Consider the following 55993-nt stretch of genomic DNA (forward strand, 5'->3'; position numbering starts at 1 on the left):
CAGGCCGAGAACAGCACCGTGCGCCTGGCCACGTTCGCCCACGCGGCGGCCCAGGGTGAGGTCGTCGTCAACACCACCAACGGCTCGGCGAGCCTCGCCGTTCTCGACGCGGCGGGCGCCGCGAACCTCGCCGGCAAGGTCCTCGTCGACATCGCCAACCCGCTCGACTTCTCGGCGGGCTTCCCGCCCTCCCTCGACCCCGTCAACACCGACAGCCTGGGCGAGCGCATCCAGCGCGCGCACCCCGCCGCGCGCGTGGTGAAGACGCTGAACACCATGCACGCGCTGATCATGGTCGACCCGTCGCGGATCCAGGGCGACCACAACGTCTTCCTCTCCGGCGACGACGCCGACGCCAAGAAGGACGTCACCGAGCTGCTGCGCTCCTTCGGCTGGCCCGACCGCAGCATCATCGACCTCGGCGGCATCGAGACCGCCCGCGGCACCGAGATGCTGCTGCCCGTCTGGCTGCGGCTGATGACGGCCCTCGGGCACGTTGACTTCAACTTTCACATTCAGGGCGCCTGACGGGACGGGTGGAGGGCGGGTTGGGCGGCTGCGCATACGGCTGCGCGTACGGCTCCTTTCGCGCCATGCCGCCCGGCCCGTACCGCGGGGCGGCCTGGCGCGCCGCCGCATGCCGCCAGAGACTGGCGGCATGGAATCCATGGTGAAGGTCAGCGGCACGGACGAGGTGTGGGCCGAGGACACCCGGGGCGCGGGCACCCCGCTGGTACTGCTCCACCCGGGGGTGGGCGACTCCTCCCTCTGGGACGGCATCCTGCCCGGCCTCGCCGCCCGTCACCGCGTGATCCGCTACGACGTACGCGGCTACGGGCGCTCCCCGGCACCCACCGCCCGGTACTCCCCCGTCGCCGATCTCGCCGCGGTGCTGGACCACTTCGGGGCCCGCAGGGCCGTGCTCGCCGGCTCCAGCATGGGCGGCTCCGCCGCGCTGAGCCTGGCGGTGGCAGACCCCGGCCGGGTCGCCGGCCTCGCGCTGTTCGTGCCCGGTGTGACGGGGTACGAGGGGCTGGAGCCGGCGGGCTTCGTCCAGGAACTGGAGCGGCTCGCCACGGCCGGCGACACGGAGGGCATCGTCGCGCTGGGCCTCGGGATCTGGGGCCGCGCGGGCACCGACGGCGACCCGCACGCCGCCGCGGCTCTGCGCGCCGCACTCCGCGGCTGGTTCACGAACCACCCCCACCAGGTTCCCGACGCACCCGTCTTCGACCGGCTCGGCGAGGTGGCCGCGCCGACCGTGCTGGCGCTGGGGGAGCTCGACCAGCCCGAGGTGGTGCGCTGCAACGAGGAGATGGCCGCGCGCATCCCGGGCTGCCGGCTGGTCCGCCTTGCGGGCTCGGACCACTTCCCGACCCTCCGCCGGCCGGAGGCCGTCGCCGGCCTGATCGAGGAGCTGGCGGCCCGAGTGGGGTAGTGGGCCGGTCGGTGCTGGGGCGGGGCCACCACCAGGGCGGCCAAGGGGGAGGGGGCCGGGGGTGCCATGACGCGTCAAGCGCTTTGCCCGTACATCACGGGCCCCACTACCGCCCGGCGCGGGTCCGTTCGGCGTCCCGTCCGGGGTCCCGCCGCGCCCCATCCGCGCCCGTCCGGCTGACTCGTTCCGTTCCACTGGGAGCGACTGCATATGCCCGGATCGTTCCGATGAGGCCCCTCTTCGCGCCCTGCTGGACCCTCGCTCGAACCGGCCTGAATCCACCCCTCCGCCCTGCCCGACCCTCGCCCTATTGGACCGGACCAATGTGCCCTGTGTGAGGGGTCGGTAGGCCCCAACGTCGCATGTCAGAGCGGGTGTTGGGGTCATCGTCCGTCACGTCGGCGAGGGGCCCCGAGGGGTACGCGCAGGGGCCGGACAAGGGTTTTCCCCGTATCGGGTTCATCTGCATTTTGCCTACTGTCTGACCACCGGCGATCTTCACCGGCCGGACGGTCAGTCCGCCACCCCACATGGCGTGAACCCGTTCCCCCGGTGGATCGACGACAGCCGACGTTGCCCCCGCCCCATCGTCGCGGCGGCGGCAGCCAGGTGAGCAGCGGAGCCCGGGACGCGTGAGCAGCGCGCCCCGGCCCGCACAGGCACCACCGCACCACGGCACCACCGGCACGACCGGCACCACCGCACGACGCGCGGCCCCACCACGGCCCCCAGCGCGCCGCGCGCACCGCTCCACGGGCACCACCGCACGACGCGCCGCCTCACCCCGGCATCGGGCGCGCCGCGCGGCCAGGACCACGGCACCACTGCATCCACCTCCCACACATGCACCATCCGCCGATCCGGCCTGCCCGGAACCGGCGGCCCGCGAAAGGGATCCCACCTTGCACGCATCCAGGCGCAGGCTCATCACCGTCGTGGCGATATCCGCCACGCTCCTCGGCACCGCGGCCACCACCTCCGTGGCGCTGGCGAACCCGGCGGCGGCCCGTGCGGCGGCCACCGCCCCCACCGCCACCCCGGCCCCGCTCCCCACCGCGCCGGTCGAGAACCTCATCGTCGGCTACAAGTCCGGCGCGACCGAGTCCCGTTCCAACGCGGACGCCGCCGCCGACGCCAAGGCCAAGGGCTCGAAGGCCGGCGAGGACGTCTCGTTCGAGCGCCGCCTCGGCACCGGTGCCGCCCTCGTCGACCTCGGCGGCAAGCTCGCCCCGCAGGACGTCGCGGACGTCATGGCACAGTTCCGCGCCGACCCGGACGTGGCGTACGTCGAGCCCGACGGCCGCGCCTACGCGATGGCGACCCCGAACGACACCGAGTACACCAAGCAGTGGGACCTCTTCGAGGCCACCGCGGGCATGAACGTTCCCGCCGCCTGGGACACCACCACCGGCTCCGGCGTGACCGTCGCGGTCATCGACACCGGCTACGTCGCCCACTCCGACCTCGCCTCGAACGTGGTCGCGGGCTACGACTTCATCACCAGCTCCACCGCCGCCCGTGACGGCAACGGCCGCGACAGCAACCCGGCCGACGCCGGCGACTGGAGCGCCGCGGGCGAGTGCGGCACCGGCTCCAAGGCCAGCGACTCCTCCTGGCACGGCACCCACGTGGCCGGCACCATCGCCGCCGCCACCAACAACAGCAAGGGTGTCGCCGGCATCGCCTACGGCGCCAAGATCCAGCCGGTCCGCGTGCTCGGCAAGTGCGGCGGCGCGACCTCCGACATCGTCGACGCCATCACCTGGGCCTCCGGCGGCACCGTCTCGGGCGTCCCGGCCAACCCGACCCCGGCCAAGGTCATCAACATGAGCCTCGGCGGCTCCGGCGCGTGCACCGCCACGTACCAGAACGCCATCAACGCGGCCGTGAACCGCGGCACCACCGTCGTCGTCGCGGCCGGCAACAGCAACGCCGACGCCAGCGGCTTCTCGCCGGCCAGCTGCAACAACGTGATCAACGTGGCCTCGACCAACCGCACCGGCGACCGGTCGTTCTACTCCAACTACGGCTCGATCATCGACATCGCGGCCCCCGGCGGCGAGACCCGTCGCGCCACCGACACCCCGGGCACCATCACCACGCCCGAGAACGGCATCTGGTCGACGCTGAACGCCGGCGCCACCTCCCCGGGCACCGAGAACTACGAGCCCTACCAGGGCACCAGCATGGCCGCCCCGCACATCGCCGGCCTCGCCGCGCTGATGAAGTCGGCCAACACCGCCCTCACCCCGGCCCAGATCGAGTCGGCCATCAAGACCAACGCCCGCCCGCTGGCCGGCACCTGCACCGGCGGCTGCGGCGCCGGCCTGGCCGACGCGGCCAAGACCGTGGCCGCGGTCTCCGGCGGCACCACCCCCGGCGGCACCTTCAGCAACACCGCCGACGTGAACATCCCGGACAACGGCGGCGCCGTCTCCTCGTCCATCAGCGTCACCGGCCTGACCGGCAACGCCCCCGCCACCCTCAAGGTCGCGGTGGACATCAAGCACACCTACCGCGGTGACCTGGTCGTCGACCTGGTCGGCCCGAACGGCACCGTCAAGCGCCTGCAGAACTCGTCCAACGACGGCACCGACAACCTCATCACCACCTTCACCGTCGACGCCTCGGCCATCCCGGCCAACGGCACCTGGCAGCTGCGGGTCCAGGACGTGGCCTCGGTCGACACCGGCTACATCGACTCCTGGAGCCTGACCTTCTAAGAGGCCCGGCAGCCCCCCGGGAACCCAGAGGAGGGTCCGGGGGGAACCGGCCCGCTGCATCCCCAGCCCCACCGCAGCGGAAGGAAAACCCCCACAAGTCCGGCACCCCACACCGGACACCCCCCGGACCCGCCCGTCCCCACCGGGCCGGTCCGGACCCAGCAGCCCCGGACCTGCAGGTACGTCTCGTACCGGCAGGTCCGGAGGCATGCCCGGACCGCCGCCTGATTTCTGCGTCACACTCCGGTCCCGCCCGGCCACCGACCTCGTATCCTCAGCGGTCACAGGAAAGGCACAGGAAACGACCGAGAGGCTGGAGGCTGTGCGTGGCGGCGACGGGGAACGCTGACGCGCCGGTCGGACGTGGGGAACTCATCGCGGCGGTCGACCGCGCACTGCACACCCACGGCCGGGCGGCCCTCACCGGTGCGGCCGGAGCGGGCAAGACCGCGCTCCTCACCGCGCTGGCAGCGGCCGCGCGCTCGCGCGGCGAGACCGTCCTGCGCCTCGACCCCGAGGCCGCCGACCGGCACATACCCGAGGCCTCCGTGGCCGCCCTCCTCACCGCCGTGCCCGCCGCCGTGCTCGACCGGCTCGCCGGACCCCAGCGCACCGCCGTCGCCCTGCTGCGCCGCGAGACCGACGACCTCCGGGCCGGCCGCGACCGGATCGCCCTCCGCCTCGCCATCGTCGAGGTGCTGCGCAACCTCGCCGTCACCGCCCCCGTCCTGGTCGTCGTCGACAACGCCCAGTTCCTCGACGACGAGAGCGTCGACCTGCTCCGCTTCGCCCTCCGCCTCACCCCGCCCCGGGTACGGACCCTCGTCGCCGAATGCGCCCGCAGCGGCGCCCCCGTCGCCGAGGCCCTCTGCGGCCCCGGCACCCGCAGCACCGCGATCCCGCCCCTCGGCGCCGACGAGGTCGCGGAACTGCTGGTCAGCCACGGCCTGCCCGCCCGCCTCGCCGGACGCATCCACCGCGCCAGCGGCGGCAACCCCCGCCTCGCCCTCGCCCTCGGCCACTCCCTCGCCGAGTCCCGCGAACCCGTCCACCACGCCGACACCCTGCCCGTCTCCGGGCAGGCCCGCGAGGTCGCCCGCCGGCTCCTCGCCGAAGCCCCCGTCGCCGCCCGCCCCACCCTGCTGCTGGCCGCCCTCGCCACCCGCCCCACCACCGCACTGCTGCGCCGGGCCGGCCGCCCCGACGCCGAGGCCGAGCTCGCCGCCGCCGAACACGCCGGACTCGTCACCGTGGCCGAGGACGGCACCGTCGAGTTCACCGCCGGCGCCCTGCCCAGCGTCCTGGCCGCCGACGCCGGCTGGCCCGACCGCGCCGCCGGTCACGCAGCCCTCGCCGCCGCCGACGACGACCCCGTACAGGCCGCCCGGCACCGCGCCCTCGCCGTCGACACCCCCGACGAGGACCTCGCCGCCGCCGTCTCCGAGGCCGCCGCCTCCTGCCGCCGCCGCGGCAACCGCGCCCTGGCCGCCGAACTCGGCATGCTCGCCGCCGACCGCACGCCCGCCGACCGGCCCGGCGCCGAACTCGCCCGGCTCGTCGCCGCCGCAGAGGACGCCGGCTGCGCCGGCCGCGCCGACCTCGCCCGCCGCGCCGCCCGCGCCGTCCTGGCCCGCGACGCCTCGCCCGCCGACCGGGTACGCGCCCGCCTCGCCGTCATCGACGCCGCCGGCCAGGCCCTCGCCGACCTCGACGAGACCTTCGCCCACGCCGCCCTCGACGCCGCCGGCGACCCCGCACTCCAGGCCCTCGTCCAGCTCCGCGTCGCCTGGAAGCTCAACCTCAGCGACGGCGACCCGGTCCGCTCCCGCGCCGCCGCAGCCGAAGCAGGGGAACTCGCCCGCCGCGGCGGCGACACCGTCGCCGAGGCCATGGCCCTCACCGTCCGCGCCCGCATGGGCCGCATCCTCGGCGACCCGTGCGCCGAGACGATCCTCGCCGAAGCCCTCGCCCTGCCGTCACCCGAAGTCCCCATCGGCCTGCGCAACGCCCCCCGCTACCTCGCCGTACGCCACGCCCTCTTCGACGACTGGCTCGACGACGCCCGGCAGCAGCTCCTCGCCCTGCTCCCCGCCGTGGAACGCACCGGCTCCTGCGAGGACGTCTTCGAGGTGCTCCGCAGCCTCACCGAGGTCGAACTCCGCCGCGGCCGCTGCGACGCCGGCATGGCCTGGGCCCGCCGCTCCCTCGCCTGCACCATCGAGGCCGGCCTCTCACCCGGCCCCGCCTGGTACGTCGCCGCCATGGCCGAGGCCACCGGCGGCAGCTTCGCCCGCGCCACCGGGTACGCCCGCCGCGGCATCCAGGCCTCCGAGGAGGAACGCGACCAGGTCTTCCTCTCCCGCAGCCTCTACGCCCTCGGCACCGTCGAACTCGCCATGGGCGAGACCGCCAAGGCCGTCGCCACCCTCCGCCGGGTCGCCGACCTGGAGGCCGCCCAGCAGGTCGTCGACCCCTCCATCCTGCGCTGGCACGGCGAACTCGCCGAGGCCCTCGTCGCCGCCGACGCCCTCGACGAGGCCGCCGGACTCGTCGCCGGCTGGCGCGCCGTCGCCGTCGACCTCGGCCGCCCCGCCGTCATCGCCGCCCTCGACCGGGCCCAAGGCCTGCTGCTGTCCGCCGGCGGCGACGCCGAGGCCGCCGTACGGCTGCTCACGGACACCGCACAGCGCTTCGCCGAGCTGGAGCTGCCGGTCGAGCGGGGCCGTACGCTGCTCGCCCTCGCCCGCGTCGAACGGCGCCGCCGCCGCAAGGCGCCCGCGCGCACCGCCCTCGCCGAGGCCGCGGACGTCTTCACCACCGCCGGCGCCAAGCCCTGGGCCGAGCTGGCCCGCGAGACCCCGGCCCCGCGCCCGGCCCCCGGCGGCCCCCTCGACACGCCCGTCGCCGCCGCACTGACCGAGGCGGAGCTCACCCTCGCGCTGCTGGTCGGCCAGGGCGCCAGCAACCAGGAGGCGGCCGCCAAGCTGTTCCTCAGCGTGAAGACCGTCGAGGCCCGGCTCACCCGCATCTACCAGAAGCTCAACGTCCGTTCGCGCGCCCAGCTGGCCACAGCGCTGCGGGCCCGCTGAGCCGTCCGGGCCCGCTGAGCCGTCCGGGCTCCCGGGTTCCAGGGCTCCCGGGCGCCGCCCGTACCCGCCGCACCATCGCCCGTACCCGCGGCACCGCCGCCCGTGCCCCCGGCGCCCGCCCCCGAAGGGCGTACCCCGGCCCCCGCCGCCGCGACAGCGCCGCCCCGCCGTGGTCCGATGGTGATCATGAGCCACGACCACGGGGTGCCCTCCGCCGCAGGGACGCTCAGCGGCGCGTACCGCTCCCGCCTGCTGTGGACCATCGGCATCAGCCTCGCCATCACCGTCACCCAGGTCGTCGGCTCCCTCCTGTCCGGCTCCCTCGCCCTCCTCGCCGACGCCGCCCACAGCCTCACCGACGCCGTCGGGGTCGGCCTCGCCCTCGGCGCCGTCACCCTCGCCCAGCGCGCCCCCACCCCCGCCCGCACCTTCGGCTTCTACCGCGTCGAGATCTTCTCCGCCGTGCTCAACGCCCTCCTCCTGCTCGGCATCTTCGTCTGGGTGCTGTACTCCGCGATCCGGCGCTTCGGCGAACCCGTCGAGGTGAAGGGCGGCCTCATGTTCGCCATCGCCCTCCTCGGCCTCGCCGCCAACGCCGTCGGCCTCCACCTGCTGCGCGACGCCAAGGACCAGAGCCTCAACCTCCGCGGCGCCTACCTCGAAGTCCTCGGCGACGCCCTCGGCTCCGTCGCCGTCGTCATCGGCGGCCTGGTGATCCTGCTCACCGGCTGGCAGGCGGCCGACCCGGTCGCCTCCATCGTGATCGGCCTGCTCATCGTGCCCCGCGCCTACGGGCTGCTCCGAGACGCCACCCACATCCTGCTGGAGGCCACCCCCCAGGACACCGACATCGCGGAGGTACGCCGCCACCTGCTGGCCGAGCCGGGCGTGGTCGCCGTACACGACCTGCACGCCTGGACCGTCACCTCCGGCATGCCGGTGCTCACCGCCCACGTGGTCGTCTCCGCCGCCGTCCTGCGCAGCGAGGACCACGGACACCTCCTCGGCCGCCTCCAGTCCTGCCTCGGCGACCACTTCGACATCGCGCACTCCACCCTCCAGCTGGAGCCGGAGGCGCACGTCGAGGCCTCGCACGCCATGCACGACTGAGCGGGGGAGCGGCGCGGCGACCGGGTCAGGACTCCGGCCGGTAGACCGTCAGCGCCCCCGGCAGCTTGTCCACCACGCACTCCGCGGGCGCCGTCGCCCACTCGCCGTCGTACGCCAGCAACGTGCCCGGCGGGATGTCGGAGATCCGCAGCCGCTCCAGCCGGGTGGCCGTGTGCACCGGGGAACGCGTCAGCGGGCCGGTCATCAGCGCCGCCAGCAGCCGCGGCCCCGGCCGCCCGCCGCCGTGCACGATCCGCACGTCCAGCAGCTCCTCGTGCAGCCCCACCCGCCGCCGCGGCGTGGGGCCGCTCCCGTGGTACGTGCCGTTGCCGGCGAACAGCAGCCACACCGACCGCGGCCGCCCCGCCACCGTCAGCCGTACGGGACGCTCCGCGCGCAGCACCCGCCAGGCCGCCAGCAGCGCCGCCGGGCCGGAGCCGATCCTCGGCGCCCAGCGCTCGCGGTGCCACACCAGCTCCGGGTAGACGCCCAGACTGAAGGTGTTCAGGAAGTACCCGGACCGCCCGTCCGCGCCCCCCTGCCCGTCCGGACCCGGCGTGAACCGCCCCACCGCCACCCGCACCGCCGACCCGGCGGCCAGCGCCCGGACGGTGTCCCCGGCGCCGGCGATCCCCAGGTCGGCGGCGAAGTGGTTGAGCGTGCCACCGGGGAACACCGCCAGCGGCACCCCGGCCGCCAGCGCCGCCGCGGCCGCCGCGGCCATCGTCCCGTCACCCCCGGACACGCCCAGCACCCGGCACCGCCCGGCCGCCTCCGCCAGCGCCCCGGCCACCTCCGGCCCCGGGCACACCACGACCTCGGCCCGGGGCAGCGCGGCGACGAGGGCCTCCCGGTCCGCCGCGGTCCCGGAATCGCTGTTCACCACCACCGTCAGCCCGTCGCCCTCGTGCAGCGCCGGGGCCTCGGCGGCCCGTTCGGGACCGGGCGCGGTGCGCGCGAGGTCCCCCTCGCGCGCGAGCGAACGTACGAGCAGCCCCGCACCCACCCCGAGCGCCGCACCCGCCAGCACGTCCGCGGGATAGTGCACCCCCGTGTAGACGCGGGACGCGGCCACCGCCACGGCCAGCGGCACGGCCACCAGGCCCCAGGCGGGCGCCTCCAGCGTCAGCCCGGTGGCGAAGGCGGCCGCGGAGGCGGCATGACCGGAGGGGAAGGACGTGGTCTCGGGCTGGGTCCGCAGGTGCCGTACCGCCGGCACCCCCTCCAGCAGTGGACGGGGCCTGCGCACCGACCACTTGCCCACCGTGTTGATGGTCGCCGAGGCCACCGCCAGGGAGCACATCGCGCGCAGCGCGGCCTTCCGGGAGCGCGGCGAGCCGAACAGCGCGAGGGCCGTCGCGCCGCCCGCCCACAGCATCCCGTGGTTGGCCGCCCGGCTCAGCCGGGGCAGTACCAGGTCGCCGCCCGGCCAGTGCCGCCGGGCCACCGCGTCGAACAGCGTCCGGTCCCACCGGCCCACCGCGCCCCGCCACGCCACCGGGCCGCCGTGCGCGTCGGGCCGCCGGGGCCCGGTGGCGTCCCACAGGTTCGAGGCCACCGCCCCGGCCCGCATCCCGGCCGCCGCGGCCCCGGCCCGCAGCCGGCCCGCGAGGGGCCCGCCCGCCGCGCCTGCCGCGCCCCCGGCCCCCGTACCTCCGGCTCCCGCCACGTTTCCGCCTCCCTCGTCCCCGGCCACCACAGCCTGCCTTCGGACCGCGCGACGCCCGTAGGGGCCGCACGTCACCACCCGTAGGGCCGCAGGGCTCGCCCGTACGTCCGCACGGCACTCCCGTACGGCACATCAGCACCTGTGCGGCACCTCAGTACCCATGCGGCACCTCGGTACCCGCGCACCACACCCGTACCGCCCGGCGCACCCGCACGGCCACGGAACACACCCGACGGGCCGCCACACGCCACCGTTGTGGCGCACGGCACCCCTCCGCCGTGGCGCACGGCACACCGGTCCGACGCCGCGTCTACCCCGCGTTCCTCCACGCAACCACGGCAGCCCCCCGCGCACCACCGGACGCGACCGGCGGACAACGGCCCGCCCCACGCCAAAGTGGCAGGCCACACCCCTACTTGTTCCTTACGCGGCCCTCACACCGGCCCCTGCGAAGATGCCCCCCGGGCGGCAGCAGAGCCGGCCGCCCACGCCTCCACCGGGCCCTGCCGGGAACGGCACGGGACGTAGGCGAAGTGATGCGTGTGACGTACGTGCCGGGGCCCGACACCGGGGAGAACGGTTGTCCGGATGGCGTCAATGGGCTCTACTGCTGTCCATGTCCCGGCCGGGGCATATTCACCTGGAGGGACGAACGATGAGCGCCCAGCGGTCCAAGAGACCCTTAACGCACCGGCGACGCCGCGGCTTCCGCGCCCGGCGGCCCCTGCTGGCGCTCCTCATCTCCGGCTTCCTCCTCGTCGGCGTCTTCACGGCCACCGGCATCGCCTGGGACCCCTTCAAGGCGGGCGGGAGCCGGCAGAGCACCGCACCCCAGATCGGTGAACCCTGGTCCGCCGGGCCCTCGGTGACGGACCGTGCCGGAGCCGGCGGAGCCGGCGACGCATCACGCCCCACCCCGCCCGCGGGCAACAAGGGCGGCTCCACCAGGCCGCCCACCGGGCGGCCGGCCGACGACTGGCGGCCCAGCGCGGCGCTGCCCTTCGACATGCCCTCGCCCGCCACCCTGCGCAAGAGCAAGCGCCTGGTCTTCGCGCACTACTTCACCCCGTACCCGCTGTCCCTCGACAACGCGGGCTCGGCCACCGACTACTACACCCGCAACTACCTCAACCCCGCGGGCGAGAGCGGCAAGCACGCCCGCTACGGCGGCCTGCTCCGCGACCGGCCGCTCCCGGTACTGCCCAAGACCGGCAACTGGGAACTCGCCAACCTCCAGCAGGAAGTGCGCACCGCCCGTGCCGCCGGCCTCGACGGCTTCACCGTCGACATGCTCTCCCTGTCCGGCAAGAACTGGGAGCGCACCACCATGCTGCTGCGCGCCGCCCAGTCGGTCGACCCCGGCTTCCGCATCATGCTCATGCCGGACATGACCTCCATCAACCCGGACCCGGCGAGCCTCGCCAACTCCCTGGCCCAGCTGGCGAAGTCGCCCGCCGCCCACCGGCTGTCCGACGGCCGGCTGGTCGTCTCGCCCTTCAAGGCCGAGGCCAAGACACCCGCCTGGTGGAAGCAGGTCATCGACTCCCTGAGCTCCCGGCACGGCATCAGGACCGCCCTGGTCCCGCTCTTCCTCGACTACGGCGCCCACTCGGGGGAGTTCGCGCCGATCAGCTACGGCTTCTCCGAGTGGGGCAGCCGCAGCTACGTCGGCCAGGAGAGCGCCACCCGTGACGCGAAGCGCGCCCACGGCCTGGGCAAGATCTGGATGCAGCCGGTCTCCGTCCAGGACGCCCGCCCCAACCAGGGCGTCTACGACGAGGCGGGCAACACCGCCACCCTGCGGTCCACCTGGAACCACGCCATCGCCGACGGCGCCGACTGGGTCCAGCTGACCACGTGGAACGACTACAGCGAGGGCAGCCATTTCGCCCCCTCCCTGCACAACGGCCACGCCTACCTCGACCTGTCCTCCTACTACCTGGTCCGCTTCAAGACCGGATCCTGGCCCCGGATCGTCCGGGACACGCTGTACCTCACCTCGCGGGTGCAGTTCGCGGGCGCGGACCCCACCGGCAAGCAGGTGCTGCTGATGGCGCCGCGCCGGGGCACCGCCCCGCCGCGCGACACGGTCGAGGTGGTCAGCTTCCTCACCGCGCCGGCCACCGTGCGCACCACCGTCGGCGGTGTGACCAGGAGCTACGGAGCCCCGGCCGTCCGGCACGCCGAACTGTTCCCGCTCCGCGCCGGCACCAGCACCGCCACGGCCACGCGCGGCGGGAAGACCGTGGCCTCCGTGACCCTGCCGTACGAGGCGCGGCACGTGGTCCAGGTCCAGGACCTCCAGTACTACGCGGCCACGAGCGGGCGGCGCTGACGGGCGGCGGCCCGTCGGCCGGAACGCGGCGGCAGCGCACCCGGGCGGGCGGGGACGGTCTTCCGTCCGCGCCCGCCCGCCGTGCATGATCGCGGGAGCGCGGGGACCGCACCCCGCGACGACCTCAGGAGGCCCCGTGCCCGAGCCGCAGTCCCCGTCCGAATTCCCCGGAGGACGCGCCCTCTTCCGGCTCTCGACGGAGGTGTCCCACCTCAACCACGGCTCCTTCGGAGCCGTTCCGCTGCCCGTGCAGGAGGCGCAGACCGCCTTCCGCGCCGAGCAGGACGCCGACCCCGACACCTTCTTCATCACCGCCCCCGACCGCGTGGCCGCCGCCCGCGCCCGCGTCGCGGCACACCTGGGCGCGGACCCCGAGGGGCTGGCCTTCGTCGCCAACGCCACCGAGGGCGCCAACATCGTCATGAACTCCCTCGCCCTGGCCGAGGGCGACGAGATCCTGGTCACCGACCACGGCTACGGCACCGTCAGCGCCGCGGCCGCCCGGCGCGCCCCGCTCCGGACCGTGCCCCTGGACCCGCTGCTGCCCGACGAGGACGCCGTCCGCGAGACCGTCCTGGCCGCCCTCACCCCGCGCACCCGGGTCGCCGTGCTGGACCACATCAGCTCGCCCACCGCCCGCCTGGTCGCCGGCCCCCGGCTGCTGGCCGAGCTGGCGGAACGCGGCGTGACCACCGTCGTCGACGGCGCCCACGCCCCCGGCATGCTCCCCGACCCCCTCGCCGGCGGCGCCGACTTCTGGTTCGGCAACCTCCACAAGTGGGCCTACGCCCCGCCCGGCACCGCGGTCCTCGCCGTCGCCCCCGCGCACCGCGCCGCCATCCGGCCGCTCGTGCCCTCCTGGGAGGACCACCACGGCTTCCCCCGCTCCGTGGAGTGGCGCGCCACCGACGAGTACACCTCCTGGCTGGCCGCCCCCGAGGGCCTGGACCTGCTGGAACGCCTCGACGCGGCCAAGGTGCGGGCGCACAACGCGGCGCTGGCCGCCCACGGCAGCGCGCTGCTCGCCGAACGCCTGGGGCTGCGGCCGCTCCCGTACACCGAGGGCCTGGCCATGCGCTCGCTGCTGCTCCCGGCCGGCACCGCGGGGACCGTGGAGGAGGCCCGCGCGCTGCGGGAGGAGATCGCGGCCCGGCTGCGCATCCGCGTGCTGATCTGGCCGCGTGAGGGCGGCGGCGGGATCCGGCTGTGCGGCCAGATCTACAACCGGCCCGAGGAGTACGAGCGCCTCGCCGACGGACTCGGTGAGCTCCTGGGCCGCTGACGCGCGGGAGGAACGGCACAGGGCCCCCGCGCGGCGGCGCGACCGGGGGCCCCGTGCAATGTCACCGTGCAGTGTCACATGCCGGATTGAGGCGTCACGGGCGGCGCAGCAGGTACGTGTCCATGATCCAGCCCTTGCGGGCGCGCGCCTCGGTCCGCAGCTCCTCGATCCGCCCGGACACCTCGGCGAGCGGCCCGGACACCAGGATCTCGTCCGGCGTCCCGACGTACGCCCCCCAGTAGATGAACAGGTCCTGGTCGAGGTACTTCGTGAACGCGTGCCGGGCGTCCAGCATCACCACCACGTCGTCCACGTCCTCCGGCCAGCCCTCCGCCAGCCGCCGCCCGGTGGTGATCTGCACCGGCCGGCCCACCCGGTTCAGGTTGGTCCGGTGCCGGGCCAGCAGCGCGGACACGCTGCTGATGCCGGGGACCACCTCGTGCTCGAACTCCACCCGGCCGTGCCCGCGCACCTCGTCGAGGATCGCCAGCGTGGAGTCGTACAGCGACGGGTCGCCCCACACCAGGAACGCGCCCGTCTCGCCGTCGGCGAGGTCCTCCGCGATGAACCGCTCGAAGATCCCGGCCCGCGCGCTGCGCCAGCCGTCCACGGTCGGCGCGTACTCGGCCGGCGTGCGGTCCCGGTCCGGGTCCCGCCCCTCGACCAGCCGGTGCCCCGGCCGGGCGTGGGCGGCGAGCATCTCCCGCCGCAGGTCCGTGAGGTCCGCCTTCTCCTCACCCTTCTCCAGGATGAGGAACGCGTCCGCAGCCCCGATCGCCTTGACCGCCTGGAGGGTCAGGTGGTCGGGGTCGCCCGCCCCGATGCCAATCACAGAGAACTTCTTCACCCGGCCGAGTCTGCCCCATGCACCCCCGGCCCCGGACACCCGGGGCGACGCCCGCCGGACATCCGGGACCCCGCCGGGTCCCCGCCGGCCCCCGCGCGGCATCCGCCCGCGGACACCCCCGCATCCGGCCCGCGGACACCCCGTCCCGCCGCCCGCCCGCTCGCTATGCTCCGGCCCATGCGCGTCGCCCTCTTCGTCACCTGCGTCAACGACGCGCTCCACCCCGGCACCGGCACCGCCGTCGTCCGGCTCCTGGAGCGTCTCGGCATCGGCGTCGACTTCCCGGCCGCGCAGAGCTGCTGCGGACAGCCGCAGTACAACACCGGCTACCGGCACGAGACGGAACCCCTGCTCCGCCGCACCGCGCACGCCTTCGCCGGCTACGACCACGTCGTCACCCCCTCCGGATCCTGCGCCGCCATGCTCCGCGAGCACTACCCCCGCATCGGCCGCCGGGCCGCCGAGGAGGGCCGCGGCACCGAACTGGCGGAACTGGCCGCGGACCTGGCGCCCCGCACGTACGAGCTGACCGAGTTCCTGGTCGACGTGCTCGGCACGGTCGACGTCGGCGCGTACTACCCGCACACCGTCACCTATCACCCGTCCTGCCACGGCCTCCGGAGCCTCGGCCTGGGCGACCGGCCCCGGCGCCTGCTCGCCGCGGTGGAGGGACTGGACCTGCGGGAGCTGCCCGGCGCCGCGGAATGCTGCGGCTTCGGCGGCACGTTCGCCGTCAAGAACCCCGACGTCTCCGGCGCCATGGCCGACGACAAGGTGCGCGCGGCCCTCTCCACCGGCGCCGACGTCCTCTGCGGCGCGGACAACTCCTGCCTCGCCCACCTCGGCGGCACGCTGCGCCGCCGGGGCGCCCCGCTGCGCACCCTGCACCTGGCCGAGATCCTGGCGAGCACCCGGGAGGACCACCGATGAGCGGCGCCACCTACCTCGGCATGCCGGCCTTCCCCGACGCCGCCCGCGAGGCCGTCCGGGACACCACCCTGCGCGCCAACCTCCGGCACGCCACCCACACCATCCGCGACAAACGGGCCCGGGCCGTCGCCGAACTCGCCGACTGGCAGCGGCTGCGCGCCGCCGGCAAGGCCGTCAAGGACCACACCCTCCGCCACCTCGACCACTACCTCCTCCAGCTGGAGGAGGCGGTGACCGCGGCCGGCGGCACGGTCCACTGGGCCGCAGACGCCGACGAGGCCAACCGCATCGTCACCGGCCTCGTCCTGGCCACCGGCGAGCGCGAGGTCGTGAAGGTCAAGTCCATGGCCACCCAGGAGACCGGGCTCAACGAGGCCCTGGAGGCCGCCGGCATCGCCGCCTACGAGACCGACCTCGCCGAACTCATCGTGCAGCTCGGCCACGACCGGCCCTCCCACATCCTGGTCCCCGCCATCCACCGCAACCGCGCCGAGATCCGGGACGTCTTCCGCGCGGAGATGGGCCGTTGGGGCCGCCCCGCCCCCGAGGACCTCGGCGACGCCCCCGCCGAACTCGCCGAGGCCGCCCGGCTGCACCTGCGCGAGAAGTTCCTCCGGGCCAAGGTGGGCGTCTCCGGCGCCAACTTCATGGTCGCCGAGACCGGCACCCTCGTGGTCTTCGAGTCCGAGGGCAACGGCCGGATGTGCCTCACCCTCCCCGAGACCCTCATCTCGGTGGTCGGCATCGAGAAGGTGGTCCCCACCTTCCGCGACCTGGAGATCTTCCTCCAGACCCTGCCCCGCTCCTCCACCGCCGAGCGGATGAACCCGTACACCACCATGTGGACCGGCACCACGGACGGCGACGGCCCCCGAGCCTTCCACCTGGTCCTGCTCGACAACGGCCGCACCGACACCCTCGCCGACCCGGTGGGCCGCCAGGCACTGCGCTGCATCCGCTGCTCGGCCTGCCTCAACGTCTGCCCCGTGTACGAGCGCGCCGGCGGCCACGCGTACGGATCCGTCTACCCCGGCCCCATCGGCGCGATCCTCACCCCCCAACTCCGCGGCACCGGGAGCGAGATCGACGCCTCGCTGCCCTACGCCTCCACCCTGTGCGGGGCCTGCTACGAGGTCTGCCCGGTCGCCATCGACATCCCCGAGGTCCTGGTGCACCTGCGCGAGCGCGTGGTCCAGGGCGGCAATGTCACACGTGACGGTGTACGGGTACGCATCCGCCCCGCCCGCGGCCACGCCGCCGAACGCGCCGCCATGCGCGCCGCCCGCTGGACCCTCGACCACCCCGCCGCCCTCCGCGCCGGCGAACGCCTTCTCGCCCGCACCCGCCGGTTCCATCCCCACCGCCTGCCGGGCGCCGGCCGAGCCTGGACCGACAGCCGCGAGCTCCCCGAACTCCCACCCGAGCCCTTCCGCGACTGGTGGCGCCGGCACGACCACGGAAGAGGGGACGCATGAGCACCCGGGAACGCATCCTCGCGCGCATCCGCCGGGCCCAGGGCGAGACCGGCCCGCCCGGCCCCGCGTACGCGGCGGACGTCCCCCGGGACTACCTGCGCGTCCACGGCACCCGCACCCCGGCCGGGACGGCGGACCTGCTCGCCCGGAACCTCGCCGACTACCGCGCCCTCGTCCACCGCACCGACGAGGACGGCCTGGCACTCCTGCTGGCGCGACTGCTCGCCGCCCACGGCACGGAACGGGTCCTCGTACCGCCCGGCCTCCCGGCCCACTGGCTGGCCGCCGCCGAGGCGACCCGCGTCCACGAACGCCCCGCGCTGACCCTGCGCGACCTCGACCGGATCGACAGCGTCGTCACCGGCTGCGCCCTGGCCGTCGCCGAGACCGGCACGCTCGTCCTCGACGGCGGCCCCGGCCAGGGCCGCCGCCGCAGTACCCTCGTCCCCGACCACCACGTCTGCGTGGTCCGCGTACCCGGCCAGGTCGTCGACTCCGTCCCGCTGGCCCTGGAGCGCCTCGACCCCACCCGGCCGCTCACCTGGATCTCCGGACCCTCCGCCACGAGTGACATCGAACTGGACCGAGTGGAGGGCGTACACGGCCCCCGGACCCTGGAAGTCGTCCTGCTTGCGACAGACTGACCTCATGTCCGCACATATCGCCCTGACGGCCCTCGTCGTCCTCGACTACGACGAGGCCATCGACTTCTACACCCGCGCGCTGAACTTCGAGCTGGTCGAGGACACCCCGCGCCCCGACGGCTCCCGCTGGGTGGTGGTCCGCCCGCGCGGCGCCACCGAGGCCGCGCTCCTGCTGGCCCGCGCCAAGAACGACGAGCAGCGCGCCCGCGTCGGCGACCAGACCGGCGGCCGGGTCGGCTTCTTCCTGCACACGGACGACTTCGCGACCGACCACGCCCGGATGACCGCCGCCGGCGTCCGCTTCCTGGAGGAGCCGCGGCACGAGCCGTACGGCTCCGTCGTCGTCTTCGAGGACCTCTACGGCAACCGCTGGGACCTGCTCCAGTCCACCCGCTAGCGGCCCCGACCCCCGGGCGGCACCCCACCGCCCCGCAACCTCGGAGCCTCGGCCGCCGCATCCACCACCCCGGCCGCCGCGTCCCCACGACCGGCGGCCGGGGCCACCCGCCCCGCCAACTCCCGCGCCCACCCGACGAGCCCGTCCAGGTCCAGCCCGTACGGCCACCGGCCGCCGGGCAGTTCCGCCAGCCCCGCGGCACCCCGCAGCAGCAGCCGGGCCCCGCCGGCCGCGTTGCCCCGGGCAGCATGGGTCAGCCCCACCGCCAGCTGCGCCAGCGCCCGCCACAGGCCGGCCTCGTCCGCCGGCCCGGACTTCCAGGCGTCCTCGAACACCTCGTGGGCGTGGAACGGCATACCGGCGTCCAGCAGACGCTGTGCCTCCCGCACTGTCTCCTCCGGGGCGCGCACCACCCCCTCGGGCCCCCGCGGCACCCCCTCCGCCCCGTACGGCAGCGGCCTGCCCAGCCCGTCACGCGGCCGCGCGCTCCGCGCCCGCCCCGCACCGTCCCGGTCCCGCCCGTCACTCCGCTCCACACCCCCATCCTGCCCCGCCGGGCAAACCGGTGCTGGCGCACCCCCCGACGTGCGGTAATGTTCTTCCTGCACGCCACACCGGGGGGAAACCCCAGGTCAGCGAGCATCGGGACGTGGCGCAGCTTGGTAGCGCACTTGACTGGGGGTCAAGGGGTCGCAGGTTCAAATCCTGTCGTCCCGACCAGCGTTTACGCAGGTCGGAGGCCGTATCGGAAGTATTCGATACGGCCTCAAGATCGTTTTTGGGGCCGGTCGGGTCGAGACCGTCGTCGAGACCGTGGGCCAAGTAGGCCGCAGAAACGGGCGGCCGGAGCCGCAGCAGGAGCCGGCAGCAGGGACCTTCGGCCATGACGAGGCCCGGTCGGGCCCTCTCCCGGCAGGGGCCGCAGTGTCAGCGTAGAGCTGTCCCCCACTGCTGTTCGGCGAGGAGGAGCCATGGCAGGCAGCAGAAGCGGTCCGGAATCCGGATCGGTCATCGTCGGCGTCGACGGGTCCGAGCGGGCCCGTAGGGCGGCGCTCTGGGCTTCGGACGAGGCCGCACGGCGCCGACGGCCCCTGCACGTCGTGTACGGATCCGACGTCGACGGCCGGGGCCTGTACCTCTCGGACGACGAGAAGGAACGGGTCCGCGCCGCGGGCCGTGAACTGCTGGAAGGTACGGCCGAAGCCGCGCAGAACCGGCATCCCGCGCTGTCCGTCACGACGGAGTACAGCCGCAGCGGGCCCGTCATGAGCCTGTGCCGGGCCGCGTCCACCGGCGGCACGCTCGTCGTCGGCAACCGGGGCCGGGGCGGCTTCGGCTCCCTGTTGGTGGGCTCCGTCGGGCTCGGGGTGGCCGCAGAGGCCCGTACGCCCGTGATCGTCGTCCGGGGGAGCGGGAACGAGGCCAGGCACGGTGTCGTGCTGGCCGCGGTGCGCGACGAGCGCGACCTCGCATGCGTCCGGCACGCCGCGCGAGCGGCGGAGCTGCGCAAGGACTCGCTGAGGCTGCTGCACGTACGGCACATGCTGCAGTCCGTCGGCTCCGTGGCGAGGAGGATGCTCGGCGACGACAGCGAGCTGACGCTGACGGCCCTCGCCGGGCAGATCCGGGACGAGTACCCGTCGTTGAGCGTCCAGGCGGACACCGACGAGGGTGTGTCCGTGGCCGGCGTTCTCGTGGAGGCGTCCCGCCATGCGGACCTGCTGGTGATGGGCGGGCGCCGGTCGCCCGACCACATCGGTCGCACCCTGGGGCACGTGACCCAGGGCCTCGTACACCACGCGCACTGTCCCGTCGAACTCATCCCGCGGCACAGCGGCTACCACAGGAACGAGGCGTCATGACCACCACCGGCCGGCCCTGCGACATCCTCGTCCGCATCGACCCGGCAAGGAACTGGTACGCGTCCCTGACCCGGGCGGCGGAAGAGGCCCGGCGGCGCGGACTGGGGCTCCGGATCGTCATGGCCGCGCCGGCGCCGGAGGCGACGCCGCACGCCGGGGATCCGCGAGGCGGCGCCACCACGAGTGCTGCGGAGACGGACACGCGCCGGGAGGCGTCCCGCCCGGCTCGCGAGACCGAGCGCACCGCCCGGTAGGAGACCTGCCCGGCCCTGGGCATCGGCGGCCGTGAGTCCTCGAAACACGTCCCCACCCCCGGTCCGCCGATGTCCGCGCCGGTCACCACCGAGAGCGGCAGGTGGCCGCCCGTGTCCTATTCGGCGGCCGGTACGGGATGCCGGCTCGGCGGAGTCAGCGTGTGGCTGGCGATGACCGCGGCCTGGACGCGGCGTTCGACGCCGAGCTTGGTGAAGATCCGGGAGATGATGTTCTTGACGGTCTTCTCGGAGAGGTAGAGCCGTTTGCCGATCTCGCGGTTGGTGAGCCCTTCGCTGACCATGACCAGGATCTCCTTCTCCCGGTCGGTGAATCCGGGCAGACCGGGGACCTGCTCCTCCGCGGGGACGTCGCCGCGCATCCTGGCCATCAGACGGGTGGTGGCCCCGGGGTCGAGCATCGACTGGCCTGCGGCGACGGTGCGCACGGCGGTGACCAGATCGGTGCCGGTGATCTGCTTCAGCACGTAGCCGGACGCGCCGGCCATGACGGCGTCCAGGAGCGCTTCCTCATCGTCGAACGAGGTCAGCATCAGGCAGGCGAGTTCCGGCATCCGCGAGCGCAGTTCGCGGCAGACGCCGACCCCGTCGCCGTCCTGGAGCCGGACGTCGAGGACCGCGACCCGGGGGCGCAGCGCGGGGATCCGGACCAACGCCTGCTCGGCCGTGGACGCTTCACCGACCACGGTCAGGTCGGGCTCGGCGTCCAGCAGGTCGTGGACGCCCCGGCGTACGACTTCGTGGTCGTCGAGGAGGAAGACGCTGATGGGTGCCGTCGCTGGTGACGGGGCGTCAATGGCGGTCATTGCGGAACTCCTTGGCTGGGTCCGTCCGGCACGAGCGCGAACTCCTGCATGGTGCCCCGCCCAAGGGCCGGTCGGACAGGGCCGAACGGCCCTCCTCCTCGTACCCGCCCGGAGGCCGTCGAGGCGGGTACGAGGAGGAGGGGCCGACCGTGACCACGGCGAAGACCGCCCGTCGGCACGTCAGGCGTGCGGTACGACCGCGACCGGAGCGGCGGAGTGGTGGAGCACGGCGTGGGCGACGGGCCCGAGGTGCGTGCCGATCGCCGAGCGGCGGACCCGTCGGCCCACGACCATCAGCGAGGCATGCGCCGAGGCCTCGACGAGGTGGCCGGCCGCCCGGCCCACCGAGCTCTCCTCCTCGACCCGGACCTCGGGGTACTTGCCCCGCCAGGGTCGCAGCGCGTCCCCGAGCGCGGTGGCCGCATCTGCCTCGATGCCGTCCCGTACCTCAGGGGCGATCAGCGCGGGGTCGAAGCTGTAGGCGGGCGGCATGCTCCATCCGTGGACCACGCGCAGCGTGGCCCCGCGTGCGGCCGCTGCGTCGAAGGCGTACCCGAGGAGTTCGTCACACGGGCGCGCGAGGTCCAGCCCGAGCACGACCGGCCGGTAGGCGCCTTCCTGCGGCCCGCTGCCGTCGGGCGCCGGCAGGTGGGCGCTGTCCGTCCCGGAGCCGGTCCGTACGATGACCACCGGGCGTCCGGCGTGGGCGAGTACGGCCTGGGAGACGGACCCGACGAGGAATCCCGTCATCGCCCCCAGCCCGCGGGAGCCGAGGACCAGCACTTCGGCTTCCTGCGCGGCCTCGGTCAGGACCGTCAGAGGCTGCCCGTCCACCTGCTCCGTGGTCATCTCCAGGCCGGGGTGACGTTCTGCCAGCTGTTGGAAGGCGTCCCGCGGGATGCGCTCGCCCCAGTACTCGGTTGAGGTCGAGACGGGGGCTGAGGTCCCGGCGAACGACGCGTAGCCGTAGGGCGGGGCCCAGTGCTCCACCGCGTGCAGCAGCTTGAGCGGGAGCCGGCGGAGTCGGGCCTCGTGGGCGGCCCACTCGGCGGCGGCCAGCGACGCGGGGGATCCGTCCAGGCCCACGATGACCATACGTGACATGGTGTTCCTCCAGGAACGTGTGTGAGGGAGCGACCGCTGTCGGCGGCGCGTGTCCTACCCTCCCGCTCCGCGCGGTGGAGGGAGGATGGTCCGGGCGGCCCTGGGCGCGGGCCGAACGTCCTTCTGGGGCCGGGCTCAGCCGAGGGCCGCGCCCAGGACCATGAATCCGCCGGTCGCCAGGAGCAGGGTGCCCATCAGGGGAGCGACGAAGCGGAGGTACTGGTCGTAGCGGATCCTTGCCAGGGCCAGGCCGCCCATGACCACGGCCGAGGTCGGGGTGATCAGGTTCACCCAGCCCGATGCCGACTGGTACGCCGTGACCACCAGGGACCGCCCGACGCCGGCGAAGTCGGCGAGCGGGGCGAGGATCGGCATGGCGAGGGCGGCGTGCCCGGACGAGGACGGCACGAGGAACGCCAGGGGGACGTTGACCAGGAACACCAGCACCGCGAAGGCCCCGTGGGAAGTGCCCGAGACAGCGCTGTGCAGGCCGTTCAGGATGGTGTCGGTGACGGCGGCGTTGTTCATGATCACGGTGACTCCGCGGGCCAGTATGACGATCATGGCCGCGCCGACGAAGTCCCCGGCTCCACGGGTGATCGCCTCGGCCGTGCCGTGCTCGCCCAGGCCGCCGATCAGGCCCACCGCGACGGCGGCGACGATGAACAGGGCGGCCAGTTCCGGGAAGTACCAGCCGAGCGTCGGCAGGAAGGTGACACCCAGGTCCGCCCACGGGACGACCGCGAAGATCATGAAGAGAAACGTCGCGGCGAAGACGCCGAGGACGGTGCGGTGCCGGCCCGTGAGGGCGGCCACCTCCTCGTCCTGCTCCGCGAGGGCACGGTCCTCGTCGGTGGACGGGGTCAGCGAGCGCGCGGGGTCGGCCAGGACGCGCTTGGCGTACCGGACCACGTACCAGGCCGCCACGGCCGTCAGGGACACCCACATGGCCAGCCGCAGCAGGATGCCGTCACCCGTGCCGATGCCCGCGCTGTCGGAGGCGACGCCGGTGGCGAAGGGGTTGACGGTGGAGGCCAGCGTCCCCACCCCGGCACCCACCATGATCACGGCGGCCGCCACCATCCGGTCGTAGCCGAGGGCGAGCATCAGGGGGATCATCAGCCCGTAGAAGCCGAGCGTCTCCTCCGCCATCCCGTACGTGGTTCCGCCCAGTGAGAACACCGCCACGAGGGTCACGAGCAGGAGGGTCCGGTGTCCGTGCAGGCGGTGTGCGAGGCGGGCCACGCCGAGGTTGAGCGTACCCGTGCGCAGGGTCACGGTGATGAAGGCGCCCACCGCCAGGATGAACAGGAAGACTCCGGCGGCGCCCGCGAACGACCCGGCCGCGCCCGGCGTGGTGAGCCCGGTCGCTGCATCGGTGACCCCGTACAGGCCGTTGACGGGTGACAGGAACAGGTCCTTGAGCCGGTCGAGGAAGTCCGTGGTCCGCTCCACCGCGTGGTAGGTGCCGGGGATCGGAGCGCCGTCCGGTGTGGTGTCGTAGCGGCCCGCCGATATGACGAAGGTCAGGGCCCACACGGCGACGGTCACGGCCACCAGCACCGTGAAGGCGGAGGGGAAGGGCAGGCGCCGTCTGCCGCCCCCCGTGTCTGCGGGAGCGGAGCGGGGGCTCGGGCCGGGGCCGTCGGGGCCGCCGATGTCACGGCCGTCGACGTCGCGGTCGGCCGGGGGAGTGGTGCTGGTGCTCATCTCAGTTCCTGGTGTGTGAGGGCGCCGTCCCGGAGGGCACGGCCACTGGGGCTGACGACGGTGCCGGCGGCGCCGTCGAGGATGGCCTGGGCGTCTTCGAGGGCACCGATCGCGGCTGTGCCGCCGGTCAGCTCCACGAAGCGGCACACCGCTTCGACCTTCGGGCCCATCGATCCGGCCGGGAACCGGTGCGCGCGCAGCCGGGCGGGGGTGGTGTGTCGGACGGGCTCGGCCTTCGGGGTGCCGTGGCCGAGTTCGACGTACGGGACATCGGTCAGCAGCAGCAGGAAGTCGGCGTCCAGTGCTTCGGCCAGCAGGGCGGCGGTGAGGTCCTTGTCCACCACGGCCTCGACGCCGGCCAGCCGGCCCTGCTCGTCGCGGACCACCGGGACTCCGCCGCCGCCCGCGCAGACGGCCACCGCGCCGGAGTCGAGCAGCAGGCGGATCAGGCGGGTCTCGACGACGCGCTGGGGGCGGGGTGAGGGGACGACCCGACGCCAGTGTCCGCCGTCCGGCCTGACCGTCCAGCCGCGTGCGGCGGCGAGGCGTTCCGCCTCGGCCCGCTCGTAGACGGGGCCGACGAACTTCTGGGGGTCGGCGAAGGCGGGATCTGCGGCGGAGACGAGGGTCTGGTTGAGCAGGGCGCAGACCTGCCGGGTGGGCAGGGCGTTCTGCAGGCTTTGCAGCAGCCAGTAACCGATCATGCCCTGGGTCTCCGCGCCCAGGACGTCGAAGGGGTACGGGCTGCTGAGCGAGCGGTCCGCAGCGCTCTGGAGGGCGAGCACGCCGACCTGGGGGCCGTTGCCGTGGGTGATGACCAGCTCGTGCTGGTCAGCCAACGGGGCCAGGGCATCAACGGCTCTGTGTACGTTGGCCAGTTGGATGGCGGCGTCCGGCCGCTCGGTGCGCTGCAGGAGGGCGTTGCCGCCCAGGGCTGTGACGACACGCATGGGGGAGTTCTCCGTCGACGGGGTCGCAGGGTTCAGTCGGTCAGCGTGGCGACGAGGACGGCCTTGATCGTGTGCAGCCGGTTCTCCGCCTGGTCGAACACGATCGAGTGGACCGACTCGAAGACCTCGTCCGTGACCTCCATGGCGGTCATGCCGGTCCGGGCCGCGATCCTGGCCCCGACCGTGGTGTCGCTGTCGTGGAACGCCGGCAGGCAGTGCATGAACTTCACCCGCGGATTGCCGGTCGCCTTCAGCACGTCCATCGTCACCTGGTACGGCCGCAGCAGTGCGATCCGCTCGTCCCACATCTCCGCAGGCTCGCCCATGGACAGCCACACGTCGGTGTAGACGAAGTCGACACCGGCGACCCCCTCGGCCACGTCCTCGGTGAGGGTGATCCGTGCTCCGGTGGACGCCGCCGCCGCGCGTGCCGCGGCCACCACCTCGGGGGCGTTGGCCAGCGCGGCGGGAGCGACCATGCGGACGTCCATGCCGAGCATCGCGGCCGTGATCAGCAGGGAGTTGCCGACGTTGTTGCGGGCGTCGCCGAGGTAGGCGAACGACACCTGCTCCAGCGGCTTGTCGGTGTGCTCCCACATGGTGAGCACGTCGGCGAGGGACTGGGTGGGGTGCCACTGGTCGGTCAGCCCGTTCCACACCGGGACCCCGGCGTACCGGGCCAGCTCCTCCACCAGCCGCTGGTCGCTGCCCCGGTACTCGATGCCGTCGTAGTAGCGGCCCAGCACCCGGGCGGTGTCCTTGATGGATTCCTTGTGGCCGAGCTGGGAACTCGCGGGTTCGAGGTAGGTGACGTGGGCGCCCTCCTGGTGCGCGGCCACTTCGAAGGCGCACCGGGTGCGGGTGGAGGTCTTCTCGAAGATGACGGCGATGTTCCTGCCGTGCAGCCGCCGGCTCCCGGTGCCGGCAGAGCGGGCGGCCTTCAGCTCTTCGGACAGTTCCAGGAGGTGGCGGAACTCGGCCGGGGTGAGGTCGAGTTCCTTCAGGAAGGGGCGGTGGCGCAGGTCGACGGGCATGGTGGCTCCTTCGGTCGTACCGGAAGTCGGGGGTGGTCTGCGGGCGGGTGCGGTCAGACCGCTTCGCGTTCCACGGGACAGGTCATGCAGCGCGGACCGCCGCGGCCCCGGCCGAGTTCGCTGCCGCGGATGGTGATGACCTCGATGCCGTTCCTGCGCAGATGCGTGTTGGTGGTGACGTTGCGCTCGTAGGCGACGACCACGCCGGGTTCCACGGCCAGCACGTTGCAGCCGTCGTCCCACTGCTCGCGTTCGGCGGAGCGGATGTCCTGGCTGGGGGTGAGGACGTTGATCTTCTCCAGGCCCAGCGCGGCGGCTATGGCTCCGTCGAGTTCCTCGGGGAGGTGAGCGGTGATCTTCACCCCCCGGCCGTCGTGGCCGGGCTCGATGGTGCAGGACCGCAGCGGCCCGAGGCCCGCGTACCGGGTGAAGGTGTCGCCGCTGACCATGGTCATGACCGTGTCCAGGTGCATGAAGCTGCGGGACTTCGGCAGTTCGAGGGCGACCACGCGGCGTGCGGACCCCGCGGCGAACATCCGCAGCGCGAGTTGCTCGACGGCCTGGGGCGTGGTGCGCTCGCTCATGCCGATCAGTACGGCGCCGTTGCCGATGACCAGCACGTCGCCGCCCTCGATGGTGGCGGGGAAGCCGGCCTGTCCGTCCGACCACCGCAGGTGGTCGCCCTTTTCGAACAGCGGGTGGTGGCCGTAGATCGCCTCGAAGTGGACGGTCTCGCGGCGCCGCGCCCGCTTGCGCATCGGGTTGACGCTCACGCCGTCGTACACCCAGCACGAAGTGTCGCGGGTGAACAGGTGGTTGGGCAGCGGAGCCAGCACGAAGTCGTCCGGTGCCATGGCGTGCAGCCGTACGCTCTGCACCGCGCCGGTACGGTCCAGCAGTTCGCGCTTGGTGATCCCGCCGACCAGACAGGCCGCCAGCTCGCCCGGGTCCATGACGTCCAAGGCGGCGTGCACCCGGTCGCCGGCCAGCGGCCCGAACTCGCGCTCGTCGACGACCCGGTCCAGGACCAGGGTGCGTGCCGCGGGCAGGGCCAGCGTCTCGGTCAGCAGGTCCGCGAAGAGGTGCACCTGAACGCCTCGGTCGCGCAGGGTGTCCGCGAACGCGTCGTGTTCCTCCCTGGCCCGCTTGACCCACAGGACGTCGTCGAAGAGCAGTGCGTCCTTGTTCGTCGGGGTGAGTCGTTTGAGCTCCAGATCGGGCCGGTGCAGGATGACCTGCTTCAGCCGGCCGGTCTCGGAGTCCACGTGGAAGGGCATGGCTCATTACCTCGGGGTGCGGGGGACGGGTGCGGTCGCCCGCTTCCCGACGCGGTGGTGCACGGCTTCGCTGCACGCACCGTCGGTTCGGTTGCGCCGGCGTCGGCCTTTCCGGCAGGGCCGGGGCGATGGCTGAAGCCTGTCACCGCATCCCCGCCGCGGCCGGGCGACGACAGTCCCTGCCAGGGGACTCTGTGGCGCCCTTCCTCGGGCCACTCGGCCCGGCCGGGTGAGGGCCGTTCGGCCCCTGTCCGTGGGTGGCCGAGGGAATCGGCACCCCCGAAGCAGAGGACCGCCGGAACGCCGGCGGGGCCGGTCGGCCCCTGGCTCGCGGCCTCCGCCGGGCGCACGCTGGGGTGACCGAGGAGGACAGCGCCGCTGGAGACGAGGCACATGGTGAAGACACCCCCCGTGGGGCAGGTGATGACCGGCGACGTCGTCAAGGCGCACCCGGATACGTCCGCGGCGGAGCTGATTCGGCTCCTGACCCGCCACCGCATCAGCGGCCTGCCGGTGGTGGACGACGACGACAAGGTGGTGGGCGTGGTCTCCCGTACCGACCTCACCCGGCTGCTGGGCGACGGAGCGGGCGGACCCGCGGGCCGGCTGACGTCCGGAGCGCTGATGACGACGCCGGCGGTGACCGTGCATCCCGAACAGTGCGTGGCCGAGGCCGCCCGCGTCATGGAACGCCGGCACGTCGACCGGCTGCCGGTGGTGGACGAGGAGGACCGCCTCATCGGCATCGCCACCCGCCGGGACCTGCTGCGGGTATTCCGGCGAACCGACGACGAGATCCGCTCCGATGTCGCGGCCGAGGTCTCGGCCCGGCTCCCGGCATCCGCCGGCCCTGCCGTCCGGGTGCAGGTGAAGGACGGCGTCGTCACCCTCCAAGGGCTCGCGTCCCCCTCCGTCGACCCGTCCGCCCTGCTGCGCGCGGCCTGGCGGGTGGAGGGGGTCGTGGGCGTGATGCACAGCCGCCGCCCGGACGACACGGCCTGAGAGCACGCCGGTACGGACACGGGACAGCACACCGCGGTGCGGACGGCCGCCGGGGCCGTCGGCACCGCGGCGGGGCCACGGCGATCAGTCGTGCGGGAACGTCAGTGGGCCAGGGCGTCGCCATCGACCCGGGCCGGTGCCTCCTGCGGGGAGATCCGGCCTTCGTCGGCCGGCTGGGCGGCGACTGCGGAGGCGGCCTGGGCGGTGCGCCCGCCGACGCGGGCCTGGAGCATCCACAGCTTCCCGCGCTCGATGGTGAACTTGATGTGGCACATGTCCTGGTAGTGGGCCTCCAGGCGGTCCATGTGGGCGCGCAGCTCCTTGTACGCGCCGGGATCGAGGTCCGCCAGCTCTCGGACGGGCACGGTGTTGCGGACGCCGGCCACGACGTCCTCGCCCTGGGCGTTGGGCAGGTAGTCCCCGTAGACCCCCGGCCGCCCGGTGGCCGGGTCGCGGGTGAAGGCGACGCCGCTGCCGGAGTCGGGCCCCAGGTTGCCGAAGACCATCGTCTGGACGCTGACGGCGGCCCCCAGGTCGTCGGGGATGTGCTCGCGGCGGCGGTGGATCCGGGCCCCTTCGCCGTCCCAGGAGGAGAAGACGGCGAGAACCGCGCGCCACAGCTGCTCGGCCGGATCCTGGGGGAACTCCTCACCGGTCTGTTCCGCGATCAGGTCCTTGAAGGCCTCGACCAGCCGGATCAGGTCCACGGTGTCGAGCCGGCTGTCGTCGGCCACCCTGTGCTGCCGCTCCAGACCGCCGGTCAGGGCTTCGAACAGCGCGCTGTCCACCCCCATGACCGTACTGCCGAACATCTGCACGAGTCGCCGGTAGGAGTCCCAGGCGAACCGCTCGCGCTCCGGCGTCTTGCCGAGCCCCAGGACCGCGAGGTCGTTCAGCCCGATGTCGAGGATCGTGTCCATCATCCCGGGCATCGAGAACGCGGCCCCTGACCGTACGGACAGCAGCAGCGGGTCGTCGACCTGCCCGAGCCGCTTGCCCGCCGCCCGCTCCAGGGCCGCCAGATGCCGGGCGAACTGGCCTTCGAGCTCCTGCGGCGGCGCACCGGTGGCGAGGAACACCCGGCAGGCCTCGGTGGTGACCGTGAAACCCGGCGGCACGGGCAGGCCCATGCCGGCCATCTCCGCGAGGTCGGCGCCCTTGGCGCCGAGCAGCCCGGCCGTCTCCCGGCTGCCCCGGCCGCCCTGGCTGAAGTCGTACACGTAGGTCGTCATCGCGCCTGCCCGCAGTTTCGAGGGATGCCGGTCATCACCTCCACCCTGAGTGCGGGGCACCCACTGCGGGAGGGCCCAGTGGTCCCCAGCGGGGCCCGACCGGTCCCGTCGGCGGTGCCCCGGCGAACGCCGCGCCGCCGCCACGCGACGGCCGCAGACTTACGGCAGTGGCTCCGGAGCCGGGCGGCCTCGTCAGTGGGGCCAGGACCAGCCGGTGATCTCCGGGAGGTCGGTGCTGTGGGTGCGGATCCAGTCGTGGTGGCGGATCCGCTGGTCGGCCATGGTCTGACGGAGGGCGGCGGCGCGGCCGGTGGCGACTCCGGGGACGCGGTCGACGACGTCCATGACGAGCCGGGTGGCCCGCTCGATGCGCCGGCCCCTCGCCGCCGACGCCGGAATCCGGCTGACCGGCGCCCTGTACCTGGTGGCCACGGCCGCGTTCCTCGGCGTCGGGGTGGAACCGGACGCGGCTGGCGCAGGCCCTGCTGCTGGGAGCCCGCGTCATCGTCGCCGACGAGCCGACGACCGGCCAGGACGCGCTCACCAAGCGGGGCATCGCGGCGGAACCGGCGGCGGTGGCCGAGCAGGGCATCGCGGTCGTCCTGCTCAGCCACGACCTCGACGTCGTGCGGCAGCTGGCCGACGAGGTGGTGGTCATGCGAGAGGGCCGGGTCGTGGACCGTGGGACGGCGGAATCGGTGCTCACCGAGCCCGGCCGTCCCACGGTCCCCCTCGCACCGCGGGCGGGCCGCCCGCGGCGCGCTGCGCGGGTGGCGACCCGGGGCCTCACCGCCAGGCACCCCACCGCGCGGGGCGCCGTCGAGGTCCTGACCGACATCGCCGTCTCGGCCGCGGCGGGGGAGTGCCTCGCGCTCGTCGGCCGCTCCGGCAGCGGCAAGACCACGCTGGGGCGCTGTCTGGCCGGACTGCACTCCGCGTACGACGGAACGGTCCTCCTCGAAGGCACGCCGCTGCCGCGCAGTCTCCGGTCCCGCAGCCGTACGGAACTGGCCGCTGTGCAGTACGTGTTCCAGGACGCGAAGGCCGCGTTCGACGAACACCGGCCCGTTCTCGACCAGGTGGCCCGTACGGCCGTGCGGTTGTGCGCGGCACGCCCGGAGGATGCGCGCAGGGCGGCCGTACGGACCCTCGGGGAACTCGGCCTGCCGACGGGCCTGGCCGAGCGCCGCCCCGGGAGGCTCTCCGGCGGTGAACTCCAACGGGCAGCGCTCGCACGGGCCTTGGTGGCCGAGCCGAAGGTGCTGGTCTGCGACGAGATCACCTCAGGCCTCGACCCCCGCACCGGGAACGCCGTCCTCGGCGTACTCGCCCGGCTACGGGAGCGGGCGGATCTGACCCTGGTGTTCATCACCCACGACGTCTCGGCCGCCGCCGCACTGGCCGACCGCATCGCGGTCATGGACGCGGGACGCGTGGTGGAACAGGGCCCGGCGCACCGTGTGTTCACCGCGCCACGGCACGCCTTCACCCGGACGCTCCTCCGGGCAGCGGCACCGGCGGTCGGCGGCTGACCAGGGCCGCCGCCTGCGGTGCGTCGAACGGCACGGCAGACGGCGAGGGCTCCCCCTGAGCTCCGGGACCACGTCCCGGGGCTTCGTCGGGAGAGCCCTCGCCGGTTTGCCACGTCCTATCGGGTGCCGGTGGGGAGCAGGGCCATCTCACGGGCGTTCTTGATCGCGGCGGCGAGCTGCCGCTGCTGCTGGGCGGTGACGCGGGTGACGCGGCGGCTGCGGATCTTGCCGCGGTCGGAGACGAACTTCCGCAGCAGGTCGGTGTCCTTGTAGTCGATGTACGTGATCCCGGCCGCGTCCAGCGGGTTGGGACGGGCCTTGAGCGGCTTGTGGTGGGTCTGGCGGCGAGCCATGCGTGTTCCTTGGGTGGTCGGGTCGTGCCGGGCTTACGAGACGGGGTCGAGGAGGGAGTCGAAGGCGGCGGGCAGGGACCTCCAGGCGTCGGGTCCCGCCGCGTATTCGGCATCGGTGAGGAGGCAGGAGTCGAGGAGTTGTTCCAGCCCGTGGCGGTCGAGGCCGGGGGAGGTGAAGACGAGGTGCTGGCAGCAGTCGCCGTGGTCGGGATGCCAGTCGAGTGCGGCTGCTGCCCGCCGCATCGGCGGGACCAGCTCCCAGGCGGCGTCCGGCAGGGAGGCCAGCCAGGGCCCGGTGTTCTCCACGCAGAGCGCGCCGCCCGCGGCGTCCCAGGCCAGCAGGGTGTCGGGGCGGTCGGCGAGCCAGAACCGGCCGCGGCTGCGTGCGGCCGCGCAGCAGAGGTCTTCCAGGGCGTCGTAGAGGCGCTGGGGGTGGAAGGGGCGGCGCCGGTGCCAGACGAAGGTGGTGACTCCCGCCTCGTCCGCCTCCTGGGGCAGCAGGGCGCAGGCCGGGTGCTGGGCAGCGGCCGCCGCTTCCACGTCGAACCCGGCCAAGGCCGCCTGCGCCAGTTCGGCGGACCCGGCCTCCACCCGCCGAGCGGTCGGGTGGAGCTGGGCGAGCAGGGCGCGGTCCTCGTCGTCGGCCTCCCCGCCGTCGACGAGGGCGAGTACGGGCGCGTACTCGAGCTGCCGCGCCCAGGTGTCTCCGACGGTGCGCTGATCCGTGGCGGCGGCCGCGAGGCCCGCATCGGCGAGGTCGTCGCCGTTGACGAGGTACGGCAGGACGAGCGCCGGGTCCACGGCCGTGATCACGCCGGTGAGGTCGAGCGCGTCGGCGCCGTGTGCCGCGACGACCTCGGCCATCGCCTTGGGCTCGACGGAGTCCCACAGTTCCACGACGGCCAGCCGCGTCGGACCGCCGTCGGCCAGTCGTGCCAGCTCGGGGACCAGGTCCTCGCGCAGCGCGCAGCAGGCGCAGTCGTTCACGAGCGGCGCCTCGCCCCGGGACAACTCGCCCGAGGCGTCGCGTATGACGCGCAGCACCGTGCCCTGCGCCGCCGCGGCGGCGAGGTCGTGGTGGAGGGCGACGCTGCCGGGGACGGCGTGCAGCAGCCGCTCCACCACCTCCTTGCGGGCGTCCGAGTGGAGCCCGCCGACGATGACGACGGGCAGGGTCACGCCTTGCTCCCGTACCGGCGCTGGAAGCGCTCGACGCGGCCGGCGGTGTCCAGGACCCGGGCGGTGCCGGTGTAGAAGGGGTGGCTCTGCGAGGAGATCTCCACGTCGATGACGGGGTAGGTGTTGCCGTCCTCCCACTCCACCGTCTTGTCGCTGGTGGCGGTCGAGCGGGTGAGGAAGGCGAAGTCGGCGGCCTTGTCGCGGAAGACGACGGGGCCGTAGGCGGGGTGGATCCCGGGCTTCATGGCGGTGTCCTTGAGGCAGGAGGGGCGGGGGTCAGCGCTCTTCGCGGAAGTCGACGTGCCGGCGGACCACCGGGTCGAACTTGCGCAGCACCATGCGGTCCGGGTCGTTCCGCCTGTTCTTGCGGGTGACGTAGGTGTAGCCGGTCCCGGCGGTGGAGCGGAGCTTGACGATCGGGCGTACTTCGTTGCGTACCATGCCGCTACTATACGGGAATGGAAATCGTTTCCAATAACTACTTCCGTCGAGAGAGGGGCAGGTAGCACCTTGTCCGCCCACTGCCAGCTGACCGGCGCCCGGCCGGGCTTCGGCAACAACATCTCCCATTCCCACCGGCGCACTTCCCGCCGCTTCGACCCGAACATCCAGCGCAAGCGCTACTGGCTGCCGAGCGAAGAGCGGCACGTCCGCCTGACCCTGAGCGCGAAGGCGGTCAAGACCGTCGACACCATCGGCATCGAGGCCGCGGTCGCCCGGATCCGCGCGCGGGGGGTGACGGTCTGATGGCCAAGAAGAGCAAGATCGCGCAGAACGAAAGGCGCAAGGCGACCGTCGAGCGGTACGCGGCCCGCCGTGCCGAGCTGAAGGAGGTCCTGCGGCGGCCTTCCTCGACGGAAGCCGAACGGCGCGCGGCCCTGGCGGAGCTGCGCAAGCAGCCCCGCAACGCCAGCGCCACCCGGGTCCGGAACCGGGACAGCGTGGACGGCCGCCCCCGCGGGCACCTGCGCAAGTTCGGGCTGTCGCGCGTCCGGATGCGAGAGCAGGCACACGCCGGATTCCTGCCGGGAGTCACCAAGTCGTCCTGGTAGCAACCGCGGAGAGAACGCGGGGCCCACACCTCCGGCGGGGTGTGGGCCCCGCGCCGCCCCGGCCCGCGACAGTGCGGACCCGAATCGGGTCCTCGTGCTGCCGGGTCAGGGGGGCGGGCTGATGCCGTGGCCGGTCAGGCGGTCGGGGAGGTCGGCGAGGTGGGGGAGTTGGTCCAGGTGGTGGACACCGGGCGGGACCGGCTGCGTGAGGAGGGTGCGGACGACATGGGCGGCCACCAGGCCCGTGGCTCGGCTCTGGCCGCGGCCGGTCAGGGTCAGGGTGGCGTGCCGGTCGCCGCGGTGGGCGTCCGCCCGTACCGCGAAGCCGTCGCCGCCGAGGTGGACGCGGCCGAACACGCCGGTCAGCAGGCGCTGCCGGCGTGCGCCGCCGAGCAGTCCGGTGCGGCGGAGTGCGAACAGCGCTGCGGTCAGCGGGCGGGAGTCCAGGCAGAGCCGCGTGGTGACCTCCGGGACGCCGAGCGTGCGCCGCAGGGCGTGCTGGTCGGAGAACGGGAACGGGTGGGCGGTCCGGGTGTCGAACCCGGGTACGGGCAGCCGTAGCGCGCGGGCGGCGACCGGCTCGCCCAGGCCGGCGACCGTCCACCGCACCGCGTCGCTGTCGTGCCGCTCGCCCGCTCCGAGCAGCACCGTCAGGTCGATCCGTTCGGCCCCGCCGACGGGGTCGTTCACGCGACGGGCGAGGAGGTTCGTCAGTCCGGGGGCCACGCCGACGCTGAGCACGGCCGTCGCCCCGGCCCCGGCGGCCGTGTCGTGCAGCTCCGACACCTCCTCCAGGAGCCGGTGGGTAGCCCCGACGTCCACCAGGTGAATGCCGCGTTCGAGACAGGCACGGGCGAGCGCCGCGTCCCGCGGCTCGCCTTGAGCAGGGCGCGCTTGTTGCCGAAGGTGAAGTACCCCGTCTGGACGCCGACCTCAGCGGCGCGGGCGATCCCGTCGACGGTCGTGCCCGCCCAGCGAACTGCTGGACGTGGCCGTCGCCGGTGACGCGGACCCGGTCGCCACCCTCGACCGCCCCTGGGCGCTCGAACTGCTCGCGGAGCCCGACCCGGCGGCCCAGCTCCGCCTCCAGGCGGCCGGAGCGCGCCGCATCCTGGAGCGGGCGGCGCCCGTCCTGGAGGTCGTGCGGGGAGCGGCGGCCTCGGAACCCGAGCTCGCCGAGCTCTGGCGGACCAACCTCGCCCAGCGGCACGCGGTCCGACTCCGGTTCGCCCACGCCCTGGAGGCCAAGGTCCCGGGCGGCCTGCGCGACGGCCACGACGCCGCCTCGGCCGCGGACATCGCGACGGCGCTGCTCGGCCCGGAGACGTACGCCCTCCTGGTGACCGACCGCGGTTGGACCCCGGAGCGGTGGGAGCGGTGGGCCGCGGACTCGCTGGCGCGCCAGCTCCTTCCGTAGACAGAGGTGGCGACGGGGGCGTGGGCGCAGGCGTAGGCCTGCGTCAGGCCGCCGCGCCCGCCGGAGGCCGCGGTGCCGGCCTGACATGGGCGAAGGCGCTCTTCGCGTTCCACGTGGGGAAGGCCCGGACCAGCCCCGAGGGGCCGTGGAGCCGGATGAGGCCGTCGCGGGTGGCCTCGGCCCAGGGGAGCCGGCCGGCGTGCCACTTCACGAAGGCCTCGGCCTCGGCGGTGACGTACAGGTCCTCGTCGACGCCCGGGTACGTCCGGCAGATCTCGGTCTCCGCGTGCTCGATCAGCAGCCAGTACCGCTCCGGCCCCCGGGGTCCGGTGAAGTCGAAGCGGACGACCACCCGCCGGTCCGGGAGCCGGTCCCGGCGGAGCGCGTTGCACATCGACCACAGGGCCACGAACGGATCGAGGTGCTCGGGGGCGATCTCCAGCCAGCGGGCACCCCATTCGCCGAGCGCCCCGCAGACCTTGAACAGGTCGCGGCCCGCGGGCGTCAGCTCGTAGTGGCGTCCGCGCCCGTCGGACTTGGGCGCCGACGCGACGATGCCGAGCCGTTCGAGCTGTTTCAGCCGCTGGGAGAGCAGGGTGCGGGAGAGCCCGGGGGCGCCTTCGAGGATCTCGCCGAAGCTCCCGCAGCCCAGGTGCAGGTTGCGGATGATCACCGGGGTCCAGCGCTCGGCGAAGATCTCGGCGCCACGGGCGATGGGGCAGTACTGGCCGTAACTCCGCACGGGAACAGTGTCCCGCGTCCGGCTTGGGGCGGGAAGTCCGCATTCGGGTCAGAAGTCCGTATATGGGCTGGAAGTACAGATTCGTGACTTCACGGCCACCGCCCGCGGGTGTGCGATGGAGTCCTCCGGAAGGGGAGCGCACCGGCGAGGAGGCGACCACGGTGGAGATCGACGGATTCGGGGGGTTCAGGGGGTTGAGGGGATTCCCGGGATTCCGGGGCCGGCTGATCACCGCCGGCGACCCCGGCTACGACGCGGCCCGTGCCGTGTGGAACGGCGCCGTGGACCGCCGCCCCCGGCTGATCGCCCGCTGCGCCGGGACCGCCGACGTCGCCGCGGCCGTACGGTACGCCCGCGACCGGGGCCTGGAGATCGCCGTGCGCGGCGGGGGCCACAACGTGGGCGGTACGGCGGTGTGCGACGGCGGGATCGTCGTCGACCTCTCGGGGATGCGGTCGGTGTCCGTCGACCCCGCCGGCCGAACGGCGTACGTAGGCGGAGGCGCCCTGTGGGGCGACGTCGACCGCGCGACCGGGGCCCACGGGCTGGCCACCACCGGCGGCATCGTGAGCCACACCGGTGTCGGCGGGCTCACCCTCGGCGGGGGCATCGGCTTCCTGATGCGCAGGTACGGGATGGCCGTCGACAACCTGCTGGCCGCCGAGGTGGTGACCGCGGAGGGCGACACCGTCCGGGCCTCCGTGCAGGAGAACCCGGACCTCTTCTGGGCGCTGCGGGGCGGCGGCGGCAACTTCGGCGCCGTCACCGGGTTCCGCTTCGCGCTGCACCCCCTCGGTCCGGCCGTGCTGGCCGGACCGGTGTTCTGGGCGGCCGACGACACCGCCGAAGTCCTCCGCTTCTACCGGGACTTCACCGCCGCGGCGCCCGACGAACTCGGCACCGTCGTCAGGCTCGGCACCGTCCCTCCGCTGCCCGCCGTCCCGGCGCACCTGCACGGACGCCCGGCCGTCGCCGTGGCCTGCTGCCATGCCGGCACGGTCGAGGACGGCGCGCGGGCCGTGCTGGAACTCCGCCGCCTCGGACGGCCGTTGGCGGACCTGCTGGCGCCCGTGCCGTACGCCGACTTCCAGGCCGGCTTCGACGGCACCGTCCCCCACGGGTGGCACTACCACTGGAAGTCCACGCACCTCACGGGCCTCTCCGACGACGTCATCGCGGCCCTCGCCGACCACGCGTACCGCGCCGGCTCGCCCCGCTCGTACGCGGCGCTGTTCCACCTGGGCGGCGCCGTCGCCCGCGTGCCCGCCGAAGCCACCGCCTACGCCGCCCGCGACGTGACCCACACCATCGTGATCGACGGCGCCTGGCTGCCCGGCGAGGCGGCCGAGCGCGCCGCGGCCGAGACGGCCTGGGTGCGGAGCTTCCTGCACGCCCTCGCGCCGCACCGGGCCGGCGGCGTCTACGTCAACTTCCTCGACGCCGACGACGCCGCCCCGCGCGTGCGGGAGGCCTACGGCGAGTCCGCCTACCGCCGCCTCGCCCAGGTCAAGGCCAAGTACGACCCGGACAACGCCTTCCACCACAACAAGAACATCCGCCCCGAGTGATCGCGGCACGGCCCGGCCGGGGAGCAAGGCCAGAGGGCCGGGGCCCGACGGCCACCCGGGGGGAGATTGGCGGAGGGGCCGCCCGGTCACGCACCGGGTACCGGTCGGCCCTGGCGGGAGCCCGGCGGGCGTGGTGTGATGAAAGTGGCGGAAAGAGCCGGAGTGAGGATGCGGAGGAGCGGCCGGCGGCCGCGCACCGCACAATCAGGACCCGCGAGAAGTGGGCGGACTCTTTCCGTCCTCACGTGGTGGGCCCGCAGGGGCACGCAGAGGACCGCGCCGCGACGAGGTGAGCACTCATGGAATCGACATCGTGGACCACTCCCGGGGTGTTCGCCGGGCCCGGCGGCGTCCTCACCGAGGACGGCGGAACCCTGACGGGCGAACTCACCGTGCACACCGAATGGGAGCAGGGCCGGGCCCGCGTGACCGTCCAGTACCAGGACGGCGGGGAGCGGTACGCCCTGGCGGGCAGCCCGATCGCCTGTCCCGATCCGGGCGTGAGCCGGACGGTTCACCAGAGCGCGGTCGAGGCCGTGCGGGCGGGCGGCGCCGTGCGGTTCGCGCCCCGGGTGATCCCCGCGGCCTGAGGCAGATCGTTTCCTACAGCCGATTCCGTTAACATGTTCGAACTTCTCATTCGATCATTTTGAATTGTAAACAAATCGGCTGAAAATTGATATCTCACACAGGGCGAACTCTTTCACGCGGGGACGCCGCGAACGCCGCTGCCGCCAAGGCCGCCGGAAGCTCCGCCGCGGGGGGCCCCGGCGGCGACCCCGCCACCGGCGGGCGGAGACGGCTCGGGCTGTGGGCCGCCGCCGGTGCGGTGGGCCTCGGGTTCCTCGTCGCGCTGGAGATCGCGGCGCGCCACTACGGGGTGCCCGGACCGATCACCACCCAGGCACGCGAGGTCGTCTTCGCGCCCCGGTCCGCGCCGCTGCTCTACGGCAGCATGGCGCTGATGATGGTGGTGCTCACCTGGCGGCAGCGGTTCATCGCGGCCGGCGCGGCGATCGCCATCGACGTCGTCTTCTTCCTGGTGCGCTGGGCGGTCGGCGCCGAGCAGATGCCGGGCAACGGCCCCCTGCTGGTGGTGCTGGCCCACGTGGTCATCGCCCTGACGCGCCGCACCGGCCGGGACCGCGTCCTGCTGCTGAAGGGCGTCGGCCTCGCCCTGCTCCTGGTGGCCGGCCGCAAGACCGGCTACACCTGGCTGATGATCACGTCGAAGACCCGTCCCACGGTCCTCGACCAGTACGTCGCCACCGCCGACCACGCACTCGGCAACCCCTCCTGGGTGGTGGGCCGGATCGTCGAGGCCACCGGCTCCGTCGGCGCGCACGTCCTCGACTGGGTCTACATCCAGCTCGCCGTCGCCGCGATCGTCGTCGCCGTGTACCAGCTCCGCAACGTGGCGGCCGACCGGCGCTTCCCCGGTCACCACCTGGTGCGCACGTTCCTGGTCATCGGCCTGCTCGGCCCCGGCATCTACATGATCTACCCGGTGGTCGGGCCGATCTTCGCGTACGGCGCCGACGGCGGGCACTGGGCGGTGGCGAACCTGTGGCCGCACACACCGCCGGCCCTCACCACCCCGCAGCCGATGCCCTTCGACGAGGTCACCCCGCGCAACTGCATGCCCAGCCTGCACACGGCCTGGGCCACGGCGATCTTCATCCACTCCCGCAAGGGCCCCCTTGCCCTGCGGCTGCTCGGTGTCTTCTGGCTGCTCACCACGCTCGGCGCGACGCTGGGCTTCGGCTACCACTACGGCGCGGACATCATCGCCGGCGTGGTGTTCACCCTCACCATCGAGGCCGCCCTGCGCGCGCTCGACCGGGGCTGGGACCGGCGCGGCGTCCTGCTCGTCGGATACGGCACCGTGGTCTTCGCCGCGCTGCTCGCCTCGTACCGCTACCTCCCGGTGGAGATGGCCGGCCTGCCCTGGCTCTACGGGCCGCTCCTCATCCTGGCGACCGGCTCGGTGGTGTACGGCTACGTGCGCACCACCCGGCACTGGGACCGGCAGCCGACGGCGGTACGCGTACCGGAACAGCGGCGCGAACCGCAGCCGGAGCCGGTCTGACCGGCTCCGGCCCGACCCGGAGGCGGTCCGACCCGGACCCGTCCGATCAGCACGCGGCGAGGGGCCGTTCCGGAGCGATCCGGAACGGCCCCTCGGCCGTCTGCGGCCCGGAGACCGTCAGAGGGTGCCGGCGAGGTCGACCGGACCCGGGGCGCCGGGCAGGCCCTGGAGGTTCACCGGACCGGTCTGCGCCCACGTGCGGTCGGCGTGCCGCACGGTGTGCAGGACGCGGCCGTCGGCCGTGGTGACCGCCACCTGGAGCTCGCCGTCCACGCCGGCCGCGGCGACGGAGCCCGCGGTGACGGTCCCGAGGACGCCCGCGAGGTCGCCGAAGGAGTCCCAGCGGCCGTCGGCCTTGCGGATGGCGTGGTACTGGCGGGTGCCGCCGTCGGTGGCGACGACCACGTGCGCGTCACCGCCGGTGCCGGCCATCGCCACCGAGGCGACCGGACCGGTAGGGCCGGCCGCCTGCGCGACGTTCCCCCACGCCGTCCAGTGCCCGGTCGAGGCGCGGAGCGTGTGCAGGGCCTTGCCGCCGCTGACGGCGATCACCTGGAGCGCGCCGCCCGCACTGGCCGTGGCCACCTGGGTGACGGCGCCGATCGGGCCGGTGGCCGCCGCGACGTCGCCGAACGGGGTCCAGTGGCCGGCGGCGTTCCGCACGGTGTGGAACACCCGGCCGCCCGCGACGGCGACGACGTGCAGGTCGGCGCCGACCGAGACGGTGGACACCTGGGTGACGTTCTCCAGGGTGCCCGCCACCGCGCAGATGTGCCCGAAGGAGCCCCACCGGCCGTCCGCCGCGCGGATGGTGTGGTGCAGGCGCCCGTCGGCGGCCAGGACCACCACGTGCGTGTCGCCGTTGATGCCGGCGACGGAGGCCGCGCGCACGCCGCCGACGCTGCCCGCGGCGGCCTGGACGTCGGTGAAGCCGGTCCAGGTGCCGTCGGCCAGCCGGATGGCCTGGTGGAGACCGGCGCCGCTCTGCACGAGGGCCTCCGTCTTCCAGCCGGGAGCCAGCGCGCGGGTCTGCGTGATCCAGTCGGCCAGGCCGTCGGCGCGTACCGCGACGGCGTCCGTACGGGTCTCCGCGGGGTCCGTGCCGAGGCAGCCCGCACCCCAGGACCGGCTGCTCAGCGCGACCAGCGTGCCGTCCGCGGCGAGTACGGGACCGCCCGCGTCGCCCTTGCAGACACCGGCCCCGGACCTGCCCTTGAGCCGCAGCGTGGCGGCGTCCGCGGCGACGGTGTCGAAGGATCCGGAGTGCGCCCTGCCGGGCACCCAGTCGGTCCGGGTGCGGCCGAAGCCGGCCGCGGTGAGGGTGGTGCCGGCGGCCGGACCGGCGGCGGCGAGCCGGACCGGGGTGACGCCGGCGACCGGCCGGGCGAGCTGCGCCAGCACCACCTGCCGGTCGTCGCGCGGCATGAGGGCGGTCAGCTCGACGGTCTGGGTGCCGAAGACGGCGGTGGACTTCCGGGCCGGCTTGCCGGCCGCCACCCGCTCCCCGGGCCGGGCCGCGAAGCAGTCGGCCGCGGTGAGCAGGGCGTCGGCGGCGACGAGGACGCCGGAGCAGGCGCGGGCGGTGTCGCCCTCGCCGATGGTGAGGCGGGCGGTGTGGGCGAGCGCGCCGTCGGCCGCCGGCGCGCCGGTCAGGGCCGAGGCGGGGACGGCCAGCAGGCCGGCGGCAACGGCGGCCACGGCGGTGGCCGTCACGGCCGTCGAGGCCGTACGGGCGGACCGCTTGCGGGAGTCGGACATGGTCAGACCTTCTTCCAGAGGTTGTTGGGCCTGCCGTTGCACCACCACAGACCGATCGGCGAGGCGTTCTCCGTCTTCTCGCCGTTGACGTTGAGGCACAGGCCGTTCGCGGCGTCGGTGACGGTGCCGTCCGCGTTGACGTTCCACTTCTGGGCCGCCTCGCCGTTGCACGGCCAGGAGATGAGCCGGGCCCCGGCCTTCGCGACGCCGCCGGACGGGGTGACGCACATGTCGCCGAAGACCCGGAGTTCCTTGGCATCGGTGTACGTGAACTGCTGGTTCGGGCCGCCCCAGGCGTCCCAGATCTGGACCGGCGCGTCCCACGCGGGCCCTGCCACGTCCAGGGCGCGGTTCGAGCCGGCGCCGATCAGGGAGAAGGTCGAGGCGATGGTCTTCTCGATCCACGGCCTGATGTCGTCCGTGCGGGCCGCGACGGCGCCCGTACGGTTCTCCGTCGGCGCGGTGCCGAGGCACCCGCCCTGCCAGGAGAGGACGGCGACGCCCGCGAGTTCGGCGCCGGCACCGGTGCCGCGCAGCAGCGGGCCGCCGGTGTCGCCCTTGCAGATCGCGTCGCCGGGGGTGCCGCTGCCGGTGACGGAGACGGTCGTCGCGGAGGTGCCGGTGACGCCGAAGCGGCCGGTGTGGAGCGTGCCGGGCACCCACGTGGTCCTGGTGCGGCCGAAGCCGGCGGCCGTGACGGCCTCGCCCTGGGCAGGGGCCGACGCGGCCGTCCTGGCCGGCGTGATGCCGGTGACGGGGCGCTCCAGCCGGGCCAGGACCAGGTCCCGGTCGTCCCTGGGCCGGAGCTCGGTCACGGGCAGCACCTGGCCGTTGGCGAAGGTGGCGGTGGCCTTGCGGGCCGGCTTGCCGGCGGGCACCGGCGCGCCGGGGCGGTCGGCGAAGCAGCTTGCGGCGGTGGCCAGCCACAGGTCGTCGACCAGGGTGGCGGTGCAGGCCCGGCTCGCGGTGTCCTCGCCGACGGCGAGCTTCGCGGTGAAGGCGTACTGGCCGTCGGCGGCCGGGGTGCCGACCACCGCCTGGGCGGTGCCGGTGGAGATCATCGAGCTGAGGGTGACGGCGGTGAGCGTCGCACCCGTCCACGCACGTGCGCGGATCTTGGACATGGTTGTTCCTCTGGTGCCTCGTGCGGAGGCGGAAGTTCTCGGAAGGCGGCCGCTCCCGGGGCCCGGACGGGGTGTCCGGGCGCGGGCGGGTGCGGCCGCCGGGGATCGGCGGACCGGGAGGCGGTCCCGTGCCGTGAAGGGCCGGCGGCGTCTGCCGCCGTCGACCCGAGTGCCGGTGCTTCGGGAGCCGTCGGCTCAGGAGCCGGCGACTCGGGAGCCGTCGGCTCGTGTGCCGTCGGATCAGGCGCCGGTGGCGACCCTGCCGACGTTGGTCCAGCCGGCGGCGCCGGCCGGGTCGCCGCCGTTCCATCCGTAGACGGTGGCGCTGCTGTCGGTGCCGCTGCCGCCGAGGACGTAGTCGGCGTGGGTGTCGCCCGTGAAGTCGGCGAACTGGACGCGGTGGTGGTCGGTGGTCACGCCCGTCGCGATCTGGCCCACGGCCTGCCAGCCGTTGGCGACGACGTCGCCGCCCCGGTTGAGGTACAGGTCGACGGCCCCGCTCGCCTTGATCACGAGGTAGTCGGCCCTGCCGTCTCCGTCGACGTCGGCGAAGCGGACCCGGCTGCGGTCGCCTGTCACGCCCGTCGCGACGCGGCCGACGTGCTGCCAGGGCGCGACCCGGTCGCCGCCGCGGTTGAGGTACACGTCGACGGCTCCGCTGTCGCCGAGGGCCAGGTAGTCGGTCCTGCCGTCGCCGTCCCAGTCCGCGAAGCGGACCCTGCCCGGGTCGGTGGTGACGCCGGAGGCGACCTGGCCGACGGCCTGCCAGCCGTTGGGGCCGCTCACGTCGCCGCCGCGGTTGAGCCAGACGTCGACGGACCCGTCGGTCTTGACGACGAGGTAGTCGAACCGGCCGTCGCCGTCGAAGTCCGCCAGCCGCACCCGGCTGCGGTCGGTGGTCGTGCCGGTGGCCACCCGGCCGAGGGCCGCCCAGCCGCCGGCGCCCGCCGGGTCGCCGCCGTGGTTGAGCCAGACCTTGACCTCGCCGTTGTCCGCCACGGTCACGTAGTCGGGCCGACGGTCCCCGTCGAAGTCCGCCCAGCGGACCCGGCCGGTCCCGCCGGCCTCGTGGGAGGAGGCCGATCGGCGCGGTGCGGTGGTCCGGGCGATCCAGTCGGCGAGGTCGTCGATGCGGGCGGCGACCGCTCCCGTACGGGTCTCCGTCGGCGCGGTGCCGAGGCACCCGCCCTGCCAGGAGCGGGTGTTGACGCCGACGAGCTCGCCCGCGGCGGTCAGCAGCGGGCCTCCCGTGTCCCCCTTGCACAGGACGTCGGTGCCCTTGCCGGTGACGGACAGCGTGCCGGCGTCGCTCGCGTTGACGGTGAACGTGCCGGTGTGCGCACGCCCCGGCACCCACTGGGTCCGCGTACGGCCGTGGCCGACGGCCGTCAGCTCGGTGCCCGCGGCCGGTGCGGCGGTCGAGGTCCGCACGGTCGGCACGTCGGTGACCGGGGTGGCCAGCCGGGCCAGCACGAGATCGCGGTCGGCGCGCGGGGCGAGCTCGGTGATCCGTACGCTCCGGCCGCCGGCGAACGCGGCCGTGGCCTTGACCGCGGGTTCGCCGGCCCGCACCGCGCCCCCCGGCGTGCCGGCGAAGCAACTGGCCGCCGTTGCAAGCCAGTACGAGTCGATCAGGGTGCCGGAGCAGCCCCGGGTGTGCTCCCCGTCGCCCAGGGTCAGGTTGACGACGGAGGTGTGGCGGCCCGCCGGTGCCTCGGGGCCCTCCAGGGCGTGCGCGGTGCCGGCCGAGGCCAGGCCGGCCGCCACCGTGGCGGTGGCCAGCGCAAGGCCGGCCGCCCGCCGGGCGGCCGGGTGTGGAGCGGACATGATGTTCCCCCTCATGTTCGTGCGGTGGTGCGCGCCGTCGCTACTTCGAGGCGGTGAGGGCCACGAGGGCGTGGTCGCGCTTCTGGGGGTCGGTGGTCTTGCCGACGCCCACCCACTCGTTCTTCGGCACGTCGAAGGAGACCTCGGACTTCTCGACGGTCATGTCGACGTGGACCTTGTAGTCGCCCGCCCGGACGGCGTAGACCCGCGGCAGTTCGAGGACCAGGGAGCCGGCGGCACCGGTGACGCGGAAGCAGAACGGCTTGTTCGGCTCCGTGTGGCTGTAGACCTCGATGCGGCTCGGGTCGTCGACGGCGGTGCACGCCGCGTACATGATGTGCCCGTCGCCGCTCTTGAGCTTGATGCCCCGGGCCTTGAGGGCCGCGTCGGCGTCGGCCTGCGGGTACGCGAAGTCCTCCACGGCGGACGGCGGGAGCTCCGCGGCGGCCTGGGCGACGGTCTCGCCGGCACGGCTGTCCACGGCCACGGCGACGCCGCCCATGGTGACGACTCCGGCCAGAGCGGCGGTGAGGATGACGGCAGGGGAAAGCTTCACGAGCTTCCTCTTTTCACGGTCTTGCGACGGGGAGGCAGGCGAATGCCTGCGGTAGGCCGTCCGGCCGGCACCAGGCTCCCCGTCGTTCCCCCCTGGTTGCCCCAGCCCGCCACGCACATTGGTCAGTTGTGGTCCCGGACGGCGTTGGCATTTGTATCAAGTGACCCCGGGTAAACCGGAATCAAGCGCTTGTGACATGGCTAACAAAGATCGACTTCGCTTGATTGTCCGTGCCTGAAAACTTATTTGACGGTCAATCAATTCACTTGTCCCGTAAGGAAGTTGTCGCACGGTGTCCGATATGCGGAACGCCGTATTCCCTGTTCGACGAGGCGTCAGGGCGGATCGGGGCACCTCCCGGCGGGTGCGAGCATGGCCGTTCATCCATTGCGGTGATCGGCCACTGACCAAAGGCCGACTTTGCTTTGCGTAATTGGGGGAATGCGAAGTGTTGGGAAGCGACAAACGCTTTCGAGCAAGGCCGTCGCGGGGCGGGACAATGGTCCGCGCGGCGGTCGCGGGGGCGTTGTCCCTCGCCATGGGCGCGGGCGCCCTGGGCACCACGGCGGCATCGGCCGCCCCGGCCGCGCCGCGCGCGGCGGCCCTCCCGCCGAACGAGCGGGCCCAGCTGTTCCAGCTCTGGCTGACCGGCGGCGACGAGACCAGGGACGCCGCCGAGAAGGTCCTCACGGCGGACGACACCGCCGTGCACGACTTCCTGGTGAAGCAGGCGCCCGACCTCGTCCAGACCGACAACCGGGTCAAGGCGCTCCAACTCATGAACGAGAGCGGGCCCTCGGTCCGCAAGGGCCTCAACGCGGCCCTCAGCGGCACACCCGCACAGCTCGCCGCCTACCTCGCCTCGGGGTGGCGCGAGGCGCTCGTCGAGGACCAGCGCATGGCCGTCCTGCAGACCATGAACGGCGCCGGGGACTCCGTACGCGCCGCCGGTACCCAGGCCATCGACAAGGGCTCCGCCGACGCCCTGATGAACTACCTCGCCAAGGGCTATCCGGCAGCCCGCGAGGAGGACCAGCGCATGGAGATCCTGCAGATCTCCGCCTCCGCGGGCCCGGCCCTCAAGAAGGCCGCGCAGGAGGCGCTGGGCGGCACCCCGGCCGACATGAACGAGTTCCTGGTGAACGGGCAGCAGGTGGCCCGCGCCCGTGACCAGGAGACCCTGACCGTCACGCAGCTCGCCGACCTCGCGACCAAGGCCGGCGAGACCGCCAAGGCCGAGACGGAAGCGGCGAAGGCGACGGCCAAGAAGGCGGAGGAGACCGCCGAGAAGGCGAAGGCCGCGGCCGAGACCGCCAAGCGGGAGATGGGACAGGCCAAGGAGGCCTCGCAGGAGGCCGCCCGCAAGGCCCGCGAAGCGGCCAGCGCCGCCGGACAGGCCGCCGCGGCGGCCCGTACGGCCATCCGCGCCTCCAACACCGCGATCTCCGCGGCCCGTACGGCGGCCAGCGCGGCCGCCTCGGCTGCGTCGGCCGCGGCCGCGGCGGGCAACGCCGCCGCCCGCGCGTACGACTCCGCCACCGCCGCCTGGCGCGACGCCGGCCAGGCGAAGGCCGCCGGCCAGGCCTCGCAGCAGGCGCGCGACGCCGCGGCGGGTGCCGAGACCGCCGCCGCCGCCGTCGCCAACGCCATCGAGGCGCTGTCGGGCGCGCTCACCGCGGCCCGCTCCGCGGCCGGCGCCGGCCGGCACGCGGCCGCCGCCGCGACCGCCGCGGCCGAAGCCGGCGCCATGAAGGGCCTCGCGGCCGACGAGGCCCGCCGGGCCTCCGACGCGGCCGCCCGCGCCCGCAGCGCCGCCGCCACCGCCACCAACGCCGCCAACGCGGCCGAGAGCCTCGCCGACACGGCGGCCACCGCCGCCCGCGGCGCGCACAAGGCGGCCACGGACGCCGCCCGGCACGCCCGGAACGCGGCGAAGGCCGCCGACGAGGCCGTGGCCCAGGCCGGGAAGTCCGTCGAGTACGCCAACGCCTCCGCCCGGCACGCCACGGCCGCCGTCGCGGCGGCGAAGACCGCATCCGACGCCGTGGCGAAGGCGCAGGAGGTCTTCAAGGCCGCCCGCGCGACCGAGAAGGCCCAGCTGGAGGCCCAGAAGGGCGAGTTCGCCCGGGCCGCGGCCGAGCTGAAGGAGCAGGAGCGGGAGCGGGCGCAGCGGGCCGACGACAACCGCGTCGAGGCCACCCGCCGCGACGCGGAGACCACGAGGCTCCTGGCCGACGCGGTGGCCCCGGGCACCGCCCCGGCGACCGCGGTCGCCAAGGGCCGCACCGCCGCCCTGCGCCTCGTCACCACCGGCGGTCCCTGGACCCGTTCGGCCGCCGAGGCCGCGCTGACCGGCACCGACGCCGAGGTGCAGGCCTGGCTCAAGGGCCTGCGCAAGAAGTCCGAGGAACAGGACGACTGGGCCCGCGTCAGCAACCTCGCCGACATCGGCTCCGCGCCGGGCGTGCGCAAGGCCGCGGCCACCGCCCTGAAGGGCTCGTACGCCGGCATCACCGCCTTCCTCAAGACGGGCCAGCACGACGCCCAGACGGAGGAGTACCGGATGAAGGTCCTCCAGATCGCCTCCACAGGCGGTCCGCGGGTCAAGGAGGCCGCCACGGCCGCCGTCGACGCCCGCACCTCCGAGGCCCTGCGCGCCTTCCTCGACACCGGCTGGAACGCGGCCCGCGAGGAGGACGACCGGGCCACCGCGCTGCAGCTCAAGGCGGCCGGCGGCGACCAGGTCAAGGCGGCCGCGTTCGTCGCTCTGGAAGGCCCGGCGGACATGCTGCACGAGTTCGTCACGGTCGGCCGCTACCGCGCGGCCAAGCTGGACCAGGACGCCGCGGCCCACGCCGCGAGCGTCGAGGCCCTGATCGCCGGCGCGGCCAGGACCGCCTCCATGGCCCACCAGAACGCCCAGCAGGCCGTGGAAGCCGCCGCCAACGCGCGGAAGGCGTCCGAAGAGGCCCTGAAGGCGGCCAACGAGGCCGTGGCGGCCAAGAAGGAGGCCGAGAAGTACGCGGCCTCCGCCAAGGCCTCCGCGGACGCGGCCTCCGAGTCGGCGCGCCAGGCGGCCGACTCGGCCAAGCTCGCCCGCAACGCCGCTGCCAAGGCCCAGTCCGCGGCCCGGGACGCGAGCGCCTCGGCGGCCTCCGCCCGCCAGTCGGCCGCGCAGGCCGCCGCGTACGCCGCGGACGCCCAGGGCTCGGCCCTGTCGGCCCGCGCCGCCGCGTACCAGGCGGGCAAGGACGCCACGGTGGCGGCCACCGCGGCCGTCGAAGCGATGGGCATCGCCCTCCAGAAGTTCCTGGACGGCTACCGCAACACCGCCCCGGCCGACGTCAAGGTCACCGCGGAGGACGGTGCCGACGGGCCGGACTCCGACCAGGACGAGCACCCCGAGTACGACTCGGCCGCCCTCTGGGAGTACATCGGCATCCAGAAGCAGCTGGGCGTCATGGCCGCCGGCCACCTCGCCACCTGCTACAAGGGCCCGCTGGCCTGCGAGCTGTACGGTCACTGGACCACGCGGCCCGACAGCCCGTACAACCTCTCCGGCACCCAGATGGACCGTCTCCTCGGCGAGGAGAAGTGGTCGGAAAAGCGCTCCCTGCTGATGCGCGGCTACCTGCAGAGGGCGGCGCGGAACTGTCTCGGCGGCCCCGGCACGACCTGCAGCGTCTCCGTCGACGGCAGGTGGCGCACCGGTGAGTTCGGCACGAACGACGACGACCTGAACTTCGCCCTGCGCGGGTTCCAGTACCGCCAGAGCGGCACCCTCACCATGACCAAGCAGGCCGACGGCCGGTTCCGCGTCACCGGCGAGACCCGCGTCGACGTGTTCAAGGACTACAACTTCGACTACGGCGAGGTCCTCAAGGGCGTGGACCTGGGGCACTTCGCCGAACTGCACAGGTTCGGGCTCGCCAGGGACTACATGGTCCAGGGCAGCAAGAACGAGAAGATCGACGAGACGGTGACCTGACCGGGGGCCCACCGCACCACGGCCGAACCACGTCACGGAGGGACGCATGCAGAACAAGGCCAGGACACGATCCGGGGCCGGCCGGCGGCCGGGGGCCCTCCGGGGCCTCCTCGCCGCGGCCGTCCTCGCCGCACCGCTCGTCACCGGGTGCGCGGCCGAGAGCCGGGAGGACCTGCTGAAGGCCTTCGCGCTGGACCTGCCGGCGTGCCAGACCGAGATCCTTACGTTCTCGGGCACCACGTCCTGGCCGGACACCCGGCTGGCGACGAGCTTCACGGTCCCGAAGGACTGCGTCGACGGGTACCTGAAGGCCCACGGAGTGGACCTGACGAACCCGGTCCAGTGGCCGGCCCTGGCACCGAGCCGGATCGGCGACCGCATCATCCCGCCCACCGAACCGCCGTTCGAGGACGAGACGATGGAGCAGTTCGGCCTCGAACTCGACCCGAGCGCGAAGTACGACATGTTCCTCGGCTTCACCACGCCGAAGAAGGCCGAGTTCCTCGTCCTGCTCGTCCCGCAGGGCGACCGCACCGCCGTCTACCTGGAGTCCGGAGCCACCGGCGACGTGAAGCACGGCTGATCCAGGCCCACCGGCAGTGCCCCGGACCGACCACGGTCCGGGGCACTGCCCATTTCATCCGCCGTACAGGGAACCGGGGTTCCGGCCCCGCCGGCCCGGCCCGTCGGGGCCGGGGGCGGGCCCCGACGAGGTCGGGAGGCCGGGGCTCAGGTGCTCCAGCGGAGGACTGCGCCCAGGCCTCCCGCCGGGCCCGGCATGCCCGCCGGGACCACCAGGACCTCGCTGCCCGCCGCGGCCGCCGACCGGAGCAGGGCGTCGTCCGCCCGCGCCGGAATCGGCTTGTCCACACCGATCGCCTTCGCCTGGCCGCGCTGCACCGCCACGTCGTCGACGCCGGGCCCGATCCACACCGAGCGCCCCGCGTCCGCACCCTCAGGCGCGAGCAGCAGGGTGGCCACCTGGTGGGTGCGTACGGCGTCCACGACGGCCGGCACCCCCTCGGCCGCCTCGCCGGGGCCGGTGTCCACGCCGGTCTCGCGGTGTTCGCCCGGCCTGCCGCGGCCGATGCGGAACCGCTCCAGCGCGTTCTCGATCCGCTTCCGGGAGAACGTCTCGCAGGCCAGCGCCACCTCCCGGTCCAGCGCCTCGGCCGACGTCCCGGGGGACCGGCCGCCGACGGCCGTCTCCACGGCCGCCGCCCGGACGGGATCGGGCAGCCGGTGCAGCACAGCCCGCCGTTCGCGCTGGTCGCCGGCCAGCAGCACCAGCTCCGCGCCGCACTCCCGCGCCTGGCGGGCGACCTCGGCGGCGATGGTGCCGGCCGTCTCGTTCCAGGCGTTCTCCACCTTGTTCCGGTAGTGCCACTCGTGCCGGTCGTCCGGCATGCTCCGGTGCCCGCGCCCCTGCCACTCGGTGCCCTGGACCTGGCCCAGGGGCTCCCGGCGCAGGCCGTCGCGCAGCTCCAGGTCGGCGCCGGTCCGGTCCACGGACGCGACCAGGCAGACCGGCCCGTCGCCGCGCAGGTCCGTCAGCGGTGCGATGTGCGGGAGGAACGACCAGGTCGCCTCGGTGGCGGCCGGCGCCCGGCCGAGCGGGATGTCCAGCACCACCTCGGCGCCCGCGGCGAACAGCGCCCGCCCGGGCGGGGCGCCGCGCACCGGCTCCGCCATCAGCTGGTTGGCCACCGCCCGCACCGTGTACGCGTCGGCGCCCGCGTCGATGAGCTGCGCCGCCACGGCGCGCTCGCGCAGCGCCTGGATCTGCTGGGCGTCCTCCGTCGAGCGGCGGGTCTCCACGTACACCGAGGCCCAGGGCCCCTGCCGGGAGAAGAGGGGTTTCAGAAAGCCGAGTTCCATGACGTCCCCCAGGGGGTTCAGGAAGGCGCGAGGGGCGCGGCGGCCGCCGCACACCACTCCAGTCCAGGATGCCCCGCCGCGCGGAGCCCTGCCCGTCGCCGGCCGCGGGGATGCACGGCCGGTCGGGTGGTTCGGTGGCCGGCCGGGTGGTTCGGCGGCCGGTCGGGTGGAACGCGGGCCGCGAGCGGTACGGGGAGGGGCGCGGGCGGGTAGGGCGGCGCCCGTGACCGAAATCCTGCTGACCAGTCCCGTCTTCGCCGACCACGCGGAGATCCCCCGCCGGTACACCGGCGAGGGGGAGGACGTCTCACCGCCCCTGACCTGGACAGCGGCCCCCAGGGGCACCGCGGAGCTGCTCCTGCTCTGCGAGGACCCGGACGCCCCGGACGGCTCCTTCCTGCACTGGCTCGTCACGGGCATCGACCCGTGGACCGGCGGGGTGGAGGAGGGCGCCCGTCCGCACGGCGGCCGGTCCTGGCCCAACGGCTTCGGCCGGGATGGCTGGGGCGGCCCGCTGCCGCCCGCGGGAGACGGCCCGCACCGCTGCTTCTTCCGCCTCCACGCCCTCGCCCGGCCGGTACGGCTGCCGGAGCGGCCCGGTGTGGCCGACGTACTGGCCGCGGTCCGGGACCTGACGCTGGCGTCCGGCACCCTCGTGGGCACGTACCAGCGGCTCTAGCCAGGCCAGCCGGGTCAGGGAGGCGGGGCGTCGTACCAGGTGCGGCCCGCGTCGGAGTACCGGAGCAGGGCGCCCACGCCGCCGTCGAGGGGGAGCAAGGCCTCCGGGACGACGGTGAGCTCGGCGCGCGTGCCGACCAGGGCGCGTACGAGCGCCTCGTCTGCCGGTTCCTCGTGCGGCGCCCGGACGCCGAAGGCGTGCAGGTCGGCCTCCGCGAGCGCGACCTCGGTCGCGCGCGGGCCGGTCCACAGGCGGAGCGAGGGCGGCGGCGGGCGGTTCAGCAGCAGGGCCTCCACCTGGCCGCGCTGGAGGGCGGCGACGGTGTCGGCGAGACCCTCGGTGGCCGGGCCGCCGAGGCCGCGGCGCCCGATGAAGACGTTCACCAGGTCCCGGTCGTGGCCGGCCAGCCGGCCCTGGAGCAGGGCGCGGAGCTGCGGCTCCAGCAGGGCACGCCCGGTGTCGGTGGGAGTGGGGCCGCGGGCCCGTACCACCTTGTCGCGGAGGGTGTGCGGCAGCCGGCGGACCAGGACGTTGCCCGCCCACTCGTCCCCGGCGACCACGACCAGGTCCGCGTGGGCCCGGCGGGCCCGGTCGTCCAGGGCGTGGCCCAGGCGCACGGAGCTGTGGTGCCAGTCCGACACCCGCACGTGGTGGTGCAGCCGCGGGCCGGGCCCGACGGAGGAGGCGGGCCAGCTGCCGGCCTCGGCCTCCACGGTCACCCAGCCGTGCGCGGCGGCCGTCGGCGGCCCGCCGTAGTGGACCACCACCGCCAGGTACGGGATCTCCGGCAGGTGCTGGGCGACCAGCGGCATGGCATCGGGCAGCGGGCCGTACACCGCCCGGTCGCGGGCGGGCGGCCGGGGCAGCTCATCGAACAGGACCAGCGCGCCGCCGGCGGCGAAGACCGCCTGGCCGTGGCTGCCCGGCACCCCGGCGTCCGAGCCCACCGCGTCCTCCAGTGCGCCGAGCAGCGCCGCGTCCGCGCCCTGCCGGGCGAGGTCCGCACGCAGCCGGTGCCAGCGGCGCGCGAGCGCCCGGTCGGGGTGCTCGACGTCCCGCGAGGTGTCCAGGTACACCGAGGCGAAGGGCCCGGACTCCGCGTAGAGGGGTTCGAGGAACGACAGCCGCATCACCACTCCCACCCCCCCTCCTACCGATGATGCCGGACCGCCGGACCGCCGGACCGCCGGCCCGATGCCCCGGCAGCCGGTTCGGCGGGGCCGCGGCGCGGGGGAGTGCCGGTACGGGCCCGCCCGCGTCGACCTGCCCCGCCCCGCCGAGCAGCCGCCGTCCGAACCGGGATTCCGCGGCCGCCGCCCCGATCATTTCGTTGACGCCTTCGGACACAAACGATCTCTTTCCGAACCCTTGATGGTGAGTCAACTCCCGCACACTACAAGGACTTTGAGGAGTCAAACGGCCGTGATAGTTCTTGGGACACGAGAACGCCCCCGCTCCGGGGCTCGTTACTCCGTTCCCCTGTTCAACCCCCCGCGTCCCGCGCGAGAATCCCCCTTGAGGCCAGCCGACATGACCGTCGTCCCCGTCCCCGTACCCACCCCTGCCCCCATACCCGCCCCCGCCTTCGACGTCCCGCGAGAGCTGCTCGTCGGCACCCCCGCCGAGCCGGCCGTGATCGTCGAGGCCCGCCGGGCGGAGCGTTGACCCGCCCGGAGCCCTTCCGCCAGGTGCCCGTCCGTCCGGCGCCCGCCCACCCGGCACCCACCGGCCGCCGCGCGGCCCGCCGCGACCCCGTCGTCACCGGCCTCGGCCTGGTCACCCCCGCCGGCCCCGACACCGCCAGCACCTGGGCCGGTGTGCGCGCCGGCCTCCCCACCGCCGCCCCCGACCCCGCCCTGGCCGGCCTGTCCGTCTCCCTGAGCTGCCGGGTCCCGCCCCTGGACCACCCGATGCTGCGCCGGCGCGGCACGGTCCGGCTGGACCCCGTCGACCGCTTCGGCCTCGTCGCGGCCGACCAGGCACTCGCCCGCGCCGGGCTCGACCCGGCCGGCTGGGACGGCAGCCGGGTCGCCGTCGTCACCAGCGGTGCCGCGGGCGGCACGCAGACCCTGGACCAGGCCCAGGCCCGGATCGCCGGCCAGGGCCCCGCGTTCGTCTCCCCGTACTTCCTCACCGGACACCTGATCAACATGGTGTGCGCCAACATCGCCCTCCGGTACGGCGTGACCGGCCCCGCCCTCGCCACCTCCACCGCCTGCGCCGCCGGCACCACCGCCCTCGGCATCGCCCGCGACCTGCTCGCCACCGGCCAGTGCGACCTCGCCCTGGTCGTCGGGGCGGAGGCCGCCGTCAACCGCCTCTACGTCACCGGCTTCACCCAGCTCGGCGCCCTCTCCGGCACCGCCTCACGGCCTTTCGACACCGCACGCGACGGCTTCGTCATCGCCGAGGGCGCCGGGGCGCTGGTGCTGGAGCGGCCCGAGCACGCCGCCGCGCGGGGCGCCCGTCCGCTGGCCCGGCTGATCGGCTACGCCGCCACCACGGACGCCCACCACCTGGTCGCCCCCGACCCCGAGGGCCGCGGAGCGGAACGCGCCGTCCGCGCCGCGCTCGCCGACGCCGACACCGCCCCCGGGGACGTCGGACACGTCAACGCGCACGGCACGGGCACCCGCCTCAACGACGTGGTGGAGGGCGCCGTACTGCGCCGGGTCCTGCCCCACCGGCCGCCGGTCACCTCGGCCAAGGGCGCCCTGGGCCACACCCTCGGCGCCGCGGGTGTCATCGAGGCCGCCCTCACCGTCCTGGCCCTGACCGAGCGCAGCGTGCCCCCGACCGCCGGACTCACCGACCCGGACCCGGGCGTCGACCTCGACGTGGTCACCGGCGTCCCGCGGCCGTGCGCCGGTCCGGTGGCCGTGAGCACCTCCTTCGGCTTCGGCGGCCACAACGCGGTGGCGGTGCTCGCCGGCGCCTGAGCGGACGGGGCGGGAGAGCCGACAGCCCGAAGGGCTCGAAGGCGCCCCGGGGGCCGGGGCCTGCCGGCCGCGCCCGTCGGGGGCCGGCCGTCAGCCGTACAGGAACACCGCGTCGAACCACACCAGGCCGCGCCCCTCGTGCAGCAGGAACCGCCCGTCGGCCCGGTCGTCGACCGCCGCCCCGTCCTTGCCCCCGCCCAGGACCAGCAGGTCGTACGCCGTGTTCTCCTGCCAGCCGGTCCGCTCGGGCAGGTACGGGGCCAGCGGAGCCGGGACGGTGCCCAGCGGGGCCGCCTCCCGGAACCTCTCGCCGTCCGGCCGCGAATCCAGAGTGGCCCGCAGCGTGTCCGCGGCCGGCCGGGCCACCCCGACCATCCTGATCCGCGAGTCGGGGCCGGGCACGGTCTCCCGCTTCCCGGCGCCGTCGACGTCGTACCCCAGCCAGTGCGCGTCGGACAGCTCGCCCAGCAGCGCGAAGCGCTCCCGCAGCGGCCCGGTGTCCGTCCGCACCCGCAGGTGGTCCGCGACCGGCTCCTCGGCGCAGCCGGCCAGCCCCGGCAGCCCCGCCGCCACCAGCCCGCCCGCCAGTCCGAGGAACGCCCGCCGCCCGGGCCCGCGCCGCCCGCTCCGCGCCGGCACACCGCTCGTCCGCCCCATGCATCCCCCCGCGTCCGCGATCGCCCGGGCCCGCCGGGCGCGGTGATCATAGCCCCGGCGGCCGGGGGCGCGGCAGCCCGGGCAGCGGGCCGAGAAGGGGCGTGTACGCACGGCCGGGCCGGGTAGCCGGTGCGTATGGACAACGCATCCGTGCCGCTGGTCTCCGAGCCCGACGGGGGACTCCTCATCCCCGCCGGCGAGGTCACCGCCCTGCTCCGCCGCCTCGGCGCCGGCTGGGTCGAGACGGTCGGGGAGGACGAGACGGAGCTCGAACCCGGCACCGTCATGGCCCTGGCCTGTGCCCTGTGCGAGATCGCCGACCAGATCGACGTCGAGTGCATCGGATTCCTGCCCTCTCCCGACGAGGAGGGCCGGGACGGCCGCGGATGACGACGCGGGACCGGGGCGGTCGACGGAGTTGACGGAGCCCCCGGCCCGTACCCCGGGTGTGCCGGAGGGGCGGGGCCGCGCCCCTGCGCGCGGCCTCGCCCCTCCCGACCCGCCCCCGCTCAGCAGCGCGGGCAGGCGTCCCGGATGACCCGCCAGCCGAAGGTGGCGCTGCCGGTCGCGCCGGTCGCGTCGGTGGCGGTGACCGTGACCGTCCGCGTGCCTGCGCCGCGGGCCACGCCCGAGATCAGACCGGTCGACGCGTTGATCGTCAGGCCGGTCGGCAGGTTCACGGCCGACCACCGGTAGCCGGGGGTGCCGCCGCCCACCGTCATCTGCAGGCTGACGTAGTCGTACTGGAGGTTCGTCTGGGTGCCGGGGTTGCCGACGGTGACGGCCGTGGCCGCGGTGACCGCCGCGGCGAGGCCGGCGGCCGGGCCGGCGGCCGGGGCGGCGACCGCGGCGGGGCCGGTGACCACGGCCGACGCGGCGGCCAGGGCGACGATCAGGGCGGCCGTGCGCGGAACACGGCGGGACGGGACGGCCAACGGAACCTCCGGGGTGACGGGCACGGAAGGAGCTCTCGGGGCGCCGGATCGGCGGCGCCCCGGCAGCATAGGAAGCCGCCCGGAGCGCGCACCAGCGCCCGGCGCCCCGCCGGAAGAGGGGGGTTGACCGCCCGGCACCGGGCGTGGACCCGACGGCGGTCCGGCGCCCGGCGTACGGCGGTCTGGCACCCGGGGTCCGGCGGTCCGGCGGTCCGGCGCCCGGGGTACGGCGGTCCGGCGCCCGGCGTACGGGGTCCGGCACCCGGCGTACGGTCCGGCACCCGGGGTACGGCGGTTCGGCACCCGGCGCGCCCCGCCGGGCCAGGACCGCGCACGGGTGCGACCGTCCGAGCCGCCCCGCTCAGACCGCCAGCGCGGTGGTGACCACAAGCGGCGGGCGGGCCCGCTCGGCCGCCCAGTCCCGGCTCTGCACGTGCGCGGGATCCGCCACCGCCAGGGCCTCCGCCACCGTCGGCCGGTGCTGTGAGACCGCCGCGAAACCGGCCCGTTCCAGCAGCCCGGCCACGGCCCC

The 55993-nt window shown here is 74.5% G+C and carries 51 protein-coding genes, 1 tRNA gene and 2 pseudogenes (2 of these 54 running past the window's edge); 28 read left to right on the forward strand and 26 right to left on the reverse strand.

The genetic code is table 11. The features are described 5' to 3' along the window. The 5 genes from ACIF6F_RS05350 to ACIF6F_RS05370 all read left to right on the forward strand — a co-directional run. Positions 1 to 528 carry the 3' portion of an NADPH-dependent F420 reductase gene (locus tag ACIF6F_RS05350; protein WP_399941489.1) on the forward strand. The gene continues 159 nt to the left of window position 1, outside the view, so only the last 528 of its 687 coding nucleotides appear in the window; its start codon lies beyond the left edge, outside the window; it ends in the stop codon at positions 526 to 528. Between the two features lie 130 nt (positions 529 to 658). Then, positions 659 to 1438, forward strand: a complete 780-nt coding sequence (locus ACIF6F_RS05355) for an alpha/beta fold hydrolase (protein WP_399941491.1) — start codon at positions 659 to 661, stop codon at positions 1436 to 1438. A gap of 935 nt (positions 1439 to 2373) precedes the next feature. Further along, positions 2374 to 4161: a S8 family peptidase gene (locus tag ACIF6F_RS05360; RefSeq protein WP_399942175.1), complete on the forward strand. Its 1788-nt coding sequence runs from the start codon at positions 2374 to 2376 to the stop codon at positions 4159 to 4161. A 326-nt stretch (positions 4162 to 4487) separates the two neighbouring features. After that, the gene (locus ACIF6F_RS05365; RefSeq protein WP_399941494.1) at positions 4488 to 7250 is read left to right on the forward strand and encodes an AAA family ATPase; all 2763 of its coding nucleotides are present in this window, start codon (positions 4488 to 4490) and stop codon (positions 7248 to 7250) included. Between the two features lie 177 nt (positions 7251 to 7427). Then, entirely contained in the window at positions 7428 to 8360 is a 933-nt protein-coding gene (locus ACIF6F_RS05370) for a cation diffusion facilitator family transporter (protein ID WP_399941497.1), read from the forward strand. Between the two features lie 25 nt (positions 8361 to 8385). Here the strand turns inward: ACIF6F_RS05370 and ACIF6F_RS05375 are convergent, their stop codons facing one another. Further along, positions 8386 to 9933, reverse strand: coding sequence for a bifunctional phosphatase PAP2/diacylglycerol kinase family protein (locus ACIF6F_RS05375; protein ID WP_399942177.1), 1548 nt, complete (start codon positions 9931 to 9933; stop codon positions 8386 to 8388). 751 nt (positions 9934 to 10684) lie between these two features. Here ACIF6F_RS05375 and ACIF6F_RS05380 point away from each other — a divergent pair. Both ACIF6F_RS05380 and ACIF6F_RS05385 read left to right on the forward strand, forming a co-directional pair. Further along, positions 10685 to 12364 (forward strand): glycoside hydrolase family 71 protein, encoded by a 1680-nt coding sequence (locus ACIF6F_RS05380; RefSeq protein WP_399941500.1) that lies wholly within the window; start codon positions 10685 to 10687, stop codon positions 12362 to 12364. A gap of 136 nt (positions 12365 to 12500) precedes the next feature. Next, a complete protein-coding gene (locus tag ACIF6F_RS05385) occupies positions 12501 to 13646 on the forward strand; it encodes an aminotransferase class V-fold PLP-dependent enzyme (RefSeq protein WP_399941503.1) in 1146 nt (381 codons plus the stop codon). Between the two features lie 94 nt (positions 13647 to 13740). Here the strand turns inward: ACIF6F_RS05385 and cobF are convergent, their stop codons facing one another. After that, on the reverse strand, positions 13741 to 14493 hold the full coding sequence (cobF, locus tag ACIF6F_RS05390; protein WP_399941506.1) for a precorrin-6A synthase (deacetylating): 753 nt from the start codon (positions 14491 to 14493) through the stop codon (positions 13741 to 13743). Between the two features lie 177 nt (positions 14494 to 14670). Here cobF and ACIF6F_RS05395 point away from each other — a divergent pair, with 177 nt between their 5' ends. The 4 genes from ACIF6F_RS05395 to ACIF6F_RS05410 are packed head-to-tail and all read left to right on the forward strand — an operon-like array spanning position 14671 to position 17939. Further along, a complete protein-coding gene (locus tag ACIF6F_RS05395) occupies positions 14671 to 15423 on the forward strand; it encodes a (Fe-S)-binding protein (RefSeq protein WP_399941509.1) in 753 nt (250 codons plus the stop codon). Continuing rightward, entirely contained in the window at positions 15420 to 16898 is a 1479-nt protein-coding gene (locus ACIF6F_RS05400) for a lactate utilization protein B (RefSeq protein ID WP_399941511.1), read from the forward strand. Before ACIF6F_RS05395 ends, ACIF6F_RS05400 begins: the two co-directional genes overlap by 4 nt. Then, the gene (locus tag ACIF6F_RS05405) at positions 16895 to 17542 is read left to right on the forward strand and encodes a lactate utilization protein C (RefSeq protein ID WP_399941513.1); all 648 of its coding nucleotides are present in this window, start codon (positions 16895 to 16897) and stop codon (positions 17540 to 17542) included. Before ACIF6F_RS05400 ends, ACIF6F_RS05405 begins: the two co-directional genes overlap by 4 nt. 4 nt (positions 17543 to 17546) lie before the next feature. Then, entirely contained in the window at positions 17547 to 17939 is a 393-nt protein-coding gene (locus tag ACIF6F_RS05410; protein ID WP_399941515.1) for a VOC family protein, read from the forward strand. Here ACIF6F_RS05410 and ACIF6F_RS05415 read toward each other — a convergent pair. Further along, positions 17936 to 18475, reverse strand: coding sequence for a DUF309 domain-containing protein (locus ACIF6F_RS05415; protein ID WP_399941518.1), 540 nt, complete (start codon positions 18473 to 18475; stop codon positions 17936 to 17938). The two genes, ACIF6F_RS05410 and ACIF6F_RS05415, sit on opposite strands and share 4 nt — an antisense overlap. A gap of 107 nt (positions 18476 to 18582) precedes the next feature. On the opposite strand from ACIF6F_RS05415, the gene ACIF6F_RS05420 reads away from it, so the two are divergent. The 3 genes from ACIF6F_RS05420 (at position 18583) to ACIF6F_RS05430 (ending at position 20055) form a co-directional block, all read left to right on the forward strand. After that, positions 18583 to 18659 (forward strand) — tRNA-Pro (locus ACIF6F_RS05420). A gap of 251 nt (positions 18660 to 18910) precedes the next feature. Further along, positions 18911 to 19801 (forward strand): universal stress protein, encoded by an 891-nt coding sequence (locus ACIF6F_RS05425; RefSeq protein WP_399941521.1) that lies wholly within the window; start codon positions 18911 to 18913, stop codon positions 19799 to 19801. Next, positions 19798 to 20055 (forward strand): hypothetical protein, encoded by a 258-nt coding sequence (locus ACIF6F_RS05430; RefSeq protein WP_399941524.1) that lies wholly within the window; start codon positions 19798 to 19800, stop codon positions 20053 to 20055. Before ACIF6F_RS05425 ends, ACIF6F_RS05430 begins: the two co-directional genes overlap by 4 nt. Positions 20056 to 20171: 116 nt before the next feature. On the opposite strand, the gene ACIF6F_RS05435 is transcribed toward ACIF6F_RS05430, so the two are convergent. The 6 genes from ACIF6F_RS05435 to ACIF6F_RS05460 all read right to left on the reverse strand — a co-directional run bounded on the left by ACIF6F_RS05435 (position 20172) and on the right by ACIF6F_RS05460 (position 26954). Continuing rightward, positions 20172 to 20879, reverse strand: a complete 708-nt coding sequence (locus tag ACIF6F_RS05435) for a response regulator (protein WP_399941526.1) — start codon at positions 20877 to 20879, stop codon at positions 20172 to 20174. Positions 20880 to 21059: 180 nt separating this feature from the next. Continuing rightward, complete coding sequence (locus tag ACIF6F_RS05440; protein WP_399941529.1) at positions 21060 to 21983, reverse strand: universal stress protein; 924 nt, start codon at positions 21981 to 21983, stop codon at positions 21060 to 21062. A 135-nt stretch (positions 21984 to 22118) separates the two neighbouring features. Continuing rightward, the gene (locus tag ACIF6F_RS05445; protein WP_399941532.1) at positions 22119 to 23693 is read right to left on the reverse strand and encodes a YfcC family protein; all 1575 of its coding nucleotides are present in this window, start codon (positions 23691 to 23693) and stop codon (positions 22119 to 22121) included. Continuing rightward, complete coding sequence (locus tag ACIF6F_RS05450) at positions 23690 to 24643, reverse strand: carbamate kinase (RefSeq protein WP_399941535.1); 954 nt, start codon at positions 24641 to 24643, stop codon at positions 23690 to 23692. Before ACIF6F_RS05450 ends, ACIF6F_RS05445 begins: the two co-directional genes overlap by 4 nt. A 32-nt stretch (positions 24644 to 24675) precedes the next feature. Beyond that, on the reverse strand, positions 24676 to 25677 hold the full coding sequence (argF, locus tag ACIF6F_RS05455; protein ID WP_399941538.1) for an ornithine carbamoyltransferase: 1002 nt from the start codon (positions 25675 to 25677) through the stop codon (positions 24676 to 24678). Positions 25678 to 25730: 53 nt separating this feature from the next. Next, positions 25731 to 26954, reverse strand: coding sequence for an arginine deiminase (locus ACIF6F_RS05460; protein WP_399941541.1), 1224 nt, complete (start codon positions 26952 to 26954; stop codon positions 25731 to 25733). Between the two features lie 393 nt (positions 26955 to 27347). Between ACIF6F_RS05460 and ACIF6F_RS05465 the strand changes: the two genes are divergently transcribed. Then, the gene (locus ACIF6F_RS05465) at positions 27348 to 27956 is read left to right on the forward strand and encodes a CBS domain-containing protein (protein WP_399941544.1); all 609 of its coding nucleotides are present in this window, start codon (positions 27348 to 27350) and stop codon (positions 27954 to 27956) included. Positions 27957 to 28063: 107 nt separating this feature from the next. On the opposite strand, the pseudogene ACIF6F_RS05470 reads toward ACIF6F_RS05465, so the two are convergent. Continuing rightward, positions 28064 to 29188 (reverse strand): annotated as a pseudogene (locus ACIF6F_RS05470) (PEP/pyruvate-binding domain-containing protein); the annotation flags it as partial. Between the two features lie 192 nt (positions 29189 to 29380). Continuing rightward, a pseudogene (locus ACIF6F_RS05475) lies at positions 29381 to 29542 on the reverse strand (hypothetical protein); the annotation flags it as partial. A 221-nt stretch (positions 29543 to 29763) separates the two neighbouring features. Between ACIF6F_RS05475 and ACIF6F_RS05480 the strand changes: the two are divergent. Further along, positions 29764 to 30720 (forward strand): ABC transporter ATP-binding protein, encoded by a 957-nt coding sequence (locus ACIF6F_RS05480; protein ID WP_399941547.1) that lies wholly within the window; start codon positions 29764 to 29766, stop codon positions 30718 to 30720. Positions 30721 to 30836: 116 nt separating this feature from the next. On the opposite strand, the gene rpsR is transcribed toward ACIF6F_RS05480, so the two are convergent. Genes rpsR through rpmG form a run of 4 tightly spaced genes read right to left on the reverse strand, consistent with a single transcriptional unit; the run spans position 30837 to position 32693 of the window. Next, complete coding sequence (gene rpsR / locus ACIF6F_RS05485; RefSeq protein WP_399941549.1) at positions 30837 to 31073, reverse strand: 30S ribosomal protein S18; 237 nt, start codon at positions 31071 to 31073, stop codon at positions 30837 to 30839. Between the two features lie 33 nt (positions 31074 to 31106). Beyond that, complete coding sequence (locus ACIF6F_RS05490) at positions 31107 to 32252, reverse strand: CobW family GTP-binding protein (RefSeq protein ID WP_399941552.1); 1146 nt, start codon at positions 32250 to 32252, stop codon at positions 31107 to 31109. Continuing rightward, positions 32249 to 32497: a type B 50S ribosomal protein L31 gene (locus ACIF6F_RS05495; RefSeq protein ID WP_329124852.1), complete on the reverse strand. Its 249-nt coding sequence runs from the start codon at positions 32495 to 32497 to the stop codon at positions 32249 to 32251. Before ACIF6F_RS05495 ends, ACIF6F_RS05490 begins: the two co-directional genes overlap by 4 nt. Positions 32498 to 32528: 31 nt before the next feature. Beyond that, on the reverse strand, positions 32529 to 32693 hold the full coding sequence (gene rpmG, locus ACIF6F_RS05500; protein WP_399941555.1) for a 50S ribosomal protein L33: 165 nt from the start codon (positions 32691 to 32693) through the stop codon (positions 32529 to 32531). A gap of 69 nt (positions 32694 to 32762) precedes the next feature. Between rpmG and rpmB the strand changes: the two genes are divergently transcribed. Then, complete coding sequence (gene rpmB / locus ACIF6F_RS05505) at positions 32763 to 32999, forward strand: 50S ribosomal protein L28 (RefSeq protein ID WP_399941557.1); 237 nt, start codon at positions 32763 to 32765, stop codon at positions 32997 to 32999. Then, on the forward strand, positions 32999 to 33304 hold the full coding sequence (gene rpsN, locus ACIF6F_RS05510; protein WP_399941560.1) for a 30S ribosomal protein S14: 306 nt from the start codon (positions 32999 to 33001) through the stop codon (positions 33302 to 33304). The genes rpmB and rpsN overlap by 1 nt, the downstream gene beginning before the upstream one ends. Positions 33305 to 33409: 105 nt before the next feature. On the opposite strand, the gene ACIF6F_RS05515 is transcribed toward rpsN, so the two are convergent. Then, entirely contained in the window at positions 33410 to 34126 is a 717-nt protein-coding gene (locus ACIF6F_RS05515; protein WP_399941562.1) for a saccharopine dehydrogenase, read from the reverse strand. Between the two features lie 166 nt (positions 34127 to 34292). Here ACIF6F_RS05515 and ACIF6F_RS05520 point away from each other — a divergent pair, with 166 nt between their 5' ends. Then, complete coding sequence (locus tag ACIF6F_RS05520; RefSeq protein WP_399941565.1) at positions 34293 to 34721, forward strand: TetR family transcriptional regulator; 429 nt, start codon at positions 34293 to 34295, stop codon at positions 34719 to 34721. Between the two features lie 43 nt (positions 34722 to 34764). Here the strand turns inward: ACIF6F_RS05520 and ACIF6F_RS05525 are convergent, their stop codons facing one another. Beyond that, on the reverse strand, positions 34765 to 35463 hold the full coding sequence (locus ACIF6F_RS05525) for a winged helix-turn-helix transcriptional regulator (RefSeq protein ID WP_399941568.1): 699 nt from the start codon (positions 35461 to 35463) through the stop codon (positions 34765 to 34767). Positions 35464 to 35657: 194 nt separating this feature from the next. On the opposite strand from ACIF6F_RS05525, the gene ACIF6F_RS05530 reads away from it, so the two are divergent. The 3 genes from ACIF6F_RS05530 (at position 35658) to ACIF6F_RS05540 (ending at position 39120) form a co-directional block, all read left to right on the forward strand. Continuing rightward, positions 35658 to 37031: an FAD-binding oxidoreductase gene (locus tag ACIF6F_RS05530; protein WP_399941570.1), complete on the forward strand. Its 1374-nt coding sequence runs from the start codon at positions 35658 to 35660 to the stop codon at positions 37029 to 37031. A 299-nt stretch (positions 37032 to 37330) separates the two neighbouring features. Then, the gene (locus ACIF6F_RS05535; RefSeq protein ID WP_399941573.1) at positions 37331 to 37621 is read left to right on the forward strand and encodes a hypothetical protein; all 291 of its coding nucleotides are present in this window, start codon (positions 37331 to 37333) and stop codon (positions 37619 to 37621) included. Between the two features lie 218 nt (positions 37622 to 37839). Beyond that, positions 37840 to 39120: a phosphatase PAP2 family protein gene (locus ACIF6F_RS05540; protein ID WP_399942180.1), complete on the forward strand. Its 1281-nt coding sequence runs from the start codon at positions 37840 to 37842 to the stop codon at positions 39118 to 39120. Positions 39121 to 39237: 117 nt separating this feature from the next. Here the strand turns inward: ACIF6F_RS05540 and ACIF6F_RS05545 are convergent, their stop codons facing one another. From ACIF6F_RS05545 to ACIF6F_RS05560, 4 genes are all read right to left on the reverse strand, one after another. After that, the gene (locus ACIF6F_RS05545) at positions 39238 to 40878 is read right to left on the reverse strand and encodes a trypsin-like serine protease (protein WP_399941576.1); all 1641 of its coding nucleotides are present in this window, start codon (positions 40876 to 40878) and stop codon (positions 39238 to 39240) included. 2 nt (positions 40879 to 40880) lie between these two features. Further along, the gene (locus ACIF6F_RS05550; RefSeq protein ID WP_399941579.1) at positions 40881 to 42002 is read right to left on the reverse strand and encodes a trypsin-like serine protease; all 1122 of its coding nucleotides are present in this window, start codon (positions 42000 to 42002) and stop codon (positions 40881 to 40883) included. Positions 42003 to 42242: 240 nt separating this feature from the next. Further along, a complete protein-coding gene (locus tag ACIF6F_RS05555; protein ID WP_399941582.1) occupies positions 42243 to 43829 on the reverse strand; it encodes an FG-GAP-like repeat-containing protein in 1587 nt (528 codons plus the stop codon). A gap of 40 nt (positions 43830 to 43869) precedes the next feature. Next, a complete protein-coding gene (locus ACIF6F_RS05560) occupies positions 43870 to 44385 on the reverse strand; it encodes a hypothetical protein (protein WP_399941585.1) in 516 nt (171 codons plus the stop codon). A gap of 499 nt (positions 44386 to 44884) precedes the next feature. On the opposite strand from ACIF6F_RS05560, the gene ACIF6F_RS05565 reads away from it, so the two are divergent. After that, positions 44885 to 48373 carry a chemotaxis protein gene (locus ACIF6F_RS05565; RefSeq protein ID WP_399941587.1) on the forward strand — a complete coding sequence of 1163 codons (3489 nt, stop codon included), beginning with the start codon at positions 44885 to 44887 and terminating at the stop codon, positions 48371 to 48373. 46 nt (positions 48374 to 48419) lie between these two features. Further along, positions 48420 to 48956 (forward strand): hypothetical protein, encoded by a 537-nt coding sequence (locus ACIF6F_RS05570; protein ID WP_399941590.1) that lies wholly within the window; start codon positions 48420 to 48422, stop codon positions 48954 to 48956. 146 nt (positions 48957 to 49102) lie between these two features. On the opposite strand, the gene ACIF6F_RS05575 is transcribed toward ACIF6F_RS05570, so the two are convergent. Next, on the reverse strand, positions 49103 to 50251 hold the full coding sequence (locus ACIF6F_RS05575; protein WP_399941592.1) for a hypothetical protein: 1149 nt from the start codon (positions 50249 to 50251) through the stop codon (positions 49103 to 49105). Positions 50252 to 50474: 223 nt separating this feature from the next. Between ACIF6F_RS05575 and ACIF6F_RS05580 the strand changes: the two genes are divergently transcribed. Continuing rightward, positions 50475 to 50930: a YbhB/YbcL family Raf kinase inhibitor-like protein gene (locus ACIF6F_RS05580; RefSeq protein WP_399941594.1), complete on the forward strand. Its 456-nt coding sequence runs from the start codon at positions 50475 to 50477 to the stop codon at positions 50928 to 50930. Between the two features lie 14 nt (positions 50931 to 50944). On the opposite strand, the gene ACIF6F_RS05585 is transcribed toward ACIF6F_RS05580, so the two are convergent. Next, positions 50945 to 52072, reverse strand: a complete 1128-nt coding sequence (locus tag ACIF6F_RS05585; protein ID WP_399941597.1) for a hypothetical protein — start codon at positions 52070 to 52072, stop codon at positions 50945 to 50947. A gap of 388 nt (positions 52073 to 52460) precedes the next feature. Between ACIF6F_RS05585 and ACIF6F_RS05590 the strand changes: the two genes are divergently transcribed. Further along, on the forward strand, positions 52461 to 52595 hold the full coding sequence (locus tag ACIF6F_RS05590; protein WP_399941600.1) for a hypothetical protein: 135 nt from the start codon (positions 52461 to 52463) through the stop codon (positions 52593 to 52595). After that, positions 52592 to 53869 carry a beta-ketoacyl-[acyl-carrier-protein] synthase family protein gene (locus ACIF6F_RS05595; protein WP_399941602.1) on the forward strand — a complete coding sequence of 426 codons (1278 nt, stop codon included), beginning with the start codon at positions 52592 to 52594 and terminating at the stop codon, positions 53867 to 53869. The genes ACIF6F_RS05590 and ACIF6F_RS05595 overlap by 4 nt, the downstream gene beginning before the upstream one ends. 90 nt (positions 53870 to 53959) lie before the next feature. On the opposite strand, the gene ACIF6F_RS05600 is transcribed toward ACIF6F_RS05595, so the two are convergent. After that, positions 53960 to 54526, reverse strand: coding sequence for a hypothetical protein (locus tag ACIF6F_RS05600; protein WP_399941605.1), 567 nt, complete (start codon positions 54524 to 54526; stop codon positions 53960 to 53962). 135 nt (positions 54527 to 54661) lie between these two features. On the opposite strand from ACIF6F_RS05600, the gene ACIF6F_RS05605 reads away from it, so the two are divergent. Next, complete coding sequence (locus ACIF6F_RS05605) at positions 54662 to 54916, forward strand: DUF6213 family protein (protein ID WP_399941608.1); 255 nt, start codon at positions 54662 to 54664, stop codon at positions 54914 to 54916. A 119-nt stretch (positions 54917 to 55035) separates the two neighbouring features. Here the strand turns inward: ACIF6F_RS05605 and ACIF6F_RS05610 are convergent, their stop codons facing one another. Together ACIF6F_RS05610 and ACIF6F_RS05615 are read right to left on the reverse strand one after the other, a co-directional pair. Continuing rightward, a complete protein-coding gene (locus tag ACIF6F_RS05610; protein WP_399941610.1) occupies positions 55036 to 55461 on the reverse strand; it encodes a putative Ig domain-containing protein in 426 nt (141 codons plus the stop codon). A gap of 361 nt (positions 55462 to 55822) precedes the next feature. Beyond that, positions 55823 to 55993: the final stretch of a class I SAM-dependent methyltransferase gene (locus ACIF6F_RS05615; RefSeq protein WP_399941613.1), read on the reverse strand. Its footprint extends 660 nt past the window's final position; only the last 171 of its 831 coding nucleotides appear in the window; its start codon lies off the right edge, out of view — the gene reads right to left on this strand; the stop codon is at positions 55823 to 55825.

The organism is Streptomyces sp. NPDC086023 (assembly GCF_044540325.1).
GTDB lineage: Bacteria > Actinomycetota > Actinomycetes > Streptomycetales > Streptomycetaceae > Streptomyces.

Excerpts from the sequence above, each read along its gene's own strand:
- ACIF6F_RS05410 (WP_399941515.1), top strand. The coding sequence starts at position 17,547 with ATGTCCGCACATATCGCCCTGACGGCCCTCGTCGTCCTCGACTACGAC.
- ACIF6F_RS05450 (WP_399941535.1), bottom strand. The coding sequence starts at position 24,643 with ATGCGTGTCGTCACAGCCCTGGGCGGCAACGCCCTCCTGCAGCGCACC.
- ACIF6F_RS05440 (WP_399941529.1), bottom strand. The coding sequence starts at position 21,983 with ATGTCACGTATGGTCATCGTGGGCCTGGACGGATCCCCCGCGTCGCTG.
- ACIF6F_RS05555 (WP_399941582.1), bottom strand. The coding sequence starts at position 43,829 with ATGTCCGCTCCACACCCGGCCGCCCGGCGGGCGGCCGGCCTTGCGCTG.
- ACIF6F_RS05495 (WP_329124852.1), bottom strand. The coding sequence starts at position 32,497 with ATGAAGCCCGGGATCCACCCCGCCTACGGCCCCGTCGTCTTCCGCGAC.
- ACIF6F_RS05600 (WP_399941605.1), bottom strand. The coding sequence starts at position 54,526 with ATGGGGCGGACGAGCGGTGTGCCGGCGCGGAGCGGGCGGCGCGGGCCC.
- ACIF6F_RS05565 (WP_399941587.1), top strand. The coding sequence starts at position 44,885 with ATGGTCCGCGCGGCGGTCGCGGGGGCGTTGTCCCTCGCCATGGGCGCG.
- ACIF6F_RS05425 (WP_399941521.1), top strand. The coding sequence starts at position 18,911 with ATGGCAGGCAGCAGAAGCGGTCCGGAATCCGGATCGGTCATCGTCGGC.
- rpsR (WP_399941549.1), bottom strand. The coding sequence starts at position 31,073 with ATGGCTCGCCGCCAGACCCACCACAAGCCGCTCAAGGCCCGTCCCAAC.
- ACIF6F_RS05535 (WP_399941573.1), top strand. The coding sequence starts at position 37,331 with ATGGAATCGACATCGTGGACCACTCCCGGGGTGTTCGCCGGGCCCGGC.
- rpsN (WP_399941560.1), top strand. The coding sequence starts at position 32,999 with ATGGCCAAGAAGAGCAAGATCGCGCAGAACGAAAGGCGCAAGGCGACC.
- ACIF6F_RS05395 (WP_399941509.1), top strand. The coding sequence starts at position 14,671 with ATGCGCGTCGCCCTCTTCGTCACCTGCGTCAACGACGCGCTCCACCCC.
- ACIF6F_RS05380 (WP_399941500.1), top strand. The coding sequence starts at position 10,685 with ATGAGCGCCCAGCGGTCCAAGAGACCCTTAACGCACCGGCGACGCCGC.
- ACIF6F_RS05570 (WP_399941590.1), top strand. The coding sequence starts at position 48,420 with ATGCAGAACAAGGCCAGGACACGATCCGGGGCCGGCCGGCGGCCGGGG.
- ACIF6F_RS05550 (WP_399941579.1), bottom strand. The coding sequence starts at position 42,002 with ATGTCCAAGATCCGCGCACGTGCGTGGACGGGTGCGACGCTCACCGCC.
- ACIF6F_RS05605 (WP_399941608.1), top strand. The coding sequence starts at position 54,662 with ATGGACAACGCATCCGTGCCGCTGGTCTCCGAGCCCGACGGGGGACTC.
- ACIF6F_RS05435 (WP_399941526.1), bottom strand. The coding sequence starts at position 20,879 with ATGACCGCCATTGACGCCCCGTCACCAGCGACGGCACCCATCAGCGTC.
- ACIF6F_RS05400 (WP_399941511.1), top strand. The coding sequence starts at position 15,420 with ATGAGCGGCGCCACCTACCTCGGCATGCCGGCCTTCCCCGACGCCGCC.
- ACIF6F_RS05445 (WP_399941532.1), bottom strand. The coding sequence starts at position 23,693 with ATGAGCACCAGCACCACTCCCCCGGCCGACCGCGACGTCGACGGCCGT.
- ACIF6F_RS05590 (WP_399941600.1), top strand. The coding sequence starts at position 52,461 with ATGACCGTCGTCCCCGTCCCCGTACCCACCCCTGCCCCCATACCCGCC.
- ACIF6F_RS05375 (WP_399942177.1), bottom strand. The coding sequence starts at position 9,933 with ATGCGGGCCGGGGCGGTGGCCTCGAACCTGTGGGACGCCACCGGGCCC.
- ACIF6F_RS05575 (WP_399941592.1), bottom strand. The coding sequence starts at position 50,251 with ATGGAACTCGGCTTTCTGAAACCCCTCTTCTCCCGGCAGGGGCCCTGG.
- ACIF6F_RS05370 (WP_399941497.1), top strand. The coding sequence starts at position 7,428 with ATGGTGATCATGAGCCACGACCACGGGGTGCCCTCCGCCGCAGGGACG.
- ACIF6F_RS05430 (WP_399941524.1), top strand. The coding sequence starts at position 19,798 with ATGACCACCACCGGCCGGCCCTGCGACATCCTCGTCCGCATCGACCCG.
- ACIF6F_RS05545 (WP_399941576.1), bottom strand. The coding sequence starts at position 40,878 with ATGTCCGACTCCCGCAAGCGGTCCGCCCGTACGGCCTCGACGGCCGTG.
- rpmG (WP_399941555.1), bottom strand. The coding sequence starts at position 32,693 with ATGGTACGCAACGAAGTACGCCCGATCGTCAAGCTCCGCTCCACCGCC.
- ACIF6F_RS05460 (WP_399941541.1), bottom strand. The coding sequence starts at position 26,954 with ATGCCCTTCCACGTGGACTCCGAGACCGGCCGGCTGAAGCAGGTCATC.
- ACIF6F_RS05465 (WP_399941544.1), top strand. The coding sequence starts at position 27,348 with ATGGTGAAGACACCCCCCGTGGGGCAGGTGATGACCGGCGACGTCGTC.
- argF (WP_399941538.1), bottom strand. The coding sequence starts at position 25,677 with ATGCCCGTCGACCTGCGCCACCGCCCCTTCCTGAAGGAACTCGACCTC.
- ACIF6F_RS05355 (WP_399941491.1), top strand. The coding sequence starts at position 659 with ATGGAATCCATGGTGAAGGTCAGCGGCACGGACGAGGTGTGGGCCGAG.
- ACIF6F_RS05405 (WP_399941513.1), top strand. The coding sequence starts at position 16,895 with ATGAGCACCCGGGAACGCATCCTCGCGCGCATCCGCCGGGCCCAGGGC.